This window comes from Citricoccus sp. GCM10030269 (genome assembly GCF_042665635.1).
GTDB lineage: Bacteria > Actinomycetota > Actinomycetes > Actinomycetales > Micrococcaceae > Citricoccus.
In genome coordinates, this window is the sequence record NZ_JBHTCV010000001.1 from 55,891 (window position 1) to 110,683 (window position 54,793).

The window sequence follows — 54,793 nt, forward strand, 5'->3', positions numbered from 1 at the left end:
ACCTGCTGCGCACGGCCACTGCACAAGCCGTACGTGAGCACTTCGGCGGATTGGATTTCACTCCCCTCGTCGAGGCTTTCGACGGACGCCGGACCACGACGACCGGTGAACGCGTCACCGCCGCTGAGTTCCTCGCCGATCTTCCGGAGTTGGACGACCCGCAGCTGTACGACGAGATTGCCGCACGGTTGGCCGGTGCCGACTCGGAGACCTCGGCTGCCTCTGATGGGCAGCGTGCTGGCGCCATCGAGCTGGCCCTCGAGGGGCTGTACTTGGCCCGTGAACTCTCGAAGGAATCCGGTGACGGAGAAACGGTATACGGCTGAGGAAGAGCCTGCCGCCAGGTCGGGCGAGTCAGTCCTACCCTGGCGCTTCAGCCCACCCCGGGCCACACCAGACCGCCTCGGGCCGCCTCGGGCCGCTTCAGGCCCCTTCAGGCCGCCTCGGGCCGCTTCGGGCCGCTTCGGGCCGCCTCATGCGGCCTCAGGCAGATCGCCCGGCCGCCAGTAGAGGTTTCGGCGTGGCCGCTGATACGGGTCGTGGTAGCGGGCCGGGATGAACCACGGAATCCCACCGCGAACGTCAATCCGCCAGGCTCCGTTATGAACGGTGTGGTGGTGATGAGAACAGAGCATGACCCCGTTCTCGACTGACGTGGGCCCACCATGCTCCCAGTGTTCGATGTGGTGGACCTCGCACCAGGGTGCCGGAATCGAACACGCTGGTGCCGCGCATCCTCCGTCCCGCGCGGTGATGGCGCGTCTGAGTTTCCGACTGAAAAGGCGTTGAGACCGGCCGACATCCAGCACTTCGCCTTGGCCTCCGAGGACCACGGGGATCAGGTCTGCGTCGCAGGCCAGCGTCCGGATGGTCTGTGGATTGACCGGCCCTCCGTAGGCAGTCGAAGCCAGTAGCCGATCCGTGGGGTGGCCACTCGCATTCGCCAGCTGTCCGCTGAGCGTCTCGTAATCAATGGTGACCAGCACCTGTGGTCGGGCACCTCCCCCGCCGACGTCGGGCAGGAGCAGGCCGGCCGCACCCGGCACGTGACTGACCGCACCAGGTAGGGCCGCATCTGCGCCAGGTAGGGCCGCGTCTGCGCCAGGTAGGGCCGCGTCTGCGCCGGGCGGGGCGTTGCCCGTACCGGGTTGAACGCACGTCCTATGAGGCGCGGTTGAGTCTTGGTCGCCGCGAGGTGTGGAGCCTGCACGGGCGGAGCCGGGACGGGTCGAGCTGAGACGGGTCGAACTGAGACGGGTGGAGCTGGGACGGACGAGGGCCAGGGCACCGCTGAGGGCGCTGACCAGCCCATCCAGCTCTCGTTGCGCACGACTCCGCCCGTCCAGGGGTTCTGCTTCGTCCACGTGTTCACCCCACGTCGCTGAGCCCTCGCCAGGCTGCTGCTCGGTCCTGCGGGGATTGGACGCCGCAGACACGACCGTCTTGAGAACCTCATGCTGGGCGTCAGTGGCCAACAGTGACCACCGATGCAACTCGGCTTCCCCACGGCCGTGATAGAAGAGCCCCTGAGCGGCGTTGGCCTGGGCCTCCGTCGGCTCGGTCCCATCCGGATCGGCCACCGCATCGAAACGTTGACGCCAATAGGCGCAGATCTTTTTCAGCGTCTGCGGGTCCACATCCCTGGCCTGAGCGACGAGCACCTGTTCACCGTCGTGCAGCAATTGATCCACCAGGTGCCCCGGCGCACCGGCTCGCGACGCATCCTGCCGGGCGGACGTGAGAGTCTCGACGACCATGTCGACGGCTGAGACGTCCGCCTGCCCGTGATCGACGACTTCGGCGGCGAACGGCATCTTGGGAGCGATCGTTCCCGACTGGTCCAGATGTTTCGTGGCCATCACCTGGCCGGCACGCCGAATTCGCCGCTGCGCCTCTCGCCGATGAATCCGTAAATGCTCCTGGAGGTATTCCGCGGCATTGCGATAGGCACATTTTCCCGGTGCGATGCCGAGGATCTCCTGCCGCGTCTCGTGTTGGTCGAAGAGACGATCGGTGTGCCCTGCGAGCGCGGTGCGGATGGCATCGACTGACCTGGCCAGCTGCTCGACGCCCAACTGGACCATGGGCAACGACCCTTCCGGCGGAGTTGCGTCGATTCCCGCGTCACCGGTTCCCGCGTCATCAGTTCGCCCGTCACCTTCCTCATCGACAGACCCCTCATCGACAGGCCTCACATCGGCGTGCCCCTCATAGGACGTCAGATCATGGTGGCCAGGACTGTCGGCACCGGCATACATGCCCCACTCGCCGGAACGATCGAGCGCTCCGTCGCCATCGTGGTCCGCCCCGGGCTGGAACGACTCGACAGTGTTCAGCCACTCCGGATCGGTCGCACGGGCGGCCAACTCTGCAGCCATCGTCTGGGCGCAGGAAAGGAGCGCGGCAGTACTCACCGACGACAGCTCGTCCGTATTCACGGTCACCATTCCCGCCACCTCCTCGCCTCGTGCTGCCTCATGCCGGCCGCTGCCGGCCGCTGCTGTCCGTTGCGTGCCGTTGCTGCGCTGCCTCGCGCTGTCTGCTACTGCCGCGCACCGTCTCGCTCTAGTACATATATTCGAACACACCCTTCGGACACGATAAGGACCGCAGAGCAAACTGTGGAGAACGGTCGCGAGTCGGGCGGGTGTGCAGGAGTCGGGCGGGTGTGCAGGAGCCGGGCGGATGTGCGGAAGCCGGGCGGATGTGCGGAAGCCGGGCACGTCGATACCTGCCGGCAGATGGTGATCTATCGGCGGTCGAACCCGCTGGACTCGGCGGCACCAGACCCCACCGGACGAACACGCGACGCCGGACGGCCGACGTCGTAAAGTGGCAGGTGAACGCGACGGCGCCACCCCGACGCTCGCCGGCCGACGTCCGATGGCTCGACAGCCTCGGTAAGGAGGCATCATGAACCCTCGCAATCCCTCCCCCCGTTCCTCCCGCTACTCGCCCCGCCACGGCTCTTCCCGCTACGGCCGGTACACCGGCGGTCCGGATCCGCTGGCCCCGCCCATCGACCTCTCCGAAGCCCTGGACGCGGTCGCGGAGGACGTCATGGCGGGGTACTCCCCCGAACAGGCGCTGCGCGAGTTCCTCCGCCGCGGCGGCCGCGACATGCCGGGGCTGGACGATCTCGCCGGCCGGGTACAGCAACGACGTCGAGAGCTCCTCGGCCGTCACCGGCTCGACGGAACGTTGCAGGAGGCCAAGAGGCTTTTGGACGAGGCCGTGCTGGAAGAGCGCAAGCAGCTGGCCCGGGACATTCGGATGGACGACACCGACCGGTCCTTCCGGGAGATGCAGCTGCAGAACCTGCCGCCGTCGACCGCCGCTGCCGTGACCGAGCTGTCCGGCTACGACTGGCAGTCAGACACGGCCCGGCAACGCTACGAGGACATCAAGGATCTCCTCGGCCGGGAGATGCTGGACCAGCGGTTCGCCGGGATGAAGAACGCCATGGAGAACGCCACCGATGAGGATCGAGCGGCCATCGCCGAGATGCTTCGCGACCTCAACCAGCTTCTCGACAAGCACTCGCGCGGTGAGGACACCGCTGCTGATTTCGACAACTTCATGTCCAAGCACGGCGACCAGTTCCCGGAGAACCCGGAGAACATCGACGAACTGATCGACACCCTTGCTCAACGGTCAGCGGCGGCCCAGCGCATGCTCCGTTCCATGTCCCCGGAACAGCGCGAAGAGCTCATGGCCCTCTCCGCCCAGGCGTTCGGCTCGCCGGAGCTCATGGAGCAGCTGAACCGCCTCGACGCGAACCTCCAAGGGCTGCGCCCCGGTGAGGATTGGACCGGATCGGAGCAGTTCGACGGCGATCAGGGCCTCGGTCTCGGTGACGGCACCGGGGTGCTGCAGGACCTGGCCGACCTCGACGAGCTGGCCGAACAGCTCTCCCAGGGTTATCCCGGGTCGGTGCTGGACGACGTGGACGTGGACAAGCTGGCCCGCCAGCTCGGCGATGACGCCGCCGTCGACGCTCGAACTCTGACGCAGCTGGAGAAGGCCCTCCGGGACAGCGATCTGCTGCGACGCGGCACCGACGGGGACCTGAAATTGTCTCCGAGGGCCATGCGGAAACTCGGCAAGTCCCTGTTGAAGGACGCCGCCGGCCGCCTCTCCGGCCGTCAGGGTCAGCGCGACACACGCCACTCCGGCGCCGCCGGGGAACTCACCGGATCCAGCCGCGCGTGGCAATACGGGGACATCGAGCCGTGGGACGTCACCAAGACCATCACCAACGCCATCGGCCGCACAGCCGCGGAGGGACTCGACCCGAGAGCGGGCCTGTCGATCCAGGTCGGCGACGTCGAAGTCCAGGAGACGGAGGCCCGCACCCAAGCGGCGGTCGCCCTGCTGGTGGACACCTCGTTCTCGATGGCCGCGGAGGGGCGGTGGGTGCCGATGAAGCGGACCGCGCTCGCCCTGCACCATCTGGTCTCCACCCGATTCCGGGGCGACCAGCTGCAACTGATCAATTTCGGCCGCTACGCCCAAAGAGTGGACATCGGAGAACTGACGTCACTGCCCCCACTGCGGGAACAGGGCACGAACCTGCACCACGGGCTGCTGTTGGCCAGCCGGTTCTTCCGGCAGCACCCCACCAAGCAGCCCGTCCTGTTGGTGGTCACCGACGGCGAGCCCACCGCCCACCTCATGCCGCACGGCCCGGCAGGACCCGAGGCCTGGTTCTCGTACCCGCCTGAACCCGAGACGCTCCGGGCCACGGTGGCCGAGCTCGACCGGGTGGGTCGCCTCGGAACGGAATCCACGTTCTTTCGACTGGGCAGCGATCCCGGACTGGAACGCTTCCTGGCGGCGATGGCTCGCCGGGTGGGCGGACGCGTCGTGGCACCGGACCCTCAAGATCTGGGAGCCGCCGTCGTCGGGGAATTCCTGCGCTCACGAGGTCAGGGGTACGCGGACGAGCCGAGCTTCGACGGTTTCGACCTCGGTTAGAGGTTTGTATAGAGCAGCTCAGAATTCCAGGACGAGCCGACCGCGCACTCCCCCGGCGTCCAACCGGCGATGGGCCTCGGGTGCCTGTTCCTTGGGCAACACCTCGGCCACGCGGAGCGTCACGGTGCCGTCCTCGGCCTGACGGCGCAGCGTGTCCAGCTTCTCGTGCTCGGTGGCGTACTCGGCCACGAAGACGGGCCGGAACACGACGTCCCGTTCGGGGGTGCCCTCCTGGCCGCGCAGGGTGATGATCGTTCCGCCGTCCTTCACGGCCGGGGCGACGGCGTCCAGCAGCAGAGCCGCATCGATCGCCGCGTCGGCGCCGTCGGGATAGCGCTCTCGGACCCGCTCGGCGAAGCCTTCACCACGGCGCAGCACGACGTCGGCCCCCAAGTCCGAGACCAGCGTCTCGTCCTTCTCCGCGGCGTCGGCGATAACGAACAGCCCGTCGGCCTTGGCCAACTGAACGGCATAACCGCCCATGGCCCCCGCGGCGCCGGTCACGACGAGAGTACTGCCGGGCTCCAGTCCCAGCATGTCCAGGGACCGCCGGGCCGTGAGTCCGTTCATGGGCAGGGTCGAGGCCTCGGCGTGACTGGTGTCTCGCGGAGCGGCGACCACGGAGTCGGCCGGCACGGCGACCTTCTCCGCATACGCCCCATGGGATCCGCGAGGCAGGACGATGGCCATCACGCGGTCACCAACGGACAGATCGGTCTGCACTCCCGGGCCGATCTCCTCGAGAATCCCGGCGGCATCCATACCGGGCACGTATGGCGGCGGTTGCTTGGAGGGGCCGGCAAAGCCGGAGCGACGGGCAGTGTCGGTGGGGTTGACGGCCGCCGCGTGGACGCGGATGACGACTTCGCCGTCGCCGGGCGTCGGATCGGGCAACTCGACCACTTCGAGGACGTCTGGTTCACCAGGTTCACGGAATCCAATAGCTCGCATGTTCAGCGCAACCGGACGATCTCCAGGGTTATTCCTGATCATTCCCCACCCAGCTCGTCCCGACGCGAGCATCAAAGGCCCAGGTCGCGGCCGATGAGCTCCTTCATGATCTCGTTCGAGCCCGCCCAGATCCGGTTCACGCGGGCGTCCTTCCACGCCCGTGCCACCCGGTACTCGTTCATGTAGCCGTAACCGCCATAGAGCTGGACGCAATGATCGAGGACGTCGTTCTGGACGTCCGAGGCCCAGTATTTGGCCTTGGCCGCGTCGACCGCTGAAAGTTCGCCGGCAGTGTGGGCCATGATGGCGTCGTCGAGGAAGGCCTGCGTCACCTCGACCTTGGTCACCAGTTCGGCGAGCAAGAATTTGTTGTGCTGGAATGCGCCGATGGACTGGCCGAAGGCCTGGCGCTCTCGGGCGTAGAGGATGGTCTCGTCCAGGATCTGGCGGGCGTGTGCCAATCCGTAGACGGCGGCCCCGAGACGCTCTTGCGGCAGATTCCTCATCATCTGCATGAAGCCGGTGTCCACCTCGCCGATGATGTTCTCCGAGGGGACTCGCACGTCGCGGAAGAACAGCTCAGAGGTGTCGGACTCCGGTTGACCGACCTTGTCCAGCTTCCGTCCGCGCTCGAAGCCCTCCGTGCCGGATTCCACGCCGAACAGGGTGATGCCCTTGGCCTTCTTCTCCGGACTGGTCCGAGCGGCGACCACCACGAGATCGGCGGAATAGCCGTTGGTGATGAAGGTCTTGGACCCGTTGATCACCCAGTCGTCTCCGTCCCGGACGGCCGTGGTCTTCAGGCTGGCCAGATCGGATCCGCCGGACGGTTCGGTCATGGCGATGGCGGTAATCGTGGATCCCTCCGCCACTCCGGGCAACCACCGAGCCTGCTGCTCCTCGGTGCCGAGTTCCACGATGTACGGCGGGACGATGTCGGCATCAATGCCCACGCAGGAGGCCACGGCGAAGCTGGCCTTGGCCAGTTCCTCGAACACGACCGCATTGAAGCGGTAGTCGCGCGGATAGCCGCCACCGTGCTCTTCGGGGACCTCGAGCCCCAGTAGCCCCTGCTCCCCCGCCTGGGTCCAGAACTGGCGCGGCAGGCCCTTCGCCTCACTCCAGGATTCGATGTTCGGGGTGACGTTGCGCTGGACGAACTCCGCCACGGCGTCGCGGAAGTCTTCGTGGTCGGTCTCAAAGATGCGACGGCGCATGGTGCGGTCCTTCCCAGAGAATGACAGCCACCGTGGTGGAGGCTGGTCTCTGAAAACACTACTCGTCAGTAGCCTGGGAATCGAGAGCCGGATCACACGCCCCGCTGCCGACGGCTCCGCCCGACTGCCGACGACGGCGCCCTCGACTACGGCGCCGTCGACGGTTCCGTGGTCGGAGCTGGATCCGAGCCGTCGTCCGAACCCGACCCTGCATCAGACTCTGCTTCCGACCCTGCATCCTGCTCCGCGTCCTCCGCATTGGCGTTCGGGTCGTCCAGGGTGCCGTCGGCGGCGTCACCGGGTCGCGAGGGATCGTGGCCCGGCTCGGAGCCGTCTCCGCCCATCTGGTAACGGTCGCGCGACTCGGGATTCTCGAACGGCGAGTCCTGAGGCTTGCGGAACTCCTGGGCCGGATACTGGTCCGACAGGCCGCCCATGTAATCGAACCACTGGGGCGCAGCCAGAGTGCTTCCCCAGAAGTCCTCGTGCTTCTGTCCATTGATCGGCTCGCCCGCCAAGGACCTCAAGTCCGTGAACCGACCGACCCAACTGGCCGTGGCCAACCCGGAGGTGTAGCCGATGTACCACGTGGAGGACTGCGAGTTGTTCGTGCCGGTCTTGCCGCCCATCGGCACCTGCTCGGTCACGTCCGGCTGCCCCGTCTCCTCAGCATTGCGGGTGGCGATGTTGGTCAGCGTCTCGTTGAGCTGGGCGACCACCTCGGGATCGATCGCTTCCTCACACTCGGGGGCGCCGACGTCGTAGGTCTTGCCGCTGGCGTCCTTCACGGACAACAAAGCGCGGGGACGGCAGTACTGACCGTCATTGGCGAACGCCGCATACGCGGCGGCCTGGGTCATCGGCGCGAACTCCTCGGCGCCGAGAATGAAGGACGGGTTGGCCGGGTTCAGCGGCTTGCCGTCATCGGCGCGGTGCACGCCGAGTCGGGAGGCGACGTCGGTGATGTCGCAGAGGTCGAGTTCCTCGGCCATGTTGACCATGACCGTGTTGATGGACCAATAGAGGCCGAAGTCAGCCGTCATCTCGCGCTTCATATCGCCGATGACGTTGTTCACTTCCCAGTCCTCCGGAATGGAGATCGATCCGCCGGGCTGACACGAGGCCTTGAATTTGGAGCCCTGCGGCCACGAGTCCTGCGAGGCGTCGACCATGTCATACATCGAGTGGCCGTTCTCCAACCATGCCGCGGCGACGTAGGGCTTCAGGGAGGAACCGCCCTGGAAGCCGTTGCCGCCGCCCTGAGCCGCGTCCACGTTGAGGTTCAACACCGTGTTTCCGGTGCCTTCTCCCCCTTCGGGCGAGTAATGGGTGTTCTGGGCCATCGCCTTGACGTTGCCGGTACCCGGCTCCACGGTCACCAGCGTGGAACCGGCGCCGGAGGAATCCCCGACCGGCACCGTCTTCTCCACGGAGTCCTGTGCCTTCTTCTGGAGACTGGTGTCCAGCGTGGTCTTGATCTCCAGTCCGCCCCGGTTGAGCAACTCTTCGCGGGACTCGACGTCCGGACCGAACGCCTCGTTTGCGAGCACTTCCTTCTTGACGTAGTCGCAGAAGTAGGGTGCCTGGGACGCAGCGATGCAGCCGGTCGACTGGCGGTTGATGTTCAGGTCCAACCCGCTGGAGGTGGCCTGCTCGTGTTCCTGCTCGCTGATCTTGCCCTGCTGCAGCATGGAGTCCAGGACCACGTTGCGGCGCGCGACGGCTTCCTCGGGGTGCGTTTCGGGGTTGTAGCCGTTGGGCGACTTCACGAGGCCGGCCAGCGTCGCGGACTGGGCGAGATCCAGCTCCGCCGCCGGAACACCCCAGTAGTACTGAGCGGCCGCCTCCACGCCGTAGTTCCGACCTCCGAAGAGCACGATGTTGAGGTAGCCCTCGAGGATCTCCTCCTTGGAAAGGTCCTGTTCCACCGATACGGCCAGCTTCATCTCCTTGAGTTTGTCCGCGTAGGTCTTGGTCCCGGAGATGGTGAGCCGCTCCTCGCCGCGGAGCATGTCCGCGTTGACGAGCATGTTGTTGACGTACTGCTGAGTGATGGTCGAGGCACCCTGCTGAGTCCCCGAGGAGACATTGGAGACCAGCGCACGTCCGACGCCCTGTGGATCCACTCCCCCGTGTTCGTAGAACCGCTCGTCCTCGATGGCGACGATGGCATCCTTCATGGACGAACTGACCTGATCCAGCGTCACCGGCTGACGGTTCTCGGCGTAGAACCGCGCCAATTCCGTCCCATCTTCTGCCAGCACGCGGGACGGCACGCTGACCGGCTCCTCGCGCAACTCTGCCGGGAACTCCTCGATCAGGTCGGATCCGGTGGCGGCGGTGGCGCCACCGGTCACCGCCAGGGGCAGGAACAGCCCCGCCACGAGGAGGCCACACAGCACACTGATCCCCAGGAACGCCATGATCTTGCCCGCCGTGGTGGAGGTCGCCTTCTGGACAAAGCTCATTCCGATCACGATGGCAGCACTTTCTGAACGAACCCTCCATGGAAGGTCAAAAACCTCTGGCCGAGATCAGTCCTGCTCCAGCGGCGGCTCAGCGGATTCTGCCGTGGCTCAGCGTCGGCTCAGCGGTGCCGGCGGCAACGAGCTTGATAGAGATCCCCGCCACCCACATGGTCTCTGCTGGACGCGAGCGCATTCCCGACGCCGGCGCTCGTCCGCCGATGGAACGGCGCGTCAGCGCCGCACACGGCGCAGACGGCCAACAGCTTGGTCACCGACTCGGCACAGGCCATGAGACTCGGCACGGGTTCGAAGGGTTGATCGTCGAAGGTCAGGCAGAGCCCGGAGACCACCACCGTGACGCCCCGGTCAGCCAGGTCCACGACCACCGGCACCACGTCTTCGCCGAAGAACTGCGCCTCGTCGACGGCCACCAGATCGACGGCTGTGGTCTCGAGGGTGACGTCACTCCTGGCAGTCGCTGGCGCTGGCTCCGACTCCGGTTGACCGGTCACCAGACGCTGAAGGTCGGCTGCCCCGGCGACGGCGTGCGCGGGAATCCGGCCTCCGGCATGCGAGGACACCGCACCGACTCCGCGACGGTCGTCGAGGGCGTGATGAACCACCACCACCTGCTGTCCGGCAATGGTCGCCCGACGGACCCGACGCATGAGTTCCTCGGATTTTCCGGCGAACATCGGGCCGGTGATGACCTCGATGCCCCCACGCCGGTGATCACTGTCCATGGCCCCATGATGGCACTCCACGGGTTCCTCCACAGGTCACCGCTGTCGCGACCGTGTCCACTGATCGCAGATCTCCGGGACCAGTCCGAGCTGTAGCAGACCAGAGTGGACTCATGACCGACATCACCACCCTGACCGACACGACCACCAGGATTCACGAGACAGTCCCTCCCGACGAGGACGAGCAACCGGATACGCCAGGGGATCCACCACGACGCCATGGTCAACCATGGAACGAGGACGATTTCGCCGGCATTGTCCGCGCGGCCCGAGACGGCTGCAATCTGGAACACATTGCCCGGAGGATCGGGCGTTCCGAGAACAGCCTGCGCCCACAGCTCCGGCGAATACTCCCCGTGGAGGAACGGCACCTTCCGCCGGACCTCGTCCCCGCACGACTTCGTCAGTTGGATCAGGACGGAAACTACGACTGGCTGACAGCCCTGTCACAGAAGCCCCGATCGCCATGGGAGATTCGCCGGGAGGTTGAGGAGGCGGCCGACGCCAGGGGCCTGGGCGCACTGACCGACCATGACCTGGTCGATCTGGCCGTGGCGTGCGCGCTCAGTCAGGCTCCTCTCTCCTGGGAACTCCGGGATCGGCTCGCGCGGCATCTTCTGGAACGTGACGTGAGCAAGAGCTTCTTCGACCACATCGCCACCAGGGCTGAGCGCGCCGCCGAAGACTTCCTTCGTGGTGGATGGCCCTCTGGCTACTCGACGTACTGGCCGGGACAGGATTCCTGGTCAGGACAAGAGCACTGGACAGGACAGGAGCACTGGTCTGGAGAGATCGTCTACGACGACCGCCGCGATGGCGGTGGTCGATACCCTGAGGACTGGTATACGGGTGAGTTCCGGGATCCTTCGTGACCGCTGGATCCTGCCGGGACCGTGCCAGGATCGCGCCAACTACCGGACCACTTCGCGCCGGCTCCCGTCCACGCGACGGGTCCATCCGCGGGCGTCGAGATGCTCCAACAGGGGAATCATCACGCGCCTCGTGGTGCCCAGCGCCTGCCGGGCCTGACTGGCGGTGAATGGCTGCTCCAGCCGGGCCAGCGAACGCATGGCCAGCGCGGGGGCGGTGGGCAGCAGGACCACTGCCCCGTCGAGCCGGATCAGACGTCCGGTCCGTTCGGCTGCCGCCAGTTCCCTCGGGCCCAGGTTCAGCTCTGTCAGATCGTCGCCTTCCGGGGCGGCGAACGGATTCTCGGCCAGTCGCGCCTCCAGGGTGGCGATCGCGCGCTCCGCCGGGCCGAGGCCCGCATCAGCACCGGGCCATGAGAGGTAACCGCCCTCCTGCCGCAGTCCCGCCTCCGCCACCACGACATCCAGCAGCCCCGTTTCCAGCAGCCCCTTTTCCAGCTGCGCCGAATCCACCTGTGCCGAATCCAGGTCTTGAGCGGCCAGCACATCGGCTGCCGCGCCACGAGTGAGTCCGGCCGCCAGCGGATCGCGTTCGGACAGCCCTCGCGCCGCAGCTCTGAGCCGTTCGCACCATGCCGCCAACACGGGCTCGTGGACCCACCAGCCGGCGAGGGACCGAACACCCTCGGGCACGCGATCAGTCGCAGGTCCAGACCCCTCATCGGCCGCGGCCCCGCTGTCAGCCTCGGCGCCGACCAGTCCGAGTGTGCGCAGGAACTTTTCCCGCACCGCGCCGCGGCGCACCACCTCGAGGCGGGCGTCACCGCCGTCGGGCACGGTGTTGAGGTAGGCGGCGTGCCGGGTGCCGTCCCCGCGCCGAGTCAGCGGGGGTGGATCGACGTCGAGCACGTGGACGCCACCGAACACCGTCCGGCTTCCGGGATCACGCAGGACGAGTCGGTCGCCCGGAATCAACGGCAGCCGGCGTTCGAGGGTGAGCCGGGCATGGCCACCGTCGAAGGGCCGCACGCGGACGCCAACGGTCGCCGTTCCGACATGGACCAGCAATGAACTCGGGGCCTCGCTGAGTTCGGTACCGGTGGAGCGGCGGACATCCACGACGTCGGTCAGCGGCCAGGCGTCCGGCGTCACCAGCACCTCCCCGCGGTGAACGTCGTCGGCCGAGACCCCGCGGAGGTTGACGGCCACGCGTTGGGTCGGCCCGGTGGATTGCTGCGGCTCATTCCTGCTGTGGAGCGCGCGCACTGTGACCGTTTGCCGAGTGTTCTGCCCGAGCAGCTCCAGCCGGTCGTCCGCCGTCAGGGTGCCGGCGGTGAGGGTGCCCGTGGCGACGGTCCCGGCACCCTTGACGGTGAACGAACGGTCGATCCAGAAGCGGATGCGACCAGTGGCCGGAGGTTCAGGCACGGCACGCAGGGTCTCGTCCAGCTGCCGGCGGAGTGCGTCCAGTCCGGTGCCCTCGCGAGCGGACACGACGACGGCGGGCGCCTCGGACAGCCCGGTGCCGGCGAGTTCGGCACGGGTCTGGGCCAGCACGGCGTCCACCCGGTCCGGGGCGCGATCGGCCTTGGTCAGGACGATGATCCCGTGCCGGATGCCCAGGGCGGCGATGGCGTCTCGGTGATCACCGGATTGGGCCTGCCACCCTTCATCCACGGCGACGACGAAGCACACCGCAGGAGCCGGACCGAGACCGGCGAGCATGTTGCCGAGGAAGCGTTCGTGGCCGGGGACGTCCACGAAGGCGACCTCGCGCCCCGAAGGCAGCTGGGTCCAGGCAAAACCGAGGTCGATGGTCAGTCCGCGGCGCTTCTCCTCGGCCCAGCGGTCGGGTTCCATGCCGGTCAGTGCGCGGATCAGCGTGGATTTGCCGTGGTCCACGTGCCCGGCAGTGGCCATGACATGCACGTCAGCGCTCCTGGGCCGCACGGACGGCCTCGGCCAGCCGGCCGTCGTCGTTCTCGGGGACGCAGCGCAGATCCAGCAGGCACGCGCCCTCGTGCACTCGCGGCAGCACGGCGGGAGTCCCGGTGCGCAGGTGCGGCGCCAGCTCCTCCGGCAGGCGGACGGCCCAGCCGGGCAACGGCACGCCGGGTGCTCCCCCGCCGCCCACGCGTCCATCGTGCGGGACGACGGGGGCTCCGAGCGTCGCGCCGAGCCGTTCGGCCCGTTCGCGCAGACGGCCGGCGTCGGCGTGCAGAGACTGGGCCACGGGTGCAGGGCCCCCCGTGAGAGTCGCCTCCAGGGCCGCAAGGGTCAGCTTGTCCGCCCGCACGGCCCGGGCCATCGGGTGCCTCGCGAGCCGCCGGATCGTCTCGGTGCGGCCCAGCAGAAGGCCCGCCTGAGGCCCGCCGAGCAGTTTGTCACCGCTGGCGATCACGACGTCGGCGCCGTCCCGCAGCGCGCTGGTCAGATCGGGCTCCTCGGGCAGCGCCGGGTCCGGGGCGAGAAGCCCGCTGCCGACATCCACGATGAGCGGGAGGCCGTGGCGATCGGCGAGGACGCGCAGTTGGCTGATGGAGACGGCGGACGTGAAACCGCCGATACGGAAGTTGCTGGGGTGGACCTTCAGCAGGGCGGCAGTGTCCGGGCCGACGGCATCGGCGTAGTCCTCTGGATGAGTCCGATTGGTGGTGCCGACCTCACGGAGCCGGGTGCCCGTGGAGGCGATGAGGTCCGGTAGGCGGAACCCGGCGCCGATCTCGACCAGCTCCCCGCGGCTGACGATGATCTCGCCCGTGTCGGCCAGTGCCGTGGTGGCGAGCATCAGCGCCGCCGCCCCGTTGTTGACCACCAGGGCTTCCTCAGCGGCCGGACACGCCGCCAGCAGAGCTTCACGGGTGCCGGCGCCGCGCTTCGAGCGCTGGCCCGTGGTGAGATCCATCTCGACATCGACGTAACCCGCCGAGGAGATCAGGGCCTCCACGGCGGCCGGTGACAGCGGTGCGCGGCCGAGGTTCGTATGGACGACGACGCCGGTGGCATTGAGGACCGGGCGCAGGCTCGTGGTGGTCCGGTTAGAGAGCGCCTCGACGAGCACGGGCACCACATCCTCCGGGGCGATCTCCCCCGAGCGAGCGCGGGACTGCGTCCGAGAGATCAGGGAACGGACGACCTGTTCGCTGAGGCGTCGACGGGCCTGTTCCACCTCGGTCAGGGACAGCAGGTCGTCGGTGCGCGGGATCCGGCGCCGGGGGTCGCCCTGCTGGTCGCTCACAGGTTCTCCTCGTGTCCGGCTGCTGGTGTGCGGCGGGGAGCCGCGGGTGTCCAGTAATGGACGTGCGCTGGCGGAAGCGGACGGGAATCGAACCCGCCAGGCCGAGATGCTCGGCCTCACCGGTTTTGAAGACCGGGGAGCCCACCAGGACTCAGACGCCTCCGTCCCCGAACTTACCAGCACGACGGCGGCCGACCGAGACAAGGACGGACGAGGACAGACAAGGACCGAGACAAGGACGGAGCAGCGCTGGACCGCCGATAGGCTTCCCGTATGGAGACTGCAGGAACCCCCACTGAATTCCGGCTGACCGGCTACGCCCACGGTGGCGGCTGCGCGTGCAAGATCCCGCCCGGCGAGCTGGAAGAGGCAGTCCGGGGCCTGGGTGGGCAGACGAACCCTGAGGTGCTCGTCGGCTTGGACGACGGCGACGACGCGGCGGCCGTGCGGATCCAGGACGGGCTGGCCGTCCTCTCCACGGCAGACTTCTTCACCCCCGTGGTGGACGATGCCTACGACTGGGGGCGCATCGCGGCGGCCAACGCCATGTCCGACATCTACGCGATGGGCGGCACACCGGTGGTCGCGATCAATCTCGTGGGCTGGCCCCGCGGCATTCTGCCCCTGGAGGTGCTGACCGAGGTGCTCCGGGGCGGACTCGACGTCGCGCAATTGGCCGGAACACCCGTCATCGGTGGCCACACCATCGACAACCCCGAACCGACCTACGGGATGGCCGTGACCGGCACCGCCCACCCGGACCGATTGCTGCGCAACGACGCCGCCCAGGCCGGGCTGCCCTTGACGCTGACCAAGCCGATCGGCGTCGGGCTGCTGAACAACCGCCACAAGCAGACCGGGGAGGTCTCCGAGGCCGCCGTCGAGACGATGACGGCCCTGAACCGGGATGCCGCGGCCGCCGCACTGGCCGCCGGGATCACGGCCGCCACCGACGTGACGGGCTTCGGGCTGTTGGGCCACCTGCACAAGATGGCCCGGGCCTCCGGCGTCGGTGCCGTCCTCGACCGCTCGGCCGTGCCGCTGGTGGACGGTGCCGCCGAGGCCCTGCGCGACGGCTACATCTCCGGCGGCACTCGGCGGAACCTGGACTGGGTCCGTCCGCACCTGACAGCGGCCGCGTCGATCACCGAAGACGACCTGCTCCTGCTCGCCGACGCGCAGACCTCGGGAGGCCTGCTGGTGGTCGGGGAGGTCCCGGGTTACCCGGTCATCGGCGAGACGGTCGTCGGCTCGGGACTCACCGTCTGCTGAGCGAGTCGGTCATCTCCTCCAGCTCGAGTCCCTTGGTCTCCCGGACGAACCGCCAGACGAAGATCAGGGACAGCGCGGCCATGGCGGCGTACAGGCCGTAGACGAAGCTCAGCCCGATCCCGGAGAGCCACGGGAACGTGGTGGAGACGGTGAAGTTCGCGGCCCACTGAGCGGCAGCGGCCACGGCGAGCGCGCCGGCGCGAATGCGGTTGGGGAACATCTCCCCCAGCAGGACCCACACCAGCGGTCCCCACGTGGCACCGAAGAACACCACGAAGGCGTTGGCCGCGAGCAGGGCCACCGTGGCCCAGGGCTGGCCGAGTTCGGCCGAGACCGTTCCATCGGCGCCTTCGACCGCGGTGGCGAAGGAGAAGGACACCGCCATCAGCGCCAGTGACACCGCCATACCGGTGGAGCCGACCAACAACATCGGCCGCCGGCCCACCCGGTCCACGAGCAGGATGGCCACGATGGTCACCACGATGTTCGTCACCGAGGTGATCACCGAGACCGTGAGGGCGTCCGATTCCTCGAAACCGACGGAACGCCACAGCGTGGTGGAGTAGTAGAAGATGACGTTGATGCCCACGAACTGCTGGAACACCGAGAGGGCGATGCCGATCCAGACGATCGGTTTGAGGCCCATCAGCGGACCGAGCAGGTCGCGCAAGGAGCTGCGGTGTTCGGAGTCGAGGGTGTCGCGGATCTCCTGGATCTTGAGGTTGACCCTCTCCACGCCGGTGAAGTCGTACAGGACCTGGGCTGCGCGATCCACGTCTCCGCGCGCCACCAGGAAGCGCGGCGACTCGGGCAGCCGGAAGGCGAACAGACCGTAGAGGACCGCGGGCAGGGCCTCGGCCAGGAACATCCAGCGCCAGGACTCCAGGCCCAGCCAGAATGTTTCGGCAGCGCCGCCGGCCACGTTGGCGAAGAGGGCATCCGAGAGCAGGGCGACGAAGATGCCGGAGACGATGGCCAGCTGCTGAAGGGATCCGAGGCGACCCCGGACGCCGGCCGGGCTGACCTCGGCGATGTAGGCGGGGGCGATCACGGACGCGGCGCCGACGCCGAGGCCGCCGACCACGCGCCAGAGGATGAGGTCCCAGACCCCGATGGCCAGTCCCGAACCGAGCGCGGAGACTAAGAAGAGGACCGCGGCCACGAGCATGACCGGCACCCGCCCAAACCGGTTGGCGAGAGGCCCGGCGAACCAGGCTCCCACGGCGCAGCCGATCAGCGCCGAGGAAACCGCGAAACCGGTCAGCCCCGGACCGAGATTGAACTCCTCGGACAAGGCGTCGACGGCCCCGTTGATGACCGAGGTGTCGAAACCGAACAGGAAGCCGCCCAGGGCGGCGGCGATGCATATGCCGATGACGCGGGCATTAAGCCGGCTGATCGGATCTTTCGGGGCCATACGGTTCCTCGCAGGAGACGACAATGATGCCCATACCCTACGGTTTCGCGCACGGAATTCTCGGCACCTCGCCCAGCGGGATCGGCCCGTTCATCGTGACAGGCACCCAGCGGGAGCCTATCGGATCACCGCACAGTGGTGATCGAATCGTCCGTGATGCCCGCGGCACGACGCGCGGCCAGTCGGTTTCGCTGCGGCTCCACCGTGTACTTCGGGTCCTTCGCCGAGTCCTTGCCGGCATAGAACACACCGAAGCGAGTGAAGGCCGAGGCCGTGACCAGAGCGGCGCCCGAAAGAGCGGCCAGCCACCGGTGCCGCCCACCGAACAGCGCCCCCACGCCTCCGGCGATCGCCAGGCGTTCGCTCCACTTCATCAGGGTGCCGGGACGGCCGATGGTCAGCGGCTCGACGGCCACCGGGTCCATCTGGTGCTCCATCACCCGGGTCGCCACCACGTCCCCGACCACCCCGGCCGCCGCGAGGGCCCGGGCGGGCGCGGTCTGGCTGGCCGGCGTCGTGATCATGGCCAGTCCGCTGGCCGCGAGGCTAGCGGAACTGACGAAGACGAACGGCAAGTGGTCTTTGGCGTGGTTCCACGTGGGCAGCGCCGTGTCCGAGAGCAGCACCGCCGTGTATCCGGCCAACGGAGCGCCCAAAAGGGCGGCCACCACGCCGGCGGGAGTCTCCACGGCGCGCAACAGGCCGCGCAACGGCCCCAGCGGAAGCCTCTCCCCCAACAGCCGGTCCACGTCTGCCGCGGCCGCCACTCCGGCGCCGGTGCTGAAGCCGGCGAGGATCCAGGAGCCCAGACTCATCGGCGAGGACGGCTTGATGGTGCGCATCATGTTGAGGAACCGCTCGGGGCGCCCCAGGTCTGCAATCAGGGCCACGGCGCCGACTCCCGCGGTGCCGAGCGCGGCCAGGCGGGTGTTGCGACGCAGCACGTCACGGCCGGTCAGCTGGGCGCCGAGGGCCAACAGGGACGACCCTCCGGCGATGCCACCGCACACCAGATAGGTGGCGACGCGCTCATCCCACGGCGGTGCTTTGATGATCGGGCGGCCGTAGTAACTGTCCGAGCTGTCCGAGCTGTCCGAGGCTGTGAAACTCGGCTCGGGCACCATGGCCATCTCCCGCGCACCGTCACTGGTGGCCGGGGCGAGGCCGCTGCGCCTCTTGCGGTCCCGCTGCCCCGGCTGGTCCGGTGAAACGGCAGCCCGACGGCGGCGCCGCTTGGGTTCCTCGGGCGGGCGGTAGGCGTCGAATTCTGACGTCGTCACCGCAGCCCTCCGCTGGAGCCGGCGCTCATCGAACCGGCTCTGCTCGAACCGGCGCTGAGGAAGGCGAGGCCGGCGGCGGCCACCATGCCCGCCATGGCCATCCCGGCCCGCTTGTACATCCGTGGCAGGTCGGCCGTGGGAACCCTGGGGTCCGGCGGCAGGCCGTAGACCTCGGGCTCATCCAAGAGCAGGAAGACGGAACCGGTGCCCCCGACGCCGTCCTTCGGGTTGGCCCCGTACAGCCGGGCCTCGGTGCGGCCCTGCGCGTGAAGCTGAGCCACCCGTTCCTGAGCGGTGACGCGCATGTCCTCGCGTTCGCCGTACTTGATGGACGTGGTGGGGCAGGCCTGCGCACACGCCGGGGTCTGTCCGTCGACCATGCGGTCGTAGCACAGGGTGCACTTCTGAGCCACGCCGGCATTGTGGTTCTTCGGGGCCTTCTCCTTCTTCTCGGGCTTGCCCGGCTTCGGCGGCTTCTGAGGCGCCTGCCCGGGTCCCGGCTGAGCGTGCGCACCCGGTGCCGGCGCCCGGTCGGTTTTGGGCTGGGCGATGCCGTCACTGCGGCGCTCGATCACGCCGAAGGGGCAGCCGGCCACACAGGTCCCGCAGCCGTTGCAGACATCGTCCTGGACGACCACCGTGCCGTGCTCAGTGCGGAACAGCGCCCCCGTGGGGCAGACGTCCAAACAGCCGGCATTGGTGCAGTGCTTGCACACGTCCGAGGACATCAGCCAGCGGAATTCCGGCGTGTCCGGCGGCGTGGTGTCCACGGCTGAGGAGTCCACCGGCCCGCCGAGGGAGGACAGCACATCCAGGCCCCCGAGGTCCGGAGCGGGCGCCAAATCGGCCGAAGGACCGGCAGAAGTGGAAGAAGCGGAAGAAGCGGGAGAACCAGAGGGAGCGGAACGAACAGTGGGCATGCCCAGGCTCACCAGGGCACGGCCGGACTCACGGGCCTGTTCGGTGCGTTCGCGGTCCTGTTCGATGAAGGCCACGTGGCGCCAGGTGTCAGCGCCCAGGCCCTCCGAGTTGTCGAAGGAGGAATTGGACAGCTCGTAGTCCGAGTCCACCGGGTTCTGGTTCCACTCCTTGCACGCCACCTCGCAGGCTTTGCAGCCGATGCAGATGGACGTGTCGGTGAAGAAGCCCTTGCGCGGTTGAGGGTGCTCGTAACGGGCGTCCGCCGTGGGGTTTCCGTCCACCGCGGCGTCATACGGTGCGGTCAAGTGCGCCATCTAGTCCTCCCTCGTCGATTCGGTGCTCGGGTGGTCTGGAGACTCGGCCTGCACTCCAGTGTGCGCCCCGGTGTGCTTTCCGGCACGGCGCCTCGGCTCGCCCGCCTGCCCTTGGTGAGAGAGAGCATCGGACGCGGCGCCCCCCGGGATACCACTGCCCGTCACGCCCTCGTTGCCACTCTCAGTGGTCAAGCCGGCACGATCCTGGTACCCGGCCACCATCGACAACAACTCGGTGCCCCGTGGGCGACGGCCTGGACGGATGTCACAGGCGCCGACTTTGGATCCTTGGATCAGGACGTTGGGATCCAGAGTCACCCCAATCAGGTCGTTCGCCGAGTCACCACTGACCACGGCGTCACCGCCGACTCCCCAGTGGTACGGCAGACCAATCTGGTGGACCGTCCTTCCGCCGACCTGCAACGGCTTCATCCGTTCGGTGACCAGCACTTTGGCCTCGATGGCCGTGCGCGCCGAAACGATGGTGGCCCAACCGTAAGGCTCGAGCCCACGCTCGGCCGCAAGCTGCGGTGAGACCTCGCAGAACATCTCCGGCTGCAACTCAGACAGGTACGGCAGCCAACGGCTCATGCCGCCGGCGGTGTGATGCTCCGTGAGCCGGTAGGTCGTGAACAGGAAGGGATAGATCTCCGATCCCGGTGTGCCGGCACTCGGCGCACTGTAGTTGTCCGTCCGGGGCAGGGTGATCCGCGTGGGATTGTGCTGCTGCCGGTAGAGCGCGTTGGTCACCGGAGACTCCTGTGCCTCGTAGTGGGTCGGCAGAGGACCGTCCACCATGCCCTTGGGCGCGAACAGCCAGCCCTTGCCGTCGGCCTGCATGATGAAAGGATCGTCTCCCGCGAGCGCGGCCGGTCCGCCGGCATCGGGGTCCGGTTGGGTACCGGGGGCGAGAGTGAGCGGGAAGTCCGGGACGTCGTCGCCCACCCACTTGCCCTGGTCCGGATCCCACCAGATCAGTTTCTTCCGTTCACTCCACGGCTTGCCCTCAGGGTCGGCCGAGGCACGGTTGTAGAGGATGCGCCGGTTGGCCGGCCAGGCCCAGCCCCATTCAGAGGCCGTCCAGTCCTGCTCCTGTCCCGGTTTGCGGTCGGCGGCGTGGTTGATCCCGTCGGCGTAGACGCCGGTGTAGATCCAGCAACCGCCCTCGGTGGAACCGTCCGCCTTCATCTCGTTGAAGGTGGACAGCGGTTTGCCGGCGTCGGGTCCGGAGACGAACCGGCCGTTGATCTCAGCCAGCACCGCTTCGGCATCCGGTTCACCATGGTCGTCTTCCGGATAGTCCCACGTCAGATCCAACAACGGGCGGTCCCGCGGATCGGTGGAACCGGCCAGCCGGGCGCGGATGCGCTTGCCGACCTCATGGAAGAACTGCAGTTCGCTTTGCGCGTCTCCCGGCGGATGCACGGCCTGATGACGCCACTGCACGAGCCGCTGCGTCTGGGTGAACGTGCCGGACTTCTCGACGTGGTTCGCCGCCGGGAAGAAGAACACCTCGGTCTCGATGTCCTCCGTCTTCAGCTCCCCGGTCTCGATCTCCGGACCGTCCTTCCACCACGTGGCGGACTCGATGAGCTGGAAGTCGCGGACGACGAGCCACTTGAGGTTGGACATCCCCATCCGCTGCATGCGCCCGTTGGCCGACCCGACGGCGGGGTTCTGGCCCAGCAGGAAGTAGCCTTCGACTTCCCCGGCGATCATGCCTTCCACCGACTGATATGTCCCATGGGGACCAGTCAGTCGCGGGAGATACCCGTAGCCCCAGTCGTTCTCCTCGGTGGCCGCACCGCCCCACCAGGCCTTCAGCAGGCTGATGGTGTACGCGTCGGCATTGGCCCAGAAGCCCTTCTGCTGCTTGGTGGCGATGCCGCTGAGGTAGGTGCTCAGATCCTCGCTCTCCACCGTCGGCATCGGCAGGTAGCCGGGCAACAGGTTGAACAGGGTCGGAATGTCCGTGGAGCCCTGGATGGAGGCGTGGCCGCGCAAGGCCATGATGCCGCCGCCCGGACGGCCCACATTGCCCAGCAACAGCTGGAGGATGGTGGCCGTGCGGATGTACTGTGCTCCCACGGTGTGCTGGGTCCAGCCGACAGCGTAGGCGAAACAGGTAGTGCGTTCCCGGCCGGAGTTCTCGGTGATGGTCCGCGCCAGGTCCTCGAAATCAGCGATGGAGATGCCGCAGACGTCGCGCACCATCTCCGGGGTGTAGCGCGCATAGTGACGCTTGAGGATCTGGAACACCGAGCGTGGGTGCTGCAGTGTCTCGTCCCGGTTCGGGCGGCTCGACTCGACGCCCGGACCGCCCATGCCGTACTGATCGCCACCCGCCGACACCGACTTCTCCGCGCCCCGGTCTTCAACGTGGCGCTCACCCGACCGGCCGTCCTCGCTTGATGGTGCGGCGTCGTCGATATCGCTGGACTCGTCGCCGACGTCGGGATCATGCCGCTCTTCCGGCTCATAGGCCCAACTGGACATGTCGTAACCGCCGGTCTCCGGGTCGAAGCCGGAGAACAGGCCGTCCAAGTCCTCGGTGTCGCGGAAATCCTCGCCGACGATCGTGGCAGCGTTGGTGTACGCGGTGACGTACTCCGGGAACCACTTCTCGTTCTCGATGACGTAGTTGATCAAGGCGCCCAACAGGACGATGTCGGATCCGGCGCGGATGGGGACGTGCTTGTCCGCCACCGCAGAGGTCCGGGAGAACCGCGGGTCAACGTGGAAGACCTTGGCACCCCGCGACTTGGCCTCGGTCACCCACTGGAAGCCCACGGGATGGGCCTCGGCCATGTTGGAGCCCTGGATGACAATGCAGTCGGCGTTGGCCATGTCCTGCAGCGATTGGGTGGCGCCGCCGCGCCCGAAGGAGGTCCCCAGACCGGGAACCGTGGCGGAGTGTCATATGCGGGCCTGGTTCTCGATCTGGATGGCGCCGGCCGCCGTAAAGAGCTTCTTGATCAGGTAGTTCTCTTCGTTGTCCAGGGTCGCACCACCGAGCGAGGCAATGCCCATGGTGCGGCCGAGGTGGCGGCCCTGATCGTCCGTGTCCTGCCACTTGTTGCGACGGGACTCCAGGAAACGGTCGACCACCATCTCGGTGGCCGTCTCGACATCGAGTTCTTGCCAGTCGGTGGCCCGTGGCGCACGGTAGAGCACGGTGGTCTGACGGGTGCTCGAGTTGACGAGCTGCTCGCTGGCGGAGCCTTTGGGGCACAACCGCCCTCGAGAGATCGGCGAATCCGGATCGCCCTCGATCTGGACGACCTTCTCGTCCGAGACGAAGACCTTCTGACCGCAGCCGACGGCGCAATACGGGCAGACGCTTTGGACGGCCCGGTCCGCGGTGGAGGTCCGGGCGGTGATCTCCGTGGTCTTCTTGGACACCACGGAAGAGCTGCGGCCTGATGAGTCCGCAGTACGGAATTGCCGGAGCACCGGCCACCCCAGAAAGCCCTTTCCTGACATGACTCCTACGCTAGTTCACCTCGGGGGCGAATGACAGGCGTTTTCGAATTCGTGTCGATAAGGTGGGCCCATGACCGACGACACGGACCGCACGACGAAACCAGCTCGGGACCGATCCGCGTTCGGCGTGCTCGGCATCGTCTTCTTGGCGGTCGGCGTGACCACCGGTGTGGCTCAGGAAGACTGGGCCGTGGGCATCGCGTTCCTCGCGCTGGCCGCCATGTTTCTCGTCCTCAGCTGGCGACGGGGGCGGCAAGGGGGAGGCCAGGGATGAGAACGACCACAGTCATCGTGTCCGGCACCGTGCAGGGCGTGGGGTTCCGGGTGGCCTGCCTCCAGACGGCCCAATCCAGGGATGTCACCGGATGGGTGCGCAATCTGAGCGACGGGACCGTCGAAGCGGTGTTCTCCGGTGCGGAGGACGACGTCACGGCGTTGATCGACTGGTGCCATCACGGGCCCGGCCGAGCAGAGGTGGACCGGGTCGACACCCGGGATCTGGAACGCGACGAGGTCGCCGACCTGCCGGAGACCTTCGAAGTTCGCTGACATTCGCCGGCTCTACCCTCGGCCACACCGCTCGTCCTACGATGACGGGATGGACGTTCTGCAGCCGGGCACTCACGTTAACGACCCGCTGAGCCCTTATCTGGAGGTCGACCGTTCACAGCCGCGGAATGAATGCTGGGTCACCGGCCACATGGTCGCCGGTCTCGATGGAACGGCCGCAGTGCAGGGCCGCGTCGGCGCCTTGTCCACCGAAGCGGACCAGGAGCTGTTCCGCAGGATGCGCCAGATCGCGGACATCGTCATGGTGGGCGCTGAAACGGTGCGCCGCGAGGGGTATGCGCCGATCAAACTCAGCCAAGACGCACAAGCCCAGCGTGAGCAGCTCGGTCAGTCGCCGATCCCGCCGGTCGCCGTGGTCAGCCGGAGCCTGGACTTCGACTGGACCGCGACCGTGTTCGCCGATGCCGCCGAGAGCGCACCGACCCACATCATCACCTGCGCCACAGCGGATCCGGAACGCCGAGCCGAAGCGGAACGGCACGCCACCGTCGTCGTGGCCGGTGACGACCGCGTGGAGCCGGAGGCAGCGCTGCGGGCCCTGCGGGACCTCGGCCACCGCGTGGTGCTCTGCGAGGGTGGCCCCACGTGGCTCGGCGAGCTGGTGGCGGCGGATCGGCTCGATGAGTTGTGCCTGTCCATCTCACCACTGATCGGCGGCGATCCGCTGCCGGTGTGCGTGAATCCCGACGGCGCCGACATCTCCACCTTTGCCCTGAAATCGACCATGGTCGACGACGACACCCTCTTCCTCCGGTACGAGAACCGGTACGAGAAACAACGAGAGACGGGTGACAAGGATGAGTGACGGTTCGTTCAACACGCTGATGTCATCCACGAACTCAGCCATGATCGTGGTCACGACCGTGGCCGAAGACGAACCTGCCGGCTGTCTGGTCGGCTTCCATTCGCAATCGGGGATCTCACCGGAGCGCTATTGTCTTTGGCTGTCCAAAGCGAACCACACCTACCGGGTGGGCCTGAGGGCAACGCACTTCGCGGCCCATTTCCTCACAGCTGAGGACTGTGCCTTGGCGGATCGTTTTGGCACTCAATCAGGTGAGGACACGGACAAGTTCGCCGGACTCGAGATCGACTCCAGCCCGCACGGTGTTCCGCTGATCGCGTCGTGCCCGCACCGGATGCTACTCGAACGCATCGCCGTGCTCGACGCCGGCGGGGACCACGTCTGCCTCACCACTCGAGTACTGTCCGCGCACGCCGAGGGGCAGTTCGAGCCCTTCCGACTCTCGGACGCCGGACACCTCAGCCCGGGTCGCAGCAGTGAAGAGCGAGCCGTTCAGCCCTGACGTCGTGCATGGCACATAGCGTCTTCCATGACAGCTCTGAATCTCTAGATCGGAAGGGGCTGGATCATCCGGGCAACCTTCGAGGTCCGCACCGGACGGGTCGGCCGCGCGCTGCACGGGACAGACCAGGCCACCGACCGACAGACGGAGATCGAATCCGCTGCCGAGTTGTGCTGGGCTAGCGTGAGCTCATACGACCCACCAGGGCGTCCAGCCAGGCTCCCACGTTGGCCCGGGCCTCGAGGGTGTCGGGGTACCGGCAGCGCAAGTGCACGCCGACGTCGTCGATGATGAACCACAGCATGACTCCGTCCGTGTGCATCATCGCGCTGACGTACATGGCCTCCAGCCCGCCGGCGTCGATGCGGACCGGCAGCCGGCGCAAGTCCAGCCACGAGACGGCGAAAACCCCGGGCGCCTCCGGCCAGCCGCCCCACGGAGCGAGCACATCGGACAGCGGCCAGGACCCGAGCCGGACAGCCTCCTTCACCGACTCCGCTGCGGAGCGAGGTGACGCATCGGCACATTCCAGCACCGAGTTGGTGATGAACCAGCCGACGGAGTCATGCCACTGAGGCTCATACCGACTGTGGACCGGAAACACGGTGCGCAGCGCGGTGCCGGCCAGTTCGCGCGTCACGTCGGTCATCAGTGACACGGTGAGCGCGAGGGTGGACACTCCGGCCTCGTGAGCACGCGCCGTGAAGCTCGCCAGGCCATCGATGTCCAGCACGCCGCGCACTTCCACCCGTTCGGGCTGCATCGTGGGTTCCCCCAGTGGCAGGGGGAACCGTGGCATCGCTCCCCCGCTGGCCTCGATTACCTCGGCCCAGCGGCGGTGCACCTCCTCGGGCGCTTTCGGCCGGTCCATCAGCGCTTGAGTGTGTTCGGCGAACGAGGGAACCCTGGCCGGCGTCGGCGTGCGTCCGGACCGTTGGTCGTCGAGCGCTGCCAGGAAATCCCGGGCGATCACGAGCATGGACCACATATCGACATGGGAATGATCCGCTCCGACGACCAGCGTCGGGCCGGCGGCCGTCTCGATCAGGCACAAACGGTGCGAGGGTCGGGCGTACGGGGTGCAGGCGCCGTCCAGGAGTTCTCGCAGGGCGTCGTTCATCGCCTGCCCCGGGCCGACGGGGTGCTCGACCCAGGCTCCGGCGCCGATCTCTACCTCGTGGAGGTGAGCGCGGCCGTCGTCGTCCTCCACGAAGGCCGAGCGCAAGGTGCCGTGGGCTGCGATGACGGCCAGCCAGGCGGCGGCGAGATCCTCGCGGGAGACCGGCTCGGAGAGGCGGAACGCCATGGCCATCCAGGACCCGTCACGGTCCCCGGCACCGACATGCCGGCGCTGGTCGAAGGACACCGGGAGAGGTCGGCCCAGCTCAGAGACCGCCACCTCATAACTCAGCAAGGGGCCGAACGGCAACCGGAGATGGGCGACGTGTGTGAGCCGCATGGCGGTACCCTATCCGAAAGGTGGAATCAGCTGGTGAACGGATCAGAGGGAGCTGACATGCCCAGATTCAGCGTGCGGGGTGCCGAGATCGCGTGGGAGTTCAGCGACGAGTTCGGGCGCCCGGTGGTTCAGCTCCATGGACTGACCTCCAGCCGCGCGCGTGACCGAGTGCTGGATCTGGACCTGGGACGCGGCCTCTCGGGAACCCGGCTACTCCGGTACGACGCCCGCGGTCACGGGCAGTCCTCCGGCGGGACGGAGCCGGAGGAGTACCGATGGCCCGCCCTGGCCGAAGATCTGCTGCACCTGCTCGAGCATTGGTTCCCCGGTGAACAGGTTCACGGCGTGGGCCCGTCTATGGGGACGGCCACGCTGCTGCATGCCGCCGTTCAGGCTCCCGGCCGGTTCAGCGGTCTCACGCTCTTGTTGCCTCCCACCGCGTGGCACACCCGAGTGGCTCAGGCCCAGGACTACCGGCGGATCGCCGCCTTCATCGAAGCCCACGGGGCCGAGCGGTTCATCGCCGCCAGCCGCTCGATGCCTCGCCCGCCGGCCACGGTCGGCACGCCGGAAACCACGCCCGACGTCGACGAGCGCCTTTTGCCGGCGATCTACCGTGGTGCTGCGCTCAGCGACCTCCCCGACCCCGAGCAGATCGCCGGCATCGAGGTGCCGACCACGGTGCTCGCCTGGGTGGACGATCCCGCCCACCCGCTCTCCACGGCGGAGGCTCTCGTCGATCTTCTGCCGCACGCGACCCTGGACATTGCCCAGAGCCCGGCCGACGTCGACCGCTGGCCGGAGGCGTTGTGCGCGGACGTCGAACGTCCGCTCGGGGCTCACTCCAGCCGGTAGTTCAGTTCCGGTAGTTCTCGACCACCGGCGCTGGCCGAACCTGGGCGTCGTCGGGATTCTGGCCGGCGTCGCGCTTGGCCTGACGCTGGCGCAGCAGGTCCCAGCACTGGTCCAGCTGGGTCTCCACGTCGCGCAGCTGCTGGCGCTCCTCCGACTCGTTTTCCTCGTCCCCGAGCGAGTCGCGCAGTCGGTGCTCCTGATCGACGAGGTCGTTGATCTGCTGGTGGATGCTCTGATCGCTCATGGGTTCATCCTGTCTCCCCGGTCGGCGATGTCAACCCTTCGCGCCCGTTCGGTGGAGGCGGCTCCACGCCACCGATGCCCAGCAGACCGCGCCCCAAGGCGTGCAACTCGTCGAGGAGTTCAGGCGGGTCTAACACCGTCATCGGCACGTTGAGCAGGGCCAGGTGCAGCGCCAGGTAGTTCAGCCCCTCGCCGCCGGTGACGATGAGCGAGCGCTGTGGCACGGCCTCGCCTTCTGGCCATCCGTGCACCTCGGCGGCGTTGCGCGGCAGCAGTTCGCTGACGTCGGCGGGAGGGGCGTCCACGACCACCCGAGCGAAAACGGTGTAAGGCGCCTCCAGGACGGCGTGCCGCACGAACTCCGAAGCCTCGGGCGCCTCTCGCGGAACGTAGGACAGCGTGGTGACGTGGACGGATGAGATCCGGTCCACGCGGAAGGTCCGCCAATCCTGGCGCAGGTGGCACCAGCCGAAGAGGTACCACCGGCGGGCGAAAGTCACCACGCGGTAGGGATCGACTCGGCGCTCGAGTTCCTGTGGGGCCGCACCGCCTCGTTGCTGGCGCCGACCCCGCTGATGAGTGAACACCACGGTTCGCCGAGCCGCCACCGCCTCGGCCAGGGCCGACACATCGGCGAAGGACGGCTGGTTCGCATAACCGCCGACGACGGCGGTACTTTCGTGGATCGTCTCAGCTCGGGCGGCGGCCTGCGCCGTCATCGTGCGCCGGATCTTCAGCAGCGCAGTGAGCGCGGGTTCGTCCAGACCCGACAGCCCGACGTCGGCGGACTGGGCCAGACTCAGTGCCACGGCTTGTGCTTCGTCCGGCTCCAACACCAGCATCGGTGTCTTCGGTCCTGACCTCATGCTGTATCCGCCGCCCTGTCCGGGAACGCTGTCGATGCGGTATCCGAGATCACGTAGGCGAACGACATCGCGCCGCACGGTGCGCGTGGTGACACCCATCGTGGAGGCGAGGCTGCTCGCACTGACATAGGAGCGCGCCTGCAGGATGCCGAGCAGTCGCAGACACCGTCCGAGGGGTTCAGTATCGGTGTCGGGGCTGGACGCGGAGGTGACGTTCATGACGTCACTGTATTCGGAGATCAGGACAGATAGTGTCCGCTTGTGGTCCGAGACTGAAGACGTTAGAGCAATCGACCCTTGTGGAGCACCTCATGCCTTTCCTCACCGGCCCCGTCACCGACGAGCGCGACGCACACGTCACCTTCTTAACCCAACAGCTGGATCAGTTGCGCATCTGCGCTCTCGGACTGGACGACGATCAACTCCGGACAGCGCCCATCGCCAGCTCGCTGAGCCTGGCCGGCCTATTCGCCCACGTGGCCCAGACGGTGGCTCAGTACTTGCAGGGTGTCTACGAGAACGGCGTGGATCAGTCGTCGCTGAACCTGAGTCCGGAATCGTTCACGCTGGAGCTCAACGCGTTCTATTCGGGGGCCGAGATTCCTGAGGGCTGGACCGGTGATCAGATTCGTCTCTGCCTGCAGCAGGCCACCGACCTGGTTCAGCCCGTTCTCGGTGCTGCTGACTTCGAGGCCCGCGTCCCGATCCCCGAGGCACCGTGGTTCCCCCAGGACCTCGAGTCCTGGAACATCCGCTGGATCGCCCACCACCTCAGCACCGAGGTGGCGCGGCATGTCGGCCACGCCGATGTGATCCGCGAGGCGATCGACGGCGAGATCGCCTATTCGCTCAATGCTCGCGACGAGGGCCAAGAGTTCAAATGGGCAGACTACGAGCTCTGACTTACGAACTCTGATGCGTCGGCCGTGCGTCTGCGGATCCGCAGCCAAGAAGGCACACTCGAGGTATGGACGACCTGCATGTGCCTGCCGGCCCGGGCGCACCCGACGGCCTCCGGATCCCAGCGGCCGAGCTCGTCGAGCAGTTCTCCCGCTCGTCCGGGCCCGGCGGACAGAGTGTCAACACCGCCGATTCCCGGGTCCAGTTGAGCCTGGATTTGAGCACGACGACGGCGCTGAGCGAGGTTCAGCGTCAGCGGGCGCTGGAGCGACTCTCGAACAGACTGACGGGAACCGTCCTCACGGTCAGCGCCGAGGAACACCGCTCACAGCGACGCAACCGCGTCGCCGCGCGGGAACGCCTCGCCGCTCTGCTGCGCGAAGCCATGGCGCCTCCCGTCACCAGGAAACCGACCCGGCCCACGAAGGGGTCACAGCGGCGACGCCTTGAGTCGAAGCGCCGCCGGGCAGAGATCAAACGACATCGGGGCCGCCCGGGAGGCGAGTGATGCCTGAAGGCTCCACTCACTCCCCTCAGGCGCCCCACAACACATCAATCATCAGGAGTTCCCATGCAGCTTGCAGCCACCCGCATCATCACCGACGACGTCGACCGCCTGGTCCAGTTCTACGAACAGGTCACCGGCGTCACCGCGACTCGACTTCATCCTCTGTTCGCCGAATTGCGGACCTCAACAGGAACGCTCGCCATCGCCAGCTCGAAGACGGCGCCCTTGCTTGAGGGCGCGGTCCGTGCGAACGCGAATCAGTCCGTCACCTTGGACTTCCTCGTGGACGATGTCGAGGCCTCCTACCTCCGGCTTCAATCGGTCGTCGACACCTTCGTCAACGAGCCCACGACGATGCCGTGGGGCAATCGGTCACTGCTGTTCCGCGATCCCGACGGCAACCTGATCAACGTCTTCACGCCCCAGTCCTGACCGTCACACTGTTGAACATCACAGTGCGCCAGCGCGCACCAGGGAGCCGGCAACGAGATCTCCCATCAGTCTTTGCAGGGTGCCGGTGAAGTCCATGGCGTGCCGGGCCAGCTCGGGATGCTCGCGATAGGCCGTGGCCAGCGCGGGAGACGGACGGGACATCGCCCACACCGCACCGATCTGCAGGCTGAGGTGGCCGACCAGCTCCTCACATGCCTCCTCGTCGAGCTCGGGTAGTTGCCGGTGGACCAGGCCGGCGAACCGGCCGAGGTGCTCCAGCGTGCTGTGCTTGAACTGGTAGGCGACCTCAGTGGAGATGTTGCGCTCCAGAACACTCGCCTGGACGCTCGTCAACTCACACAGCAGAGGCCGCTGCGCCAGGTCTTGGGCGACCACCTGCGCCAGGGACTCACCGCGCTTGACCGGGGACCGCCGGCGGTCCGCAGGTTCAGCAAGCCGTTCGGTCAGCGCGCCCACGAAGGCATCCGTTTCCTGGACGAGGAGGCTCAGCAGTACCGCCTCTCTGCTGACGAAGTAGCGCAGCACATTCGACTTGGCCAGACCGACCCGGCGGCTGAGTTCATTCAGGCTGAGCTCGGCCACCGGCATCTCGGTCAGCATCTGGGCCGCCGCGTCAAGGATGGAGCGCCGCCGTCGTTCGCGCTGCTCCACCGTTCGTGCCCGCTGAAACGTCATCATGATCGGTCATTCTACGAGTTGACTCCATTGACAACAGACCAGTGGTCTCTTATGGTAAGAGACCACTGGTCTGTTACAGGCTGGGCACCCAACTCTTGCCCCAGGAGGAGCACATGTACGACGTACCCGATCAGACCGGACGCAGAATCGTGATCACCGGAGCCAACAGCGGCACCGGGAAGGAGGCGGCGCGTCGGCTCGCCGGCGCGGGAGCCGACGTCGTGATGGCCGTGCGAACGCCCGCTAAGGGCGAGGCCGCCCGTGCGGAGATCCTCGCCGAACATCCGAATGCACAGATCGACATCAGGCAGATCGACCTCGCCTCGTTGACCTCCGTGGCCGCCTTCGCGGAACAGATGACGGCCGACGGAGAACGGATCGACGCTTTGGTCAACAACGCCGGCGTCATGGCACCACCGGTGCGACTCGAGACCGAGGACGGTTTCGAACTGCAGTTCGGCAGCAACTTCCTCGGACCGTTTGCCTTGACGCTGCGCTTGCTCCCCCTTCTCCTCCAGGCCGACCGCCCTCGCGTGACCACCATGAGTTCGGGGATGGCCGCTGTGGGACGAATCCGCTTCCGCGACCTGCAGTTCGAGAAGGGCTACCGACCCTATGCGGCTTATTCGCAATCCAAACTGGCAGATCTCTTGTTAACTCAGCGACTGGCCGAGATCGCTACCGCGGAAGGATGGCCACTGCTGAGCACGGCCGCTCATCCTGGGATCACCAAGACCAATCTCATCGCCGCGGGCCGGAGCGCCGGCGGTCGTGGCACCTCTGCGACGTTGCTTGACATCTATCGTCGGACGTCCATGACTCCAGAACAAGGCACGGAGTCCTTGCTCTACGCTGTGGCCGATCCCGCCGCCGAACAAGGCGGCTATTACGGCGGCACCGGATTCCTCGGTCAGTCCGGCGGTGCCGCGCCCGCCTTCCGCATCCTCAGTCGCTCGGCTCGCGGCAGCGACCTCGCACGATCCCTGTGGACCGTGGCCGAAGATCTCACGGGTGTGCGTGTGAGGGATGTGGTCAGGAACATGGTTGGGGCGGAACCACGGCCTGTCTCTTGACGTCGGCGAGTCGGCGGGGCCCGCGATTCACCCCAACCGCTTCTCCAGCGCGGCGGCCTCGTGCCGGTGCCCCGCGGTCTCGTATCCGACTACCACGACGAACGGAGCCAGGGTGATCAGCACCAGGCAGACGCCCAGGGGCGCACCCCACACTGCGGCGAGGACGGCGACGAGCAGCAGGGCAATCGTGAGCCCGAAGAGCAGAATGTGGAAGGGATCGATCCGTCCCAGCAGGTAGCAGTAGAGGGCGAAGAAGGCCGCCAGCATCAACAGCACCGGCACGGCAATGCTCAGCACTGCGCTGACAGTGCCCAACGTTGACTCGCCCTCCAGTACATAGGCGGCCACGTGCAGGCCCGCTCCCGTCGCGGTGATGGCGGCGAAGACCACCAGATGGCCATATCCCCACCCAAAAGACAGGTCCCGACGCCGGTGCAGAACCTGGCCTGCCGGGATCAGGAAGTAGGACCACCAGGCACCGAAGGTGAGCCCGATGCCGGCCACCACCAGAAGCATCGCCTCGCCCGACCATCCGCTGCGCTCGATCGCGGCCGAGACGGCGGTGACGGTGCCGAGCACTCCCTCGCCAAGGGCGATGATGGTCAGCAGCCCGTACCGCTCGGCAATGTGGTGGGCATGCCAGGGCGTGCCGCCCTCCTTCACCCGACGTTCAGCGGCGTACGGTCCCGAGAACTCGATCAGGAAGAGCACCAGCGACGCCACCACGGCCACCCCTAGAGAGGTGTCAGCGACCGCCAAGATCACCCATCCCACCTGGGCGGCGGAGACGAACCCGACGTAGGTGAGCGCTGTCCGCCGTCGTTCCGGGTCTTGATGCGCGGCGCGCAACCACTGCGCCACCAGGGCGACGCGCATGACCACGTAGCCGGCCACCAACACCTCGTTGTCCAGGTGATGGCCTTCGTCGATCGAGTGGTACAGCGCCGGAATGCCGAAGACGAGAATGACGACGCCGATCATCTGCACCATGGTGCAGATGCGGTACAGCCAGTCGTCTGTGTCATAGGCGGAGGCGAACCAGGAGAAGTTGATCCAGGCCCAGCCCACCGCGAACATCACGAACGCGAAAGCCCCGATGCCGGCGCCGATGTGCCCCTCGCTCACGGCATGCGCCAGCTCGTTGCCGGCGGAGCTGAACGCCACCACGAAGGCGAGATCGAAGAGCAGTTCCAGGGGTGTCGCCGCGCGGTGAGGGTGATGTGGATTGCGGCCGGTCATCCGGCGCAGGTGGTGCGCCGACGTCGTCGGGATTGGAGTGGGGCGCTGGGAGGTGGAGGCCTCTCCGGGGACGTCCTGCGAAGTCATGCGCCTATCGTGTCAGACCCCTGCACCGCCTCGTCGTTCATCCGATCGAGGAAGTCCCAGAGCTCTTGCTCGCGCTCCGGGTGGTACGACTCCTTTGAGGAAGGCGTCTCTTTCAAGCGGTCGATGTAGGCCCCGTTCGGGGCCGGCGTGATGTTCAGCGCCGCGTCGGCGAGCTTGCGTCCCGCACCGCGCACCGTGTCGACGATCGGCGTGAGCGACAAGAGCGGGATGATCCGGCCACTGATGAAACGGTCCCGGGCGTCGGCCGCTCGGGTCAGGCCCGTGCCGCCAACGAGGCCGGGATTGTAGGAGACGATGTCGACACCGTCCGGCAGTCGCCTCGACCAGGCATGCACCAAGTAGATGACTCCCAATTTGCTCGTGGAGTAGGCCGCCCGGCCGGCCGCCACGGTGGTTGGCTGGTCGAAGGTGCCCGGCCGGGCGAGCTTCGCGGGCTCCGACCACCGGGGCGCCGGGACGATGCCCATCGTGTGCGCGAAGTCCCCGAAGTGGGTGTCGCTCGTCGTGATCAGGATCCTGGATGGAGCGGTAAAGCGGTCTTCGAGGCCCCGGAGGAGAACGTGATAGGCCAGCACATTGACCGCGAAGGTCGTCTCATATCCGTCGACGGTGGCATGGGTGTGGTCGACGAACTGCACCCCGGCATTGCCGACGAAACCGCGCAGCGGCGGAACCTGGCCGGTGTCCAGCAGCCGGCGAACCTCCACGATGGCGGTGCGGAGGCTGGTGAGGTCCGCGAGATCCGCGTCCACCACCGTGACGGCCCGAGCCGCCGCCCCCAGTGAGGCGCGAAAGGTGCGGCCAGACGCCTCACGCGCTAAGACCACGAGGTGTACATCGGAACTGCGCCGAAGTATCTCTTCGGCCGCAGCACGGCCGATGCCGCGGGTGGCACCTGTCATCAGCAACGTATACATGGCTCTCCCTCTCGTCGCGCCGTCAGCGCAACCCTTGATTCAGTGAACGCTGTCAACTGTATTCGCTGAGTGAACGTTGTCAACTGTAGAATCGCCGCATGATCACGCGAGCAGAATCGGCGGCGGCGACCCGTCGCGCCCTGATGGACGTAGCCGAAACACTTCTCGACCAGGGTGGAAGCGCCGCAGTCACGATGCGAGAGGTCGGGGATGGCGCCGGCGTCTCTCGATCTGCTTCGTATCGACATTTCCCCGACAAGGAGAGCCTGCTGCTCGCCGTAGCGGCGCGAGCATGGGACTCCTTGGCCGCAGAGATCGAGGAGATCGCGGCGGACTCCGCGCTTGATCTGGAACGTGCGGTGCGATCGTCCCTGACCGCGCTCCTCACCATCGCGCGCACTCGACCCCACCTGTATCGACTGATGTATGCCCCCGCGCCCGGTGACACTGGTCAGGTGAGCACGGCAGCGCTGCGAGCGCAGGCAGCCTTCCTCGCCGTGCTGCGCAACGGACTCGGTGAGCCGGCCGAGAAGCTCACCGGCCTCCTCACGGCCGCTGCTCACGGCGTCGCCGATCTGGAGATTGCCGGGCACTTGCCTCCGGACAAATGGAACGCTGATGGGGATGCGCTCCTCGACCTCCTGGTGCGTCTGGCTCTGCGTTCAGAAGTCCACGAAGTTCAGGAACCGTTCTCCAACGGAAGCTAGGCTCCGCACCTTCCGCGCCGTAGCGTGTGGAGCATGCTCCTCGACGGCACTGACCCGAAGTGCACTCGCGTCCACATCAACGGGACTGAGATCGCGACCTACCAATTCGGTCCGCCTCCAGGTGAGGCTGACGGCGAGGTGGTGTTCTGTCATGGGACACCGTGGTCGGCCGCGTCCTGGATGCCGGTGGCGCGAGTACTTGCAGACAGGTACCGCGTCTTCCTCTGGGACATGCCCGGCTACGGATCATCGATCACGGAACCTGCACCAGCGGTCGACCTGATCCATCAGCGTCAACGGCTGGCCTCGTTGATCGACTACTGGAATCTGGACCAACCGCATGTTCTGGCCCACGACGTCGGCGGAGCAGTCGCGCTGGGCGCGCACCTCTTCGAGGACAGCGAGTTCGACTCTCTCTATCTTGTCGACATCGTGACCCTCGAGCCCTGGGGTTCGCCCTTTTTCCGGCTCGTCGCCCAGCACGAGGACGTCTTCTCAGCACTCCCCCTCAACCTGCACGACGCACTCGTCCGCGAGTACATTTCCAGTGCAGGGAGCAACCCACTGGACCCCGCCTGGATCAATGAACTCGCCAGCCCGTGGAGCTCAGCCGAGGGCCAGAGGGCCTTCTACCGCCAGATCGCGCAATTGAGTCCAATTCACACCCGACCCATCGTCGAACATCTGGATCAGGTACGGTGCCGGACCCGGATCGGCTGGGGCGGGCAGGATCAGTGGATTCCCGTGGGGCAGGCAGCCGAACTGGCAGATCGACTCCCGGCCGACGTCGGGATCGTCACCTTTCCTGCGGCTGGTCACCTCGTGCCAGTTGAGTTCACCGAAGAACTCAGCACAGATGCCCTGGGCTGGTTCACCGGAGAGAACTGGCGATGAGCCCGGACCGTCGGCCGTCGTCGGTCACGCACTGCGTCTGACCGAGCTGAGTCTACGCCCGTTCGACCGGCAGCCATAGCTCGCAGGTAGCGGAGCTGAAGTTTGGCGAGCGCTCGAGAATGGTGACGATCGACGGGCCCGGGCGCAGGCGCCAGGGATTGGACGGAAACCACTCGGTCGCCGTCGCGGCCCAGACGGACTGCAGTGCCGCAGGGTGGTCACCCGAGGTCCTGAACACCGCCCACTCCCCCGCCGGAACCTCGATGGCGTCGAGATCATGGGGCACGTCGGTATCAATGTCGATCGCCACGCTATGCAGATACGTCAGTTCACTGCCTTCGGTGTAGTCGGGATCAACGTCGTCACTCACCTGCAGCAGTCCGGCTGGTTCCGTGTTGCTCAGTTGCTTGAGCCGGTCGTGCTCGTCGGCCGGCAAGGACGCGATGTGTTCCTGGATATGCGGATTGACGCCCTCGTGGATCAGCGGCACGCGGGTGGCATGTCCGATGAGACGAAGTGCCGGACGGTTGAGGATTCGGGCATCCATCGGAACGCTCCCTTCGACGGTCAGGCGGAACCTGAGTTGGGGTTGGCTTCGAAGGGGGCCACCGTCACGACGCACGTCACCATGGCCCGCACCATGGACGGCTCGGAACGCACGGCCGAACGCCTCGGTGGATCCGTATCCATAGCGCACAGCAATCGACAGCAGGTCTCCGCCGCCGATCACCTCGGCCGCAGCGAGCGTCATTCGACGGCGTCGCACGTACTCCGACACCGGCATGCCTGCCAACGACGAGAACATGCGCCGTGCGTGATATCCCGTCGTGCCCATCGCCGCAGCGAGAGCATCGAGGTCGATGTCATTGCCACGTTGCTCTTCGATCTCGTTGACGAGCCGGTTGAGGATCTCGATCATGGTCGCTCCCTTCACCATCCACTCTGTCCCACTTGGGGCCAATCGCGCCCGACTTCTCCGGTTCGATCGAATCAGGTGACGCCCGAGTCACGGTCCACGGCCATGGTTCATTCCGCTATGAGCACGAAGAAGAGAAAGCACAGAAAAGCCGTCCGCTCGCCATTGACGATGCGCGGTGGAAGGAGTTCGACCGGGGTCTCCGATGACGGTGGCGGCTCGTCGATCACCGAGATGCAGAATCCCGCCGAGGAAAACGGTTCGGTCATTGCCCGGAGAGGACGGTGCCAGAACGTCAGCGTTGTCGATTCCCCGGCCAGATCAAGCTCCTCCGAGTACTGCCTCGTGGCGAAATAGTCCTCGTCCGGAAAGGTGAACAGCCGGACAGTGGGATGGTTCACCGACGCGATCAGTCGACCGCCAGGCTTCAATACTCGCCGGATTTCGGCGAGAGGCCCTTCCCAATCTTCGAGATAGTGCAGGACGAGCGAAGCGACGACGTCATCGAACGATTCGTCCCCAAATGGCAACGGTTGGCCGAGGTCTGCCACATGCAACGGAACCTCGTCTCCCAGTCGCCGTCGAGCGAGTTCGATCATCGCCGGGCTGCCGTCGAGCCCGGTCATGAGAGCGCCTCTGGCGCGAAGTTCCTCGGCCAGCGGCCCCGATCCGCATCCCGCGTCGAGTATTCGACGACCTTGCACGTCACCGGCAAGGCGAAGCATGGCCGGCCGTTCGTAATAGGCGTTGAGCAGACTCGACGCGTTCTCTGCCTCGTAGCGCTCCGCGAAACCGTCGTACTGGTCGGCTGTCATCAAGTTCCTCCCGGTGAAACAGCGCCGAGACTCAGCGGTTCCGGTTCCACAGTTGATGCGTCAGGCCGCTGGATGTGCTGATGGATTCAACAGTGAATCGTTCCTCTACCCCGGCAAGGTCATCCCACAACCGGACCCCAGCACCGAGGACGACCGGGACGATCGACACGTGGAGAAAGTCAATGAGATCGGCCTCCAGGAAGTCTCGCACCGTCGACGGCCCGCCACCAATACGGACATCAGACTCGTCCGCTGCGTCTTGCGCCAGGCGAAGCGCTTCCTGCGGTGAGGCGTCGACGAAGTAGAAGCTGGTGCCATTGGCGAACTCGAGAGGTTCACGTGGGTAGTGGGTCAAGACAAAAACTGGAGTACGGAAGGGAGGTTCCTCGCCCCACCATCCGTTCCAGCCGTCGTCGGGCCATTCGTCTTGCTGTGGGCCGAACTTTCGGCGGCCCATGATCTCGGCGCCGATGCCCTGGCCCCACATACTGAAAAGGGCGTGGTCCATGGTGATCGGGCTGTCCACGCCCTGTATGCCATGGATGACCCGTCCGTCGAACTTGCTGAAGAGCGCCCCGGCGTCGCCAATCGGCTTCTCTAATGTCACGTGGTCGCCGGCGGCATATCCATCCAAGGAGACGAACAGGCTATGGACTCGCGTGCGTGGCATGAAGTGCTCCGTTAGCTAGTTGCAATAGAGGGTCACTCGTACCCTAGAGTCACGTGGCTTCTTTTCACATGGATCCTGCTTGCGGTCCGTGACATCGTCTCCGGCCGCTTCCACGGGGACAGGTCCTGTCCGCTTCCGGTGCCAAGGTAGCCCCATGACGAACAACACTGTGAACTGGAACCGCGCACTGCTGGAACAATGGGAGGCCCATTGGAACAACCAGGTCCGACCACGGCTCGAAGGCTTGACCGACGATGAGTACTTCTGGTCGCCGGTGGGCGACGCCTGGAGTGTCAGGCCGCGAGGCGCCTCGACCGCTCCAGTCCAGGGCGGCACCGGCGACTTCATCATCGAATTCGCGATTCCCGAGCCCCATCCGGCCCCTTTCACCACCATTGCGTGGCGTCTGGGGCACGTGATCGTGGGCGTGTTGGCCACTCGGAACGCCACCCACTTCGGCGCGCCAGCGGCCTCATATGAGGACTGGACCTACGCTGGCACCGCAACGGAAGCGCTCGCCCAGCTCGACAGACAGGTGGACGTCTGGTTACAAGGCGTACGCGACCTTAGTCCGGACGACCTGGTTGAACCGCTGGGGGACAAGGAACCGTACCCGGAGGCGCCGATGGCCGACCTCGTCCTGCACATCAATCGCGAGTTGATCCACCACCTGTCCGAGGTGTGTCTGCTCCGTGATCTCTACCTGCACAGCAATTCGGGCGCCGTCCTCGAATGACGCCGCCAGTACTCTCGAAGCCATGACGTGGGAGTTCACGGCGGAGTTGATCGAGTGGCGCGGCCCCGCCCCGTACGTCTTCGCGCCTTTGCCAGTCGAGGTCTCTAACGAGGTGAAAGAGGCCGCTCGGGGGCTCACGTATTGGGGTCAAATCCCCGTCGTTGCCACGGTCGGGTCGACTGACTTCGACACCGCAATGTGGCCCCAGCACGGCCGGTTCCTGCTGCCGATCAAGGTCGCGGTCCAACGCGCCGAGCACATCGACGTCGGCGACATCATCACTGCCGCAGTGGCCCTCCGGACCGGTCAGTAGAGTTCCTCGCATGCGCACTCCGAAGGCCACCTTCACCACGGCAGCAGATGCCGTGGGGGCGGTATCGACTGTTCTCGGCACTCTTCTGGTGGTGGCACCACAGACGGCTGCGCGGCGGCTGAGCCTTCCTGGCTCCCGCGACAAGCGACATCGTGCCCTCGGAGCCGCGGACCTCGGTCTCGGCATTGCGATCATGGCCAGTCGATCTGCGCAGTGGCGGTGGACCACGGTTGCGGCACGGAGCCTGCTGCACCTCGTGTTCGCCCGAGAGTACCTCTACGCCGGGAATCGACTCGGTGCCGGCGCAATGGGATTGCTCTTCGTCGTCGATGGAGGAATTGCCTACGGCCTTCGAAGGTCGACCCGCAGCGTCACGTGTTGACCGCACCACCTTAGTGCAGTGAACTCAGCGCATGCAGATAGAACGGATCGTTCCCGATCTGACCGTCTCCGACCTGCCCGGCGCCGTTCGACAACACACCGAGATCCTGGGGCTTGAAGTGGTCATGGACCACGGTTGGATCGTCACCCTCGCCGACGACGCCGGCCATCACCTGAGCCTGATGAGTTCCGACGCCACGGCGGTCGTCAATCCTGACGTCTCGGTCTTCGTCGACGACGTCAAGACGGCGTATGACGCCGCCGTGTCAGCCGGAGTCGAGATCGTGCACCCGCTCAGCCACGAAGAGTGGGGCGTGACCCGGTTTTTCTACCGCGACTCGTCGGGTCGCGTGGTCAACGTCGGAACCCACGCGTGACGGGGGCAGCATGAAATACACCAACTCGATCGAGATCGACCTGCCACGCGAGAGGGTGGCCGAGCTACTCGCCGACCCGGCACACGTACCGAAGTGGCTTCGAGGAGTGGTGCTGCATGAGCCGGTGAGTGGAATACATGGGCAGCTCGGAACCACATCGAGAGTCGTGATGGAGTCAGGCAAGAGGCAATTCGAATGCACCGAGACGATCACCCGCCGGGAGCCGGCAGACCTACAGGAGATCCCCGAAGAAGTCGTCGTTCACTTCGACCGCGAGATCGTCGGTGCGGGTATGTGGAGCGTCGTGCGCGATCGGCTGACCGAGGTAAATCCGACGACGACGCTCTGGGAGCAAGAAAGTGAATATCGATTCAGCAGCCTGGTGATGCGGTTGGTGGCGCTCATCATGCCCCGCACCTTCCACCAGCAGTCGCAACAACACATGCAGGACTTCAAGGAGTTCGCCGAACACGGGAAGGATGTTCGCGAAGGGAAGAGTTGACCTGCCTCAAGCGGCTGCTTGAGCGGCCTTTCATCACACAATCCACTACGAATCTCCACACTCGAGAGCAAGGCAGTGATATGGCAACCATCCCTGACCACGACTCCTACATCGCCGCTGCGCCGGAGGCATTCCGCCCAATTCTCAACCATCTCCGAGACCTCCTGCGCAGGGCCCTGCCGGATGCGGAGGAAATGACGGCGTGTAACATGCCAAGGTTCAGGATCCGTGGCACTGTCGTTGCGAGCTATGCGGCGTTCAGTAAGCAGGTCGGGCTGTACTTCCTCGCGCCCGCCATCTCAGCTCATGCCGAAGAGATCGCAGAAGCGGGCCTCAGAACGAGTAAGACCGGTGTCACCTTCACGTCGCGCAAGCCGATCCCAGATGACCTCGTGCTCAGGCTCGCACGAGCATCACGCAACCACATTGAGGACTGAGGCCAATGGACCGACGCAAGTGCTTCAGATCGGTATCGCCCCAGCGGGGATCTGCTTCGTCCCATGGCTTGGGCGGGATGCCGTGGACTTCGCGGACGACCATGCGGCAGCGTTCCGAGGCGAATGAACGGCCTGCCGTCCTGAGCCCGAGCCCTGCGGTCATCGACGGGCGAGGACGAGCGCACCTCATCCTCGCTCATTTACCCTCCCCCTCCGGGCCTGCATAGGGACCGTCATTCGCCCGTATGTGGTCGACGAGCACCGGGACGACTGTGGCCCACACCGGTGGCGGTGGTGTCTCGTGTCCCATACCTCGCACCCGAAGGAGTGCAGCGTCCGGAATCAACCGAACCAGTGCTTCTCCGTGGGCCAGCGGGAACAGGGGGTCGGCGTCACTATGAACCACGAGCGTCGGGGCTACGATCCGAGACGGGTTGACGTCCGACGCAGCCGTGACGACGAAGTGGTTCGACATCGACGATTCCATATTCTGGCTGCGACCGGCCTCCACTGCGGCAATCGCGCGGCATCGTTTCTCGTCGAAGCCGAGCGTGCCCGCGTAGGGCCGTTCTGCCGCAACGCGGTACTCGATGACCGCCTGGGTGTCTGCCCAGTCGACCACCTCCGGGAGCGCACTCTCTGCCTCACGTAATCGCGCATCCGGTGGCGGCAACTCGCCAGCGTCCCCTCCCGCTGGCGACGACTCGATGAGCGTGAGCGTCCGGACACGACCTGGACAATGCACGGCGACGTGCTGCGCTATCCCGCCGCCCATCGACAGACCCACGAGGTGGGCGGCGTCGATGCCAAGTTCGTCGAGGATCCGCAGAGGATCGGTTGCCAGGTCAGTGCCCGAGTAGCCCGGACTTTCTGGCGGACTGGTCGTCGACTGGCCTGTATCGCGCTGGTCGTACCTGACGACATGCAGCCCTCCCGCGGCGAGGACAGAGCAGAAATCCGGCGGCCACCAGTCCATCGACTGCGTGGCGCCGGCGATCAGAAGCACCGTCGGCTCATTGCGCTCACCGAACTCGTCGACTACCAAGCGCGCGCCGGCGGACTCGATGGTCCTCACGTGGCAAGATCCTCCTCTGCACCGCTCGCGCCGTCAACCAGGAGCGCAGAGACTACAAGGGCCCGACGACGTCGTACTTGATGACGACGAAGTCTCCGTTGCGGTCGCACTCCTGTAGCGCGAGGTCGTAGGCACCGCCCATCAGCGGCTTGCCCGAGCCGAGCGTGACGGGCGCGATGGAGACCAATACCTCGTCGAGCATCCCGGCCGCGGCGAACTCCGAGGCGAGCCCACCACCTCCCATCACCCACACATCACGACCTCCGGCTGCCGTCTCGAGCACCGAACGCTGGTCGGTGGGCGATCCCGCGACGAAGTGGATCTGTTCGTTCGCCGGTTCCAGGTCGCGGTGGGTGAACACGAAGGTCGGCATCTCCGGAAGCCACGCGGGCTCGTGCTCGAGGACCCATGTGTAGGTCGTCGCCCCCATGACTTGCGCACCAATGTCGGCGAGGAACGCGGTGGGGTTGCCCGGACCGTCCTCTTCCAGGTGCTGCCTGAAGAGCCAGTTGAGCGAGTCTGCGTCATCAGCCAGGAAGCCATCCAGTGTGGTGGCGGTGTAATAGCGGTAGCGGGTCATTGGTTGCCTCCTGAGGCACGTCGGTGCCACATGATCGGGTCAGGGTCGAGGTGGCTGACGTCAACGCCGCAACTGGTCAGCATCCATCTGGCGAGTTGGCGGCGATGCGCTGAGAATGTCAGTACGTGGGCCAGGATCTGAGAGAGCAGAAACGACTCGGGCGGGTCGCAGAGCGCGTCGATCACCCGGTCTCCCCACGCGCCGCGACGCTCCACGTCTCTGGTCATCGCAAGCCACCGGGAAGCGACCTCCGTGTGCCTGCGCCGCAGGCTGACGGCATCGTCGGACCCGCCGAAGTCGGGCTCGTCCTGCCCCTCGATACTCGCGAGCCACGGCAACTTGTCCAACGCCAGGTGACGCAGGACGTCGGCAAACGATGTCTCGTCGCCCGACCATGCCAACACTCGACGACCGGGCATCCGTATACGGCGGTACTCCTCGTCGCTGACCGTCTCCGCGGCGGCAAGCACTGCATCGGTGTCTTCGAGGTCGTGGCGGACCATCAGCGCGACCACATCACCAGCGGACTGCTCCTGATCGGCGTCAACGTAGAGCACCGTCGGCGAGTGAAAGTGGATCCCGTTCGCCGACGGCAGCCAGTGGCCTCGTTCGCGCCTCGTCGGCATCACGCTCGGTGGACATCCGAACTCACGGGCGAAGGCGCGCGAGAACCCGTCGACCGACTCGTACCCCGCTGAGATGGCCGTGTCGGTGACCGACTGTCCGCGTTGCAGTTCCCAGGCTGCGCGCTCCAGCAGCACCCGCCTCCGCAGCGCGGCCGGCGATTCACCTGCCGTGCTGCTCACCTGCCGGCTGAAGTGGAAAGTCGACGAATACGCGGTCGCCGCAATCTGCTCGAGGGCAGTACCGTTCTCGTGTTCTCCAAGGACCGCATCGAGCAACTGTCTGACGCGGTCACGCCCTGGCCTGCGTTCGTTCATGACTCAAGCATGAAGGAGGCAGACACCAATCCGCCCGACCGTTCTTGCTCACCTCACTTCCCGTGAGCAGCGCAGCCCGTTCTCTGGCGGATATCGGACATCGAGTCTGTGGCGGCCGACAGCCACCACACGCTCGCTCTGCGCGAAGACGGGACGGTGTACGCCACCGGTGACAACCACTTCGGCCAGTGCGACGTTCAGTCGTGGACCGACGTGAGGGCCATCTCGGCCGGGTCCACGCATTCTCTGGGACTACTCGCCGAGGGAACCGTTGTAGCCGCGGGCGACTACGCCGAGAACCAGTGCGACGTGAGCACCTGGCGATTCGACCACTGATGCACTGAGAGGCCATCACTAATCGAACCGTTCCTCGATTAGGCGGATACCACGGGATCGACCGTGCTGAGCCCGAGGTGTTCGGCCACTGCCTTCATGTTGGCGTCATGACTCGCGACCTTGACCGACTCCCCGATCAGCAAAGCCGTAGCAAGGTGCAGGGCATCGAGCGTCTTAACGGGCCGCTCGATCGACTCCGCAACGGCGTGCGTCTCACGAGAAATATCGAACAGTCCGACGCGACTCAGCAGCGGTTCCGCGTCCGACAAAGGGCGCTCGTCACGCCGCAGCACGCGAACCACTTCAGTCCGCAACAACCGCGACGACACGAAATCCGCACCGGAGGAATCCATCCAGCTCTGTAATTGCACACGTTCAGGAACATCAAGGATCGTCCGCAGGGCCACCGACGAATCGAGATAGACGATGCTCACGATTCAGTGGTCGCCCTTCATCTCATCCAGCAACGCGTCGACATCCTCGGACTCGTAAGGAGGCCCACCAGCAGCCTCAGGCCACGGCACGCGCTTTGATGCTGGAGCCGTGTAACGCCCCTGCCGCTCCGCTCGAGCGAGCGCGTCGTCCTCGCCGCGATATGAACTCACCCTCCAACGAGGCTCACCTCGCTCGGTCACGATCACTTCGCCGACTTCCGCGGCTCGGGCGAGCACGTCTGACGTGCGCTGGTTGAGATCACGCTTCGTTACTGCCGACATGAATCCCATTGTAGTACCCGTGTCAGACATCGGCCAGGTCCGGGTCAACGTCTAGGCGTTAGACCTGAACTCTACGACGAGTGCATACAGCAGATCGCGTTGGCGGCGTCCGACGGCATCTGGATCGACGAGGCGATGCAGTCGCCGCCGTACGCGTCGAATCAGCGCGACGCGCTCCTCGCCGACCTGGTGGCGCTCGTCCGCGAGTAGTCGACCGATCGCGCGAACTCAGGCCTCGCACCCGAGGAGCCGCGATCGGAGTGTCCACAGCCATCCTCAAGCAACTGGCCGAGTCCGGACGTTTCGAGGCCGACGCGATTCTGGCCGCCTCCCGCAGGAGCGGGAGGATGGCACGACACGGGCACCACCGCCGACGACGACTCCTACATCGCCGCAGTGCCCGAGGCGTTCCGGCCGACCCTCCCTCGCCTGCGCGACCGCCTGCGCCAAGCCTTGCCGGACGCGGCGGAGATGACGGCGTACAACCTGCCGGGGTTCAAGGTCGGTGACATGGTCGCGGCGAGCTACGCGGCGTTCAGCAAGCAGATCGGGCTGCACTTCCTCGGCCCCGCGATCGCCCAGCTCGCCGGGGAGATCGTCGACGCGGGCCGCAAAGCAAGCAAGTCCGGCGTCACCTTCACACCTCGCAAGCCGGTCCCCGATGACCTCGTGACACGGCTCGCTCGAGCATCAAGAATGTACGCTGGCACTTGACGCTGCTCTGCTCGACCCAGGTCCCGCCAACCTCTCCCGACGTCCTGAAGAATCGCGAACTCCACGCGATCGAACGGCGTCAAATGCGGCCGATAGGTCCTGGCCATGGACTCAAGACCGGTCACACGCGGTCAGCGGTGCTTCGGATCATCGCCGTTCCGCTGACACCGGGTGCGAGGTCGATGGCGCCCGCCGCTTCGAACCCGTGTCGCTCGTACAGGTGCCTGCTCGCCGGCGTGGTGGCTTCAAGGTACGCGGGAGCACCCACGGCGTCGATCGCCGCCAGGCGATACAGGAGGAGCGCGGACCCGACGCCGAGACCGCGCGCCTTCGGGCCGACGGCGATGTCGGCGAGGTACCAGTGCGGATCCTTCGGCCGGTGATCGCCGAACCCTCCGAGCGCACGCAGTGCCGCCGGCAGGTGGCGGAGCCCGATCGCACGCAGGTACCGGGCAACCTCGAGCAGATGCCGCCACACCTCGGCAGACCGATGCGGCCCCTCCCAGGCCGCGACGCCGATGATCGGACCGCCGGGCTCGGCACGAGCCACGTCGATCACACCACGCGGAAGGGCACCGGTGCGGAGGGCCGCGGTGTAGAGGGCCGTCAGTCGCTTGACCCGGTCACGATCGCCTCGGACAACCTGACCGACAACGGGGTCGTTCCGCAGTGCCTCGGCGATGAGGCGAGCGCACGCAGGGATCTCGTCCGGGCTGGCAAGGCCGATAGGCACGGTCATGAGGTCAAGCTTTTCACGAGTCATCGGAGCCGTGAGCGGATGACGCTGGGAGCCGTCCGGAGGCGCGGTTCTGCTCCCGCTGAGCTCCGTCCTCGTGCTTCTGGCCCGACACCTCAGGCGGGCGCGTGCGCAGCGCGTCGTTCAGACGTTAAACCGGAATTCCACCACGTTCCGGCACATACCAACCTCATCCCAACCTCATCGATCGATATTCAGCACTGAAGGGACACACGTCGCCCTTCACCTGAGAATCATGCCACGATGCTGTAGACGTACATGTCTTTGCGCTCACGCCCGACCTGCTGCCACGACCGCAACAGCCCTTCCCGCTCGAAGCCGCACGACTCGGCCATCCGCCACGAACCTTCATTCCAAGGCTCGACGAATAACTGCAGCCGGCGCACCTCATTCAGGCTGAGCGCCCATTCAGTCAAAGCCGTTAGTGCCGCTCGGGCGAAACCGTTGCCCCGATGCTGAGGGGCAATCCAATATCCCGTAGAAGCTCGCCCCTCTCTGATGTCACGCAACCAGAGTCCAATCTGACCGACGGCTTCATCGTTGACAGAATCGGCGATCGCGAACGAGTATCCAGTTCCTGAGGCCAGACGGGAGTGCTGCCGCTCGATATACGCCATAGCGTCTTCATGAATGCCGCTGGTTGGGACTGTTGTGATGAGCGGAATCAAAGCATCGGTTGCCACAGACATGACCACTTTCGCGTCGCATTTCTCAAACGGACGAAGAAGCACGGAATTGCCGTCGAGTCGCGGCATCTGCGTAGGCAACATTCTCGTATATTGCTCTTCCTAGGTGAGAACCAATCTCGATCACGAGCATCACTCTAGACACAGCCGCCGACTGTAGACCTACCGTTTCGTCCAGCGGCGTTCACTCAACGAGCAGAGAAGGCCACGCCTGCGAGACCGGGATGCGACTAGACGTTGAAGCGGAATTCGACCACGTCCCCGTCCTGCATGACGTAGTCCTTGCCCTCCATCCGGACCTTGCCGGCGGCCTTCGCATCAGCCATGGACCCGGCGGCCACGAGGTCGTCGAAGGAGACGATCTCGGCCTTGATGAAGCCGCGTTCGAAGTCAGTGTGGATCACGCCAGCGGCCTTCGGCGCGGTGTCACCCTTCCTGATGGTCCACGCGCGGGCCTCCTTGGGTCCGGCGGTGAGATAGGTCTGCAGTCCCAGCGTGTGGAAGCCAGTGCGAGCGAGCTGATCCAGACCCGACTCCTCCTGGCCATTGAGCTCGAGCATCTCGCGGGCCTCCTCCTCGTCCAGTTCCACGAGGTCGGCCTCGAGCTTGGCATCGAGGAAGACGGCATCCGCCGGCGCCACAAGGTCGCGCAGCTCCTGCTTCTTCGCCTCATCGCCGAGCACGCCCTCATCGGCGTTGAACACGTAGATGAAGGGCTTGGCTGTCAGCAGATTCATCTCGCGCAACCGGTCCATGTCCAGCCGGTCCGAGGTGATCGAGGAGAAGATGGTGTCGCCGCGTTCCAAGACAGTTTGGGCAGCGTGCAGCGCGTCGAGCTCGGCGGCGTCGCGCTTCTTGCCCTTGACTTCCTTCTCGACGCGCGGAATCGCCTTCTCCAGCGTCTGCAGGTCGGCCAGGATCAACTCGGTGTTGATGGTCTCCATGTCCGAGGCCGGATTAATGTCTCCGTCCACGTGGACCACATCGGGATCGTCGAAGGCCCGGACCACCTGGGCGATGGCATCGGATTCGCGGATGTTCGCCAGGAACTGATTCCCCAGGCCCTCTCCCTCCGAAGCGCCCTTGACGATCCCCGCGATGTCCACGAAGGAGACCGTGGCGGGCAGGATCTTCTGCGAGGAGAAGATCTCGGCCAGCGTGTCCAGGCGCTGGTCCGGAAGGTTCACCACCCCGACGTTCGGCTCGATCGTGGCGAACGGGTAGTTCGCCGCGAGAACGGTCTGGCGGGTGAGTGCGTTGAAGAGGGTGGACTTGCCAACATTGGGCAGGCCGACGATTCCGATAGTAAGAGCCACGGTTGTCCATGCTACCGGTGACCGCTAGCGTCGAGGACGTGACTGAGCAACCAGAGCAGAACACCAACCCATCAACCGACCCCGCAGCAACCCCGGGTTCCGGGGAAGACCAGAGCACGACGTCGGACCCCAACCTGGTCGCTGCAGGCACCCCCCTGCCGGAAGGGCAGCCGCAGCCTCCTTCGGAGCGCATCTCGCCTTTGGTTTTCCTGGCCATCGAGCAGGCGCTGGAGTTCGCCTCGGAAGAGGGCTCCGAAGCCGTCGAGCCGTTCCTCCTGGGCTACATCGACGAGGAGCAGAAGGGCATGTGGAAGTTGCCCGGCGCTGACGAGGACCAGATGCGAGCACAGATCTCGCAGCTGGAGCCGCGTCCGGAGATGGCCGTGTCCGTCTTCGACGCCCGCCTCGAAGTCGAGAACCAGCCGCACGACGCCTTCGTCCTGGAGGCCTTCGACAACGCCGAACCGATCTCCTCGACCATCATCCAGCTGTACACCCCGGCCGGCGCCGATGGCGAGAAGGCCCAGGCCGTGGGCTCCCCGCAGCTGTTCACCAACGGAGAGAACGTCCTGCGCGCCTGAGCGCGCCCGAGCCTACGAGAAGCTCAGCCGTCCATGGCCGCGCGGAAGGCGTTCTCGGCTGCTGCCGAGAACGGAACGAAGGTCACCGACTCCACGTAGCCGGCGTCGGGACCGGCGCCGGGTCCGACCTCCGCGGCCATGGCACGGCACGTCTGCACGGCAATGCGGGCCGCATCATCCATCGGCCAACCGTAGATTCCGGCGGAGATGGCCGGAAACGCCACGCTGCGCGCCCCGAGTCGAGCCGCGACTCGCAGTGATTCGCGGTAGCACGAGGCCAGCGTGTCCGACTTGTCGATGGTCTTCGCATAGGTCGGTCCCACCGTGTGGATCACCCACCGTGCCGGTAGCCGTCCCGCTCCGGTGGCCACTGCCTGCCCGGCGGGCAAGCCATCGGGCAACTCCGTCTCGCGCAGCCGTCGGCACTCGGCGAGGATCTCCGGTCCGCCCTTGCGGTGGATGGCCCCGTCCACGCCTCCCCCGCCCAGCAGGGTGGAGTTGGCGGCGTTGACCACAGCGTCGACGGAGATCTCCGTGATGTCCCCCGGTTCGATGCGCAGTTTCATGCCGTGTTCCATCCGGTGTTCCCTCCCGTTTTCCATGCCGTCACGCTAAGCCATCCCGCGATGTCAGTGCAGGTCCGGCCAGCTTCTCGTCCGTGGCACCGCCCATGACGAATGTCATGGCCACAGCATGACGCTCGGCAGATCCGCTGCCGGCACCGGCCGGACACACTGGGATCATGAACGCCATCACGCCCGCTCCGCCGGCCTCCTCGGGCACCTCAACGAGCACTCCTCTCAACTCCTCCGGCTCCGATCCCGACCCCGGGACGGCTCTGCACGCCTCCGGCGTCCACCGTCATTTCGGCAGTGGAGCCAGCACCGTCCGGGCCGTCGACGGCGTCGACCTCACCATCCGGCGGGGCGAGATCGTCGCCCTGCTCGGACCCAACGGCGCCGGCAAGACCACGTTCCTGGACATGATCCTCGGGTTCGCCTCCCCCACCTCGGGGTCCCTGACTGTGCTGGGCAGTTCCCCGAAGCAGGCCGTGCACGACGGCGGCGTCGGCGCGGTCCTGCAGACCGGAGGGCTGTTGAGCGATCTCACCGTCAAGGAGACGGTCTCGATGGTGGCGGCCTGCCAATTTCGCCACATCTCCGTGGCCTCCGCCCTCGAGCGGGCCGGAGCCACCGGAATCGCCTCCCGTAAGGTCCGCAAGTGCTCCGGCGGTGAACAGCAACGACTGCGTTTCGCTCTCGCGCTGCTGACCGACCCTGAGCTGCTGTTGCTGGACGAGCCCACGGCCGGCATGGACGTCCGGGCTCGCAAAGAGTTCTGGGAGACCATGCATGCCGAGGCCGAGCGCGGTCGCACGGTGATCTTCGCCACCCACTTCCTCCAGGAAGCCTCGGACTTCGCCGATCGCATCGTGCTCATGCGTTCCGGTCGGATCGCCCTGGACGGTCCCGTGGAGGAGGTGACCAACACCGGTCACCGCACCCTCTCATGTCTTTGGGACGGTCCCGGCACCCCGCAGGAGGTTGCCCAGAAGCTGGGACTTCCCGACGCCGTCGTGCACCAGAACGGCCGGGTGCGGTTCACCGTGGAGGACACCGACTCTCTGGCGAGGTTCCTGCTGTCGGCCGAGCTGGCGCACGACCTCACGATCACCGCTGCCTCCCTGGACGACGTCTTCCTCGACCTCACGGCCGACGCCGCAGAAAGCACCGGCACAGCAGCCAGTACCGGCACCAGCACCAGCGAACGGACCCTCTCATGAGCATCACCGCCCAGTCCCCCGCCCCGAAGGGGGCTGATGCGAGCAGGACAGGCTCGCCGACCGGGAAGAAGAAATCCTCTGTCCGGATCGTGACCGCCTTCGCGGCCTGGGAATTCATGCGTAATGCGCGGATGGTCGAATCCACCTTCTTCATCGTGGTCTTGCCCACCGTGCTGTACCTGATGTTCGGTGCCCTGGCCGCTTACGGCGACGCCGCCGTCGGCCACGGAAACGTGGCCGCGTACAACATGACCGCCATGACGGTCTACGGCGCCACCACGGCCACCAGCGCGATCGCCGGATCGGCCTCACTGGAACGACAGCAGGGCTGGGGACGCCAGCTCGGGCTCACCGGGCTGACCGGCGCGGGATACATGGTCGGTAAGATCCTCGTCGCCCTGGGGATCGCCGTGCTGCCGATCGTGGTGGTCTTCGTGGCCGGTGCCCTCACCGGCGCCAGCTTCGACGCCGCCTGGATCTGGCCGGCCTCGGGTGGACTGGCGCTGCTGGGATCCATCCCCTTCGCTCTCTACGGACTCGCCGCGGCACTGCTGTTCCGCTCCGAGGCGGCCGTGTCCGCCGCCTCCGGACTCCTGGTGGTGCTGGCCTTCTTCGGCAACCTGTTCATCCCGCTGACCGGCACGCTGCTGGAGATCGCCAAGTTCACTCCGGTGTACGGAATCGCGGCGTTGACCCGGTGGCCGCAGCTGGAGGGAGCCACCATCAGCACGGACGGCAGCTCCCCCACGAGCGACCCCTTGTGGGCGATCGTGCTAAACGTAGTGGCATGGACCATCATCTTCGCGGGGATCTGTCTGGCGGCTTCCCGCCGTTCAACGCGCCGGGGCTGAGCTGATGGCCACCCGGCCCACCGGCGGGTCCGTGGCCGGCTCCGTCGAGCGCACCTCCCCCGATCACCGCTCCCCCGATCACCACTCCCTCGATCACCACTCCGCCGCGGCCACGACGGGGGCGCCCTACGGAGCCGGCGAATGGCCCTTGGTCCCCCTCAAACGCCACGAACGGTTCCCCGTCCTAGTGACAGCCGGGGTGTGGCTGGTCTTCCTCGTCTGGCCGCTGGTGACCATGATCACCGGCGACGCTCCGGTGAATCTGAAGATTCTGGGCTTTATGGGCATGGCCGTTTTCGTGACGGTGTACCTCGGTCACTTCATCTGGCCGTGGCCGTTGCAGTCCCTGCCGCACTGGGCGAACACGCTGGCCGTGACCCTGCTGCTGGGCCTGTGTGTGCTGGCCATGGCTCCGGCGGCCGGGCTCAACGCGTACAACTGTCTTCCCTTCACCCTGGCCATCTGGATCTTCCCCCACCGGATCAAGATCGGACTGCCGGTGGCGGTGGGGCTGGCCATCGTGTGGGTGATCGCGACCTTCTTTATCGACGCCGGAACAGAGCAGCTGTGGATCATCCTGCCCACCGCTCTGGCGCTGGTCATCATGGTATCGCTCCGGTTGGCGATGGAACGCGAGGAGAACGCTCGCGTTCTCGGCGAAGAGGTGGCCCTGTACCGTCAGCGCGAGCAGTTCGGCCGGGATGTGCATGACGTGCTGGGCCATTCACTCACCGTCATCACCCTGAAGACCGAACTCGCCCGTCGCTTGATGGACTCGGATTCGGAGGCGGATGCCACCCGGGCCAAAGCCGAGCTCGACGAGGTCTTGTCCCTGGCGCGTGAATCTCTCACCGAGGTTCGCAACACGGTGGGCGGACTGCACTCACCGGATCTGGGCGGACAACTCGCTGCGGCCCGCACTGCCCTGGACGCCGCGGGCATCGAGCCCCGGCTCCCCTCGGTGTCCGTGGCGGCCGGATGGCCCGCCGCCCGGCGTGAACTCTTCGCGTGGTGCCTGCGGGAGGCCGTCACCAATGTGGTGCGGCACTCGCAGGCCCGCCGGTGCACGGTCACCCTGAACCCGGACCGACTGACCGTGAGCGACGACGGCGTCGGGCCCTGCGCTCCCCAGGAGTCCGGCCATGGGCTGCGCGGCATGCACCAGCGGGTCTCGGAGGCCGGCGGAACCCTCAGCGTCGGCGAGGCGAAACCGGGCGAGGACCGTCCCGGCACCCTGCTGGAGGTGCGGCTGTGACGGCGCGGGACGGGGCCGGCGTCAGGAGGATTCGGTTGTTGCTCGCGGACGACCAGGCGCTCGTCCGAGGTGCGCTGGCCGCGCTCTTGGCCATGGAACCGGACCTGGAGGTGGTGGCCGAGGTCGGCGACGGGTCGTCGGTGGCTGCCACGGTTGCTGAACGGCAGGTCGACGTCGCACTGCTGGACATCGATATGCCCGGACTCGACGGCATCGAGGCCGCCCGAGCGGTGACCTCGGGCGGGACCGGATGCCGGGTGCTGATCGTCACGACGTTCGGCCGGCCCGGCTATCTGCGCCGTGCGATGGAGGCCGGATCGAGCGGGTTCGTGGTCAAGGACACGCCGGCGGAGCAGCTGGCCGAGGCGGTCCGCAGGGTCCACGCCGGCCACCGCGTGGTGGATCCCTCCTTGGCCGAGGAGACCCTCGTCTCCGGTTCCAACCCGTTGACCGACCGCGAGCGCGACGTGCTGCGCGCCGCCCTGGACGGGTCCAGCGTGCGCCAGATCGCCTCGGAACTGTTCCTCTCTCCCGGCACAGTCCGCAATCACCTGTCCTCGGCGATCGGCAAGACGCACACCGCCAACCGCACTGAGGCGGCTCTCACGGCTCGGGACAACGGCTGGCTCTAGGGGTCAGAACGCAGGGCTGGTCAGAACGCGAGGCCGAAGACCCACACTCCGAGGGTCATGGTGACCAAGGTGATCAGGACGATGCCGGTGATGTTCAGGAACAGCCCGCCCTTGACCATCTGACCGATGGTCACGTAGCCGGACCCGAAGGCGATCGCGTTGGGGGGCGTGGCGACCGGGAGCATGAACGCACACGAGGCGGCCAGGGCCACCGGGATGGCCAGCAGCATCGGGTCCACGCCGACGCCGACGGCGATGCCGCCGGCGACCGGGAGGAAGGTGGCCGCCGTCGCGGTGTTCGAGGTCAGCTCGGTCAGGAACAGGATCGCCGCGCCCATGATGGCCACCAGCAACCACGCCGGAAGCCCGCCGAGACCACCGACTTGCTCACCGATCCAGTCGGCCAGTCCGGAATCACTGAACTGAGCGGACAGCGCCAGGCCGCCGCCGAAGAGCAAGAGCACTCCCCAGGGCAATTTGACCGCCGATTCCCAGTCGATTAGGCGCACCCCTCGGGCCGCTCCGGCCGGCAACAGGAAGAGCAGCACGGTGGCTGTCATGGCGATGCCGGCGTCGCTGATCAGACCGTCGAAGGCCAGGGGCATGATGATCCAGGAGGCCGCGGCCAAGACGAAGATCACCAGCACCCGGATCTCCCCGGAGGACATCCGGCCCAGCTTGGACAGTTCGTCCGTGATGAGCTGCCGCCCGCCGGGAATCTCGTCGATCTCGGCTTTGAACAGCACCCGGGTCAAGAGGAACCAGATGATCACCATCATCACCAGGGACAGCGGCACGCCCACGAGCATCCACTGGCCGAAACCGATGGTCACGTCATGCGTCTGGGACATGTAGCCGGCGAGCAGAGCATTGGGCGGCGTGCCGATCAGCGTTCCGAGGGAGCCCACCGAGGCGGCGTAGGCAATGCCCAGCATCAGTGCGGTGCCGAAGTTCGACCGGATGACGGCGTCCTTGACCTCGCGCGATTCGGGGGCGGAATCCTTGGTCACCTGGCCCGAGCGTTCCGCCACCACCAGCGTCAGCACCGAGACGCCGATGGGGATCATCATGACGGCCGTGGCGGTGTTGGACACCCACATGGACAGGAAGCCGGTGGCGATCATGAAGCCGCCGACCACACCACTGGGCTTGGTGCCCATGGCACGGACAGTCAGCAGTGCGATCCGTCGGTGTAGATCCCACCGCTGCATCGCCAGCGCCAGGACGAATCCGCCCATGAACAGGAAGATGATGTCGCTGCCGTAGGAGGCGCCGACGTCGTCCACGGCGATCTCCTCACCGAGAACGGGGAAGGCGATCAGCGGGATCAGCGCGGTGGCCGGGATGGGGATCGCCTCGGTCATCCACCACACCGCCATCAAAGCGGCGACGGCGGCCGTCAGTCGCGCGTTCTGGCCCACGTCCGCGGGCATCGCCAGAAAGATGACGACGGCGAGGATGAGGCCCGCACCGAACCCGGTCCACCGCCGCCGGTG

General features: G+C 66.4%; 57 protein-coding genes, 1 tRNA gene and 1 pseudogene (2 of these 59 running past the window's edge). 28 read left to right on the plus strand and 31 right to left on the minus strand.

All coding sequences use genetic code 11. From position 1 onward, the window contains the following. On the plus strand, positions 1-326 hold the 3' end of the coding sequence (locus tag ACFQQD_RS00270) for a sigma 54-interacting transcriptional regulator (protein ID WP_378086060.1). It extends 1,081 nt beyond the left edge of the window; only the last 326 of its 1,407 coding nucleotides appear in the window; its start codon lies off the left edge, out of view; its stop codon occupies positions 324-326. A gap of 147 nt (positions 327-473) precedes the next feature. Here ACFQQD_RS00270 and ACFQQD_RS00275 read toward each other — a convergent pair whose 3' ends face one another. Beyond that, a complete protein-coding gene (locus tag ACFQQD_RS00275) occupies positions 474-2,447 on the minus strand; it encodes a DUF222 domain-containing protein (RefSeq protein ID WP_378085007.1) in 1,974 nt (657 codons plus the stop codon). Between the two features lie 466 nt (positions 2,448-2,913). Here ACFQQD_RS00275 and ACFQQD_RS00280 point away from each other — a divergent pair, with 466 nt between their 5' ends. After that, positions 2,914-4,977 (plus strand): VWA domain-containing protein, encoded by a 2,064-nt coding sequence (locus ACFQQD_RS00280; RefSeq protein ID WP_378085008.1) that lies wholly within the window; start codon positions 2,914-2,916, stop codon positions 4,975-4,977. An 18-nt stretch (positions 4,978-4,995) separates the two neighbouring features. Here the strand turns inward: ACFQQD_RS00280 and ACFQQD_RS00285 are convergent, their stop codons facing one another. From ACFQQD_RS00285 to ACFQQD_RS00300, 4 genes are all read right to left on the minus strand, one after another. After that, a complete protein-coding gene (locus ACFQQD_RS00285) occupies positions 4,996-5,928 on the minus strand; it encodes an NADP-dependent oxidoreductase (RefSeq protein WP_378085010.1) in 933 nt (310 codons plus the stop codon). Between the two features lie 71 nt (positions 5,929-5,999). After that, on the minus strand, positions 6,000-7,145 hold the full coding sequence (locus ACFQQD_RS00290) for an acyl-CoA dehydrogenase family protein (RefSeq protein ID WP_378085012.1): 1,146 nt from the start codon (positions 7,143-7,145) through the stop codon (positions 6,000-6,002). A 146-nt stretch (positions 7,146-7,291) separates the two neighbouring features. After that, on the minus strand, positions 7,292-9,613 hold the full coding sequence (locus ACFQQD_RS00295; protein ID WP_378085014.1) for a transglycosylase domain-containing protein: 2,322 nt from the start codon (positions 9,611-9,613) through the stop codon (positions 7,292-7,294). Between the two features lie 119 nt (positions 9,614-9,732). Continuing rightward, positions 9,733-10,356 carry a thymidine kinase gene (locus ACFQQD_RS00300; RefSeq protein WP_378085016.1) on the minus strand — a complete coding sequence of 208 codons (624 nt, stop codon included), beginning with the start codon at positions 10,354-10,356 and terminating at the stop codon, positions 9,733-9,735. Positions 10,357-10,469: 113 nt separating this feature from the next. Between ACFQQD_RS00300 and ACFQQD_RS00305 the strand changes: the two genes are divergently transcribed. Further along, positions 10,470-11,228 (plus strand): hypothetical protein, encoded by a 759-nt coding sequence (locus tag ACFQQD_RS00305; RefSeq protein WP_378085018.1) that lies wholly within the window; start codon positions 10,470-10,472, stop codon positions 11,226-11,228. A 39-nt stretch (positions 11,229-11,267) separates the two neighbouring features. Here the strand turns inward: ACFQQD_RS00305 and selB are convergent, their stop codons facing one another. The 3 genes from selB to ACFQQD_RS00320 form a co-directional block, all read right to left on the minus strand. Continuing rightward, positions 11,268-13,154 (minus strand): selenocysteine-specific translation elongation factor, encoded by a 1,887-nt coding sequence (gene selB / locus ACFQQD_RS00310; RefSeq protein ID WP_378085021.1) that lies wholly within the window; start codon positions 13,152-13,154, stop codon positions 11,268-11,270. A gap of 1 nt (position 13,155) precedes the next feature. Further along, on the minus strand, positions 13,156-14,463 hold the full coding sequence (selA, locus tag ACFQQD_RS00315; RefSeq protein ID WP_378085023.1) for an L-seryl-tRNA(Sec) selenium transferase: 1,308 nt from the start codon (positions 14,461-14,463) through the stop codon (positions 13,156-13,158). 68 nt (positions 14,464-14,531) lie between these two features. After that, positions 14,532-14,626: transfer RNA gene (locus ACFQQD_RS00320), tRNA-Sec, on the minus strand. Between the two features lie 110 nt (positions 14,627-14,736). Between ACFQQD_RS00320 and selD the strand changes: the two genes are divergently transcribed. Beyond that, positions 14,737-15,735: a selenide, water dikinase SelD gene (gene selD / locus ACFQQD_RS00325; protein WP_378085025.1), complete on the plus strand. Its 999-nt coding sequence runs from the start codon at positions 14,737-14,739 to the stop codon at positions 15,733-15,735. Here the strand turns inward: selD and ACFQQD_RS00330 are convergent. From ACFQQD_RS00330 to fdh, 4 genes and pseudogenes are all read right to left on the minus strand, one after another. Next, positions 15,722-17,152, minus strand: coding sequence for a sugar porter family MFS transporter (locus ACFQQD_RS00330; protein ID WP_378085027.1), 1,431 nt, complete (start codon positions 17,150-17,152; stop codon positions 15,722-15,724). The two genes, selD and ACFQQD_RS00330, sit on opposite strands and share 14 nt — an antisense overlap. Positions 17,153-17,277: 125 nt before the next feature. Then, on the minus strand, positions 17,278-18,432 hold the full coding sequence (gene nrfD / locus ACFQQD_RS00335) for an NrfD/PsrC family molybdoenzyme membrane anchor subunit (RefSeq protein WP_378085029.1): 1,155 nt from the start codon (positions 18,430-18,432) through the stop codon (positions 17,278-17,280). Continuing rightward, the gene (locus tag ACFQQD_RS00340) at positions 18,429-19,667 is read right to left on the minus strand and encodes a 4Fe-4S dicluster domain-containing protein (RefSeq protein WP_378085031.1); all 1,239 of its coding nucleotides are present in this window, start codon (positions 19,665-19,667) and stop codon (positions 18,429-18,431) included. The genes nrfD and ACFQQD_RS00340 overlap by 4 nt, the downstream gene beginning before the upstream one ends. Positions 19,668-19,826: 159 nt before the next feature. Beyond that, positions 19,827-23,150 (minus strand): annotated as a pseudogene (gene fdh / locus ACFQQD_RS00345) (formate dehydrogenase); the annotation flags it as partial. Positions 23,151-23,220: 70 nt separating this feature from the next. Between fdh and ACFQQD_RS00350 the strand changes: the two are divergent. Genes ACFQQD_RS00350 through ACFQQD_RS00365 form a run of 4 tightly spaced genes read left to right on the plus strand, consistent with a single transcriptional unit; the run spans position 23,221 to position 25,027 of the window. Beyond that, a complete protein-coding gene (locus tag ACFQQD_RS00350) occupies positions 23,221-23,424 on the plus strand; it encodes a hypothetical protein (RefSeq protein ID WP_378085033.1) in 204 nt (67 codons plus the stop codon). Continuing rightward, positions 23,421-23,699 carry an acylphosphatase gene (locus ACFQQD_RS00355; RefSeq protein WP_378085035.1) on the plus strand — a complete coding sequence of 93 codons (279 nt, stop codon included), beginning with the start codon at positions 23,421-23,423 and terminating at the stop codon, positions 23,697-23,699. Before ACFQQD_RS00350 ends, ACFQQD_RS00355 begins: the two co-directional genes overlap by 4 nt. Before the next feature lie 49 nt (positions 23,700-23,748). Further along, positions 23,749-24,525 carry a pyrimidine reductase family protein gene (locus ACFQQD_RS00360; protein WP_378085037.1) on the plus strand — a complete coding sequence of 259 codons (777 nt, stop codon included), beginning with the start codon at positions 23,749-23,751 and terminating at the stop codon, positions 24,523-24,525. 19 nt (positions 24,526-24,544) lie between these two features. Further along, positions 24,545-25,027: a flavin reductase family protein gene (locus ACFQQD_RS00365; RefSeq protein ID WP_378085039.1), complete on the plus strand. Its 483-nt coding sequence runs from the start codon at positions 24,545-24,547 to the stop codon at positions 25,025-25,027. A gap of 178 nt (positions 25,028-25,205) precedes the next feature. On the opposite strand, the gene ACFQQD_RS00370 is transcribed toward ACFQQD_RS00365, so the two are convergent. Continuing rightward, positions 25,206-26,486, minus strand: a complete 1,281-nt coding sequence (locus tag ACFQQD_RS00370; protein WP_378085041.1) for a condensation domain-containing protein — start codon at positions 26,484-26,486, stop codon at positions 25,206-25,208. A gap of 57 nt (positions 26,487-26,543) precedes the next feature. Here ACFQQD_RS00370 and ACFQQD_RS00375 point away from each other — a divergent pair, with 57 nt between their 5' ends. Next, entirely contained in the window at positions 26,544-27,341 is a 798-nt protein-coding gene (locus ACFQQD_RS00375) for an alpha/beta fold hydrolase (protein WP_378085043.1), read from the plus strand. A gap of 1 nt (position 27,342) precedes the next feature. On the opposite strand, the gene ACFQQD_RS00380 is transcribed toward ACFQQD_RS00375, so the two are convergent. Together ACFQQD_RS00380 and ACFQQD_RS00385 are read right to left on the minus strand one after the other, a co-directional pair. Continuing rightward, positions 27,343-27,585 (minus strand): DUF2630 family protein, encoded by a 243-nt coding sequence (locus ACFQQD_RS00380; RefSeq protein ID WP_378085045.1) that lies wholly within the window; start codon positions 27,583-27,585, stop codon positions 27,343-27,345. Positions 27,586-27,589: 4 nt separating this feature from the next. Then, a complete protein-coding gene (locus tag ACFQQD_RS00385) occupies positions 27,590-28,669 on the minus strand; it encodes a helix-turn-helix transcriptional regulator (RefSeq protein WP_378085047.1) in 1,080 nt (359 codons plus the stop codon). 92 nt (positions 28,670-28,761) lie between these two features. Here ACFQQD_RS00385 and ACFQQD_RS00390 point away from each other — a divergent pair, with 92 nt between their 5' ends. The 3 genes from ACFQQD_RS00390 (at position 28,762) to ACFQQD_RS00400 (ending at position 30,290) form a co-directional block, all read left to right on the plus strand. Next, positions 28,762-29,352: a DUF664 domain-containing protein gene (locus tag ACFQQD_RS00390; protein WP_378085049.1), complete on the plus strand. Its 591-nt coding sequence runs from the start codon at positions 28,762-28,764 to the stop codon at positions 29,350-29,352. A gap of 65 nt (positions 29,353-29,417) precedes the next feature. Continuing rightward, positions 29,418-29,858, plus strand: a complete 441-nt coding sequence (arfB, locus tag ACFQQD_RS00395) for an alternative ribosome rescue aminoacyl-tRNA hydrolase ArfB (RefSeq protein WP_378085051.1) — start codon at positions 29,418-29,420, stop codon at positions 29,856-29,858. A 63-nt stretch (positions 29,859-29,921) separates the two neighbouring features. Then, positions 29,922-30,290 (plus strand): VOC family protein, encoded by a 369-nt coding sequence (locus tag ACFQQD_RS00400; RefSeq protein WP_378085053.1) that lies wholly within the window; start codon positions 29,922-29,924, stop codon positions 30,288-30,290. Between the two features lie 18 nt (positions 30,291-30,308). Here the strand turns inward: ACFQQD_RS00400 and ACFQQD_RS00405 are convergent, their stop codons facing one another. After that, complete coding sequence (locus tag ACFQQD_RS00405) at positions 30,309-30,989, minus strand: TetR/AcrR family transcriptional regulator (protein WP_378085055.1); 681 nt, start codon at positions 30,987-30,989, stop codon at positions 30,309-30,311. Between the two features lie 113 nt (positions 30,990-31,102). Between ACFQQD_RS00405 and ACFQQD_RS00410 the strand changes: the two genes are divergently transcribed. Beyond that, entirely contained in the window at positions 31,103-32,062 is a 960-nt protein-coding gene (locus ACFQQD_RS00410) for an SDR family oxidoreductase (protein WP_378085057.1), read from the plus strand. Positions 32,063-32,089: 27 nt separating this feature from the next. Here the strand turns inward: ACFQQD_RS00410 and ACFQQD_RS00415 are convergent, their stop codons facing one another. Together ACFQQD_RS00415 and ACFQQD_RS00420 are read right to left on the minus strand one after the other, a co-directional pair. Beyond that, complete coding sequence (locus tag ACFQQD_RS00415; protein WP_378085059.1) at positions 32,090-33,388, minus strand: low temperature requirement protein A; 1,299 nt, start codon at positions 33,386-33,388, stop codon at positions 32,090-32,092. Beyond that, a complete protein-coding gene (locus ACFQQD_RS00420; RefSeq protein WP_378085061.1) occupies positions 33,385-34,311 on the minus strand; it encodes an SDR family NAD(P)-dependent oxidoreductase in 927 nt (308 codons plus the stop codon). Before ACFQQD_RS00420 ends, ACFQQD_RS00415 begins: the two co-directional genes overlap by 4 nt. A gap of 113 nt (positions 34,312-34,424) precedes the next feature. Between ACFQQD_RS00420 and ACFQQD_RS00425 the strand changes: the two genes are divergently transcribed. After that, positions 34,425-35,033: a TetR/AcrR family transcriptional regulator gene (locus ACFQQD_RS00425; RefSeq protein ID WP_378085063.1), complete on the plus strand. Its 609-nt coding sequence runs from the start codon at positions 34,425-34,427 to the stop codon at positions 35,031-35,033. A gap of 33 nt (positions 35,034-35,066) precedes the next feature. Then, a complete protein-coding gene (locus tag ACFQQD_RS00430) occupies positions 35,067-35,927 on the plus strand; it encodes an alpha/beta fold hydrolase (protein WP_378085065.1) in 861 nt (286 codons plus the stop codon). A 52-nt stretch (positions 35,928-35,979) separates the two neighbouring features. Here the strand turns inward: ACFQQD_RS00430 and ACFQQD_RS00435 are convergent, their stop codons facing one another. The 3 genes from ACFQQD_RS00435 to ACFQQD_RS00445 form a co-directional block, all read right to left on the minus strand. Next, on the minus strand, positions 35,980-36,846 hold the full coding sequence (locus ACFQQD_RS00435) for a GyrI-like domain-containing protein (protein WP_378085067.1): 867 nt from the start codon (positions 36,844-36,846) through the stop codon (positions 35,980-35,982). 107 nt (positions 36,847-36,953) lie between these two features. Continuing rightward, positions 36,954-37,658 (minus strand): class I SAM-dependent DNA methyltransferase, encoded by a 705-nt coding sequence (locus ACFQQD_RS00440; protein ID WP_378085069.1) that lies wholly within the window; start codon positions 37,656-37,658, stop codon positions 36,954-36,956. A 31-nt stretch (positions 37,659-37,689) separates the two neighbouring features. Beyond that, entirely contained in the window at positions 37,690-38,328 is a 639-nt protein-coding gene (locus tag ACFQQD_RS00445; RefSeq protein WP_378085071.1) for a dihydrofolate reductase family protein, read from the minus strand. A 154-nt stretch (positions 38,329-38,482) separates the two neighbouring features. Here ACFQQD_RS00445 and ACFQQD_RS00450 point away from each other — a divergent pair, with 154 nt between their 5' ends. The 6 genes from ACFQQD_RS00450 to ACFQQD_RS00475 all read left to right on the plus strand — a co-directional run bounded on the left by ACFQQD_RS00450 (position 38,483) and on the right by ACFQQD_RS00475 (position 41,074). After that, complete coding sequence (locus tag ACFQQD_RS00450) at positions 38,483-39,064, plus strand: DinB family protein (protein ID WP_378085073.1); 582 nt, start codon at positions 38,483-38,485, stop codon at positions 39,062-39,064. Between the two features lie 22 nt (positions 39,065-39,086). Further along, on the plus strand, positions 39,087-39,377 hold the full coding sequence (locus ACFQQD_RS00455) for a DUF1905 domain-containing protein (RefSeq protein ID WP_378085075.1): 291 nt from the start codon (positions 39,087-39,089) through the stop codon (positions 39,375-39,377). Between the two features lie 10 nt (positions 39,378-39,387). Then, the gene (locus ACFQQD_RS00460; RefSeq protein ID WP_378085077.1) at positions 39,388-39,759 is read left to right on the plus strand and encodes a hypothetical protein; all 372 of its coding nucleotides are present in this window, start codon (positions 39,388-39,390) and stop codon (positions 39,757-39,759) included. Between the two features lie 31 nt (positions 39,760-39,790). Next, a complete protein-coding gene (locus ACFQQD_RS00465; protein WP_378085079.1) occupies positions 39,791-40,135 on the plus strand; it encodes a VOC family protein in 345 nt (114 codons plus the stop codon). Positions 40,136-40,145: 10 nt separating this feature from the next. Next, positions 40,146-40,637 carry an SRPBCC family protein gene (locus tag ACFQQD_RS00470; protein ID WP_378085081.1) on the plus strand — a complete coding sequence of 164 codons (492 nt, stop codon included), beginning with the start codon at positions 40,146-40,148 and terminating at the stop codon, positions 40,635-40,637. Between the two features lie 80 nt (positions 40,638-40,717). After that, complete coding sequence (locus ACFQQD_RS00475) at positions 40,718-41,074, plus strand: iron chaperone (RefSeq protein WP_378085083.1); 357 nt, start codon at positions 40,718-40,720, stop codon at positions 41,072-41,074. Between the two features lie 196 nt (positions 41,075-41,270). On the opposite strand, the gene ACFQQD_RS00480 is transcribed toward ACFQQD_RS00475, so the two are convergent. The 3 genes from ACFQQD_RS00480 to ACFQQD_RS00490 are packed head-to-tail and all read right to left on the minus strand — an operon-like array spanning position 41,271 to position 43,670. Then, positions 41,271-42,149 carry an alpha/beta fold hydrolase gene (locus ACFQQD_RS00480; RefSeq protein WP_378085085.1) on the minus strand — a complete coding sequence of 293 codons (879 nt, stop codon included), beginning with the start codon at positions 42,147-42,149 and terminating at the stop codon, positions 41,271-41,273. 52 nt (positions 42,150-42,201) lie between these two features. Then, positions 42,202-42,729 carry a dihydrofolate reductase family protein gene (locus ACFQQD_RS00485; protein WP_378085087.1) on the minus strand — a complete coding sequence of 176 codons (528 nt, stop codon included), beginning with the start codon at positions 42,727-42,729 and terminating at the stop codon, positions 42,202-42,204. Next, the gene (locus tag ACFQQD_RS00490) at positions 42,726-43,670 is read right to left on the minus strand and encodes a helix-turn-helix domain-containing protein (RefSeq protein WP_378085088.1); all 945 of its coding nucleotides are present in this window, start codon (positions 43,668-43,670) and stop codon (positions 42,726-42,728) included. The genes ACFQQD_RS00485 and ACFQQD_RS00490 overlap by 4 nt, the downstream gene beginning before the upstream one ends. Before the next feature lie 108 nt (positions 43,671-43,778). Here ACFQQD_RS00490 and ACFQQD_RS00495 point away from each other — a divergent pair, with 108 nt between their 5' ends. Next, positions 43,779-44,006 carry a hypothetical protein gene (locus ACFQQD_RS00495; RefSeq protein ID WP_378085090.1) on the plus strand — a complete coding sequence of 76 codons (228 nt, stop codon included), beginning with the start codon at positions 43,779-43,781 and terminating at the stop codon, positions 44,004-44,006. A gap of 38 nt (positions 44,007-44,044) precedes the next feature. Here ACFQQD_RS00495 and ACFQQD_RS00500 read toward each other — a convergent pair whose 3' ends face one another. Together ACFQQD_RS00500 and ACFQQD_RS00505 are read right to left on the minus strand one after the other, a co-directional pair. Continuing rightward, entirely contained in the window at positions 44,045-44,440 is a 396-nt protein-coding gene (locus ACFQQD_RS00500; RefSeq protein WP_378085092.1) for a PIN domain-containing protein, read from the minus strand. A 3-nt stretch (positions 44,441-44,443) separates the two neighbouring features. Further along, positions 44,444-44,722 (minus strand): type II toxin-antitoxin system prevent-host-death family antitoxin, encoded by a 279-nt coding sequence (locus ACFQQD_RS00505; protein ID WP_378085094.1) that lies wholly within the window; start codon positions 44,720-44,722, stop codon positions 44,444-44,446. 396 nt (positions 44,723-45,118) lie between these two features. Between ACFQQD_RS00505 and ACFQQD_RS00510 the strand changes: the two genes are divergently transcribed. Next, positions 45,119-45,436 carry an iron chaperone gene (locus ACFQQD_RS00510; protein ID WP_378085096.1) on the plus strand — a complete coding sequence of 106 codons (318 nt, stop codon included), beginning with the start codon at positions 45,119-45,121 and terminating at the stop codon, positions 45,434-45,436. Between the two features lie 121 nt (positions 45,437-45,557). On the opposite strand, the gene ACFQQD_RS00515 is transcribed toward ACFQQD_RS00510, so the two are convergent. From ACFQQD_RS00515 to ychF, 3 genes are all read right to left on the minus strand, one after another. Beyond that, a complete protein-coding gene (locus tag ACFQQD_RS00515) occupies positions 45,558-46,175 on the minus strand; it encodes a GNAT family N-acetyltransferase (RefSeq protein WP_378085098.1) in 618 nt (205 codons plus the stop codon). 251 nt (positions 46,176-46,426) lie between these two features. Next, positions 46,427-46,948 (minus strand): GNAT family N-acetyltransferase, encoded by a 522-nt coding sequence (locus ACFQQD_RS00520; RefSeq protein ID WP_378085100.1) that lies wholly within the window; start codon positions 46,946-46,948, stop codon positions 46,427-46,429. 161 nt (positions 46,949-47,109) lie between these two features. Next, positions 47,110-48,195 (minus strand): redox-regulated ATPase YchF, encoded by a 1,086-nt coding sequence (ychF, locus tag ACFQQD_RS00525; RefSeq protein WP_378085102.1) that lies wholly within the window; start codon positions 48,193-48,195, stop codon positions 47,110-47,112. 38 nt (positions 48,196-48,233) lie between these two features. Between ychF and ACFQQD_RS00530 the strand changes: the two genes are divergently transcribed. Beyond that, the gene (locus ACFQQD_RS00530) at positions 48,234-48,776 is read left to right on the plus strand and encodes a hypothetical protein (protein WP_378085104.1); all 543 of its coding nucleotides are present in this window, start codon (positions 48,234-48,236) and stop codon (positions 48,774-48,776) included. A 23-nt stretch (positions 48,777-48,799) separates the two neighbouring features. On the opposite strand, the gene ACFQQD_RS00535 is transcribed toward ACFQQD_RS00530, so the two are convergent. Beyond that, complete coding sequence (locus ACFQQD_RS00535; protein WP_378085106.1) at positions 48,800-49,342, minus strand: O-acetyl-ADP-ribose deacetylase; 543 nt, start codon at positions 49,340-49,342, stop codon at positions 48,800-48,802. A 176-nt stretch (positions 49,343-49,518) separates the two neighbouring features. On the opposite strand from ACFQQD_RS00535, the gene ACFQQD_RS00540 reads away from it, so the two are divergent. Genes ACFQQD_RS00540 through ACFQQD_RS00555 form a run of 4 tightly spaced genes read left to right on the plus strand, consistent with a single transcriptional unit; the run spans position 49,519 to position 53,297 of the window. Beyond that, on the plus strand, positions 49,519-50,559 hold the full coding sequence (locus ACFQQD_RS00540) for an ABC transporter ATP-binding protein (RefSeq protein ID WP_378085108.1): 1,041 nt from the start codon (positions 49,519-49,521) through the stop codon (positions 50,557-50,559). Further along, the gene (locus ACFQQD_RS00545; RefSeq protein WP_378085110.1) at positions 50,556-51,410 is read left to right on the plus strand and encodes an ABC transporter permease; all 855 of its coding nucleotides are present in this window, start codon (positions 50,556-50,558) and stop codon (positions 51,408-51,410) included. The genes ACFQQD_RS00540 and ACFQQD_RS00545 overlap by 4 nt, the downstream gene beginning before the upstream one ends. A gap of 4 nt (positions 51,411-51,414) precedes the next feature. Beyond that, positions 51,415-52,665, plus strand: a complete 1,251-nt coding sequence (locus tag ACFQQD_RS00550; RefSeq protein ID WP_378085112.1) for a sensor histidine kinase — start codon at positions 51,415-51,417, stop codon at positions 52,663-52,665. Then, positions 52,662-53,297, plus strand: coding sequence for a response regulator (locus tag ACFQQD_RS00555; RefSeq protein WP_378085114.1), 636 nt, complete (start codon positions 52,662-52,664; stop codon positions 53,295-53,297). The genes ACFQQD_RS00550 and ACFQQD_RS00555 overlap by 4 nt, the downstream gene beginning before the upstream one ends. Before the next feature lie 20 nt (positions 53,298-53,317). Here ACFQQD_RS00555 and ACFQQD_RS00560 read toward each other — a convergent pair whose 3' ends face one another. Further along, positions 53,318-54,793, minus strand: the 3' portion of a protein-coding gene (locus ACFQQD_RS00560; RefSeq protein WP_378085116.1) for an SLC13 family permease. The gene runs 81 nt beyond the window's last position; only the last 1,476 of its 1,557 coding nucleotides appear in the window; the start codon falls outside the window, past its right edge; its stop codon occupies positions 53,318-53,320.

What these genes read in the sequence shown, in the direction of transcription:
- ACFQQD_RS00275 (WP_378085007.1), bottom strand. Translation starts at nt 2,447, where the DNA reads ATGGTGACCGTGAATACGGACGAGCTGTCGTCGGTGAGTACTGCCGCG.
- ACFQQD_RS00280 (WP_378085008.1), top strand. Translation starts at nt 2,914, where the DNA reads ATGAACCCTCGCAATCCCTCCCCCCGTTCCTCCCGCTACTCGCCCCGC.
- ACFQQD_RS00285 (WP_378085010.1), bottom strand. Translation starts at nt 5,928, where the DNA reads ATGCGAGCTATTGGATTCCGTGAACCTGGTGAACCAGACGTCCTCGAA.
- ACFQQD_RS00290 (WP_378085012.1), bottom strand. Translation starts at nt 7,145, where the DNA reads ATGCGCCGTCGCATCTTTGAGACCGACCACGAAGACTTCCGCGACGCC.
- ACFQQD_RS00295 (WP_378085014.1), bottom strand. Translation starts at nt 9,613, where the DNA reads ATGAGCTTTGTCCAGAAGGCGACCTCCACCACGGCGGGCAAGATCATG.
- ACFQQD_RS00300 (WP_378085016.1), bottom strand. Translation starts at nt 10,356, where the DNA reads ATGGACAGTGATCACCGGCGTGGGGGCATCGAGGTCATCACCGGCCCG.
- ACFQQD_RS00305 (WP_378085018.1), top strand. Translation starts at nt 10,470, where the DNA reads ATGACCGACATCACCACCCTGACCGACACGACCACCAGGATTCACGAG.
- selD (WP_378085025.1), top strand. Translation starts at nt 14,737, where the DNA reads ATGGAGACTGCAGGAACCCCCACTGAATTCCGGCTGACCGGCTACGCC.
- ACFQQD_RS00330 (WP_378085027.1), bottom strand. Translation starts at nt 17,152, where the DNA reads ATGGCCCCGAAAGATCCGATCAGCCGGCTTAATGCCCGCGTCATCGGC.
- ACFQQD_RS00340 (WP_378085031.1), bottom strand. Translation starts at nt 19,667, where the DNA reads ATGGCGCACTTGACCGCACCGTATGACGCCGCGGTGGACGGAAACCCC.
- ACFQQD_RS00350 (WP_378085033.1), top strand. Translation starts at nt 23,221, where the DNA reads ATGACCGACGACACGGACCGCACGACGAAACCAGCTCGGGACCGATCC.
- ACFQQD_RS00355 (WP_378085035.1), top strand. Translation starts at nt 23,421, where the DNA reads ATGAGAACGACCACAGTCATCGTGTCCGGCACCGTGCAGGGCGTGGGG.
- ACFQQD_RS00360 (WP_378085037.1), top strand. Translation starts at nt 23,749, where the DNA reads ATGGACGTTCTGCAGCCGGGCACTCACGTTAACGACCCGCTGAGCCCT.
- ACFQQD_RS00365 (WP_378085039.1), top strand. Translation starts at nt 24,545, where the DNA reads ATGTCATCCACGAACTCAGCCATGATCGTGGTCACGACCGTGGCCGAA.
- ACFQQD_RS00370 (WP_378085041.1), bottom strand. Translation starts at nt 26,486, where the DNA reads ATGCGGCTCACACACGTCGCCCATCTCCGGTTGCCGTTCGGCCCCTTG.
- ACFQQD_RS00375 (WP_378085043.1), top strand. Translation starts at nt 26,544, where the DNA reads ATGCCCAGATTCAGCGTGCGGGGTGCCGAGATCGCGTGGGAGTTCAGC.
- ACFQQD_RS00380 (WP_378085045.1), bottom strand. Translation starts at nt 27,585, where the DNA reads ATGAGCGATCAGAGCATCCACCAGCAGATCAACGACCTCGTCGATCAG.
- ACFQQD_RS00385 (WP_378085047.1), bottom strand. Translation starts at nt 28,669, where the DNA reads ATGAACGTCACCTCCGCGTCCAGCCCCGACACCGATACTGAACCCCTC.
- ACFQQD_RS00390 (WP_378085049.1), top strand. Translation starts at nt 28,762, where the DNA reads ATGCCTTTCCTCACCGGCCCCGTCACCGACGAGCGCGACGCACACGTC.
- arfB (WP_378085051.1), top strand. Translation starts at nt 29,418, where the DNA reads ATGGACGACCTGCATGTGCCTGCCGGCCCGGGCGCACCCGACGGCCTC.
- ACFQQD_RS00400 (WP_378085053.1), top strand. Translation starts at nt 29,922, where the DNA reads ATGCAGCTTGCAGCCACCCGCATCATCACCGACGACGTCGACCGCCTG.
- ACFQQD_RS00405 (WP_378085055.1), bottom strand. Translation starts at nt 30,989, where the DNA reads ATGATGACGTTTCAGCGGGCACGAACGGTGGAGCAGCGCGAACGACGG.
- ACFQQD_RS00410 (WP_378085057.1), top strand. Translation starts at nt 31,103, where the DNA reads ATGTACGACGTACCCGATCAGACCGGACGCAGAATCGTGATCACCGGA.
- ACFQQD_RS00415 (WP_378085059.1), bottom strand. Translation starts at nt 33,388, where the DNA reads ATGACTTCGCAGGACGTCCCCGGAGAGGCCTCCACCTCCCAGCGCCCC.
- ACFQQD_RS00420 (WP_378085061.1), bottom strand. Translation starts at nt 34,311, where the DNA reads ATGACAGGTGCCACCCGCGGCATCGGCCGTGCTGCGGCCGAAGAGATA.
- ACFQQD_RS00425 (WP_378085063.1), top strand. Translation starts at nt 34,425, where the DNA reads ATGATCACGCGAGCAGAATCGGCGGCGGCGACCCGTCGCGCCCTGATG.
- ACFQQD_RS00430 (WP_378085065.1), top strand. Translation starts at nt 35,067, where the DNA reads ATGCTCCTCGACGGCACTGACCCGAAGTGCACTCGCGTCCACATCAAC.
- ACFQQD_RS00435 (WP_378085067.1), bottom strand. Translation starts at nt 36,846, where the DNA reads ATGATCGAGATCCTCAACCGGCTCGTCAACGAGATCGAAGAGCAACGT.
- ACFQQD_RS00440 (WP_378085069.1), bottom strand. Translation starts at nt 37,658, where the DNA reads ATGACAGCCGACCAGTACGACGGTTTCGCGGAGCGCTACGAGGCAGAG.
- ACFQQD_RS00445 (WP_378085071.1), bottom strand. Translation starts at nt 38,328, where the DNA reads ATGCCACGCACGCGAGTCCATAGCCTGTTCGTCTCCTTGGATGGATAT.
- ACFQQD_RS00450 (WP_378085073.1), top strand. Translation starts at nt 38,483, where the DNA reads ATGACGAACAACACTGTGAACTGGAACCGCGCACTGCTGGAACAATGG.
- ACFQQD_RS00455 (WP_378085075.1), top strand. Translation starts at nt 39,087, where the DNA reads ATGACGTGGGAGTTCACGGCGGAGTTGATCGAGTGGCGCGGCCCCGCC.
- ACFQQD_RS00460 (WP_378085077.1), top strand. Translation starts at nt 39,388, where the DNA reads ATGCGCACTCCGAAGGCCACCTTCACCACGGCAGCAGATGCCGTGGGG.
- ACFQQD_RS00465 (WP_378085079.1), top strand. Translation starts at nt 39,791, where the DNA reads ATGCAGATAGAACGGATCGTTCCCGATCTGACCGTCTCCGACCTGCCC.
- ACFQQD_RS00470 (WP_378085081.1), top strand. Translation starts at nt 40,146, where the DNA reads ATGAAATACACCAACTCGATCGAGATCGACCTGCCACGCGAGAGGGTG.
- ACFQQD_RS00475 (WP_378085083.1), top strand. Translation starts at nt 40,718, where the DNA reads ATGGCAACCATCCCTGACCACGACTCCTACATCGCCGCTGCGCCGGAG.
- ACFQQD_RS00485 (WP_378085087.1), bottom strand. Translation starts at nt 42,729, where the DNA reads ATGACCCGCTACCGCTATTACACCGCCACCACACTGGATGGCTTCCTG.
- ACFQQD_RS00490 (WP_378085088.1), bottom strand. Translation starts at nt 43,670, where the DNA reads ATGAACGAACGCAGGCCAGGGCGTGACCGCGTCAGACAGTTGCTCGAT.
- ACFQQD_RS00505 (WP_378085094.1), bottom strand. Translation starts at nt 44,722, where the DNA reads ATGTCGGCAGTAACGAAGCGTGATCTCAACCAGCGCACGTCAGACGTG.
- ACFQQD_RS00515 (WP_378085098.1), bottom strand. Translation starts at nt 46,175, where the DNA reads ATGACCGTGCCTATCGGCCTTGCCAGCCCGGACGAGATCCCTGCGTGC.
- ACFQQD_RS00520 (WP_378085100.1), bottom strand. Translation starts at nt 46,948, where the DNA reads ATGCCGCGACTCGACGGCAATTCCGTGCTTCTTCGTCCGTTTGAGAAA.
- ACFQQD_RS00535 (WP_378085106.1), bottom strand. Translation starts at nt 49,342, where the DNA reads ATGAAACTGCGCATCGAACCGGGGGACATCACGGAGATCTCCGTCGAC.
- ACFQQD_RS00540 (WP_378085108.1), top strand. Translation starts at nt 49,519, where the DNA reads ATGAACGCCATCACGCCCGCTCCGCCGGCCTCCTCGGGCACCTCAACG.
- ACFQQD_RS00545 (WP_378085110.1), top strand. Translation starts at nt 50,556, where the DNA reads ATGAGCATCACCGCCCAGTCCCCCGCCCCGAAGGGGGCTGATGCGAGC.
- ACFQQD_RS00550 (WP_378085112.1), top strand. Translation starts at nt 51,415, where the DNA reads ATGGCCACCCGGCCCACCGGCGGGTCCGTGGCCGGCTCCGTCGAGCGC.